The organism is Campylobacter peloridis LMG 23910 (assembly GCF_000816785.1).
Lineage (GTDB): Bacteria > Campylobacterota > Campylobacteria > Campylobacterales > Campylobacteraceae > Campylobacter_D > Campylobacter_D peloridis.
Genome location: NZ_CP007766.1, coordinates 634,385 through 692,055, shown reverse-complemented (window position 1 = coordinate 692,055; position 57,671 = coordinate 634,385). Strand labels below are relative to the sequence as shown.

Here is a 57,671-nt window from a genome sequence, read left to right as displayed (position 1 = left end):
GCGATCTTCATATTTGCTTGAAATTTCTAAATTTTCATTTTTTTTAATCTTAGCCTTTAAATGTGAAAAATTTAAAAATACCTCTAAAGTAAAATCAAAATATAAAAAACTATCTGTTCTAAGCTCAAATTGGCCATTTTCTTTTATAATTCTTGCGCATTCATTAGCAAAATTTGAACTTACCACCCTGCGATGTGGTTTTTTATCCCAAGGAACAGGAAAATGCAAAAATACTTTATCTATTAAATTTGTCTCAATAACACTAAGTAGTAATCTTGCATCAGTTTCTATCAATAAAATATTATTTAAATTTTCATTTAATGCTAATTTAGCTACTTGCTCTAATGCTGGAGTGTAAATTTCTACACCTATAATCAAAACATCAGGATTGTTTCTAGCTTGATATAACAAGTGTCTACCACTACCAAAACCTATTTCTATAAAAATTTTATTTTTATCTTTGATTTGTTTAAGTAATTCTTTTAAATCATTAGCAATCAAAGGAGTTTTTTGAACTAATCTTGTATGTTTTAAAGCCACTGCTTCATTGATAATTTCTTGGCAGAAGTTTTCCTTAAAAACAAGTAATGCTTTTTGCAAATATCCTATTTGAGATGGCTTTGTATGCTTCTCACCTTTTATAAGCCATTCTTGTTTTTGGGTATTTTTTTTAATTTGCAAAAAAAAGCATTCTTGCTTCATACGCGTAAAAAGTAAATCTACATTTTCACCTTTTGCTATCCATAAAAATTCAACCCCTTCTTTTTCAAAAGGAAGTTGAATTTCTTTTAAAATTTTACACTTAAAATTTGGCATTATTTTACTGCTGTAAATTTATCCGAAGCTTTTGATTCAATACCATTAGCATCAATAGCAATAACTTCATAACTATATACTTTTCCAGGAACTGCGGTTATATCTTTTAGTTGCTTAGATTTAATCTCTTTAAAAATAGCACTATTTCCACCGCCACTTCTTTTTACTATATATTCTTTAGCCCTATCATCATTATCAACCCATTCAACTCTAATACCATCATCTTCAATTGCGCATAAAATAATACTAGGCGCTAAAGGAGCTCCCAAAGTAATACCTTCTACAGGCTCATTGCTTATAGGACTTTCCAATCCATCTTTATCTACCATGCTTACTTTATAATATCTTTTTTCAGCTATACCTTTTACTATATCCTCATAGGTATTTTCAGAAGTTTTTGCTATCACGCTAAAAGGTAAAAAAGTAGTAGAACTAGAATATATTTTATAGTAAGCAAAATCAGCATAATCAATTTTATCCCAAGTTAATATGATTTTCCTTGGTGCATCTTTACTTGCTTGTAAATTATTTACCATAGGAGGTAAAGCTTTTGTGGTTGATTCTACTATTTTACTTGGCATACTTTTAATACCATCATAAGTCATAGCAATAATTCTATATTGAAAACTTTCATCAGGTTTTAAAGAATCATCTATATATTCTGCACTTAAGCGATTTTTAACCCTAGCAAGTTCTTTAAATTTCATATCTTTCATATTTGCACGCTCAATAATGTATGAATTTACTCTTACATCAGGATGTGGTCTCCATACTATTTTTACACGATTTGGTAATCCCACTATAGCTTGTACAAAAGGGATAGCATCAATAACCCTAGTTGTAGATACTTCAATACTCACTCCATCTTGAGAAATTTGTCCAAGTTCGTTAAATGTTTTCATAGAATAATAATATTTTGTATTTGGCTCTAAATTAGTATCAATATAATGTGTTTGAAATTTATTCTTAATTTTAGCAATTAACTCCATAGGTGCTCCTATAGAATTTGCTCTATAAATATAATATCCTGCTATATTTTGTTCATATAAAGGCTCCCATTCAAAAGCAATACTTGTAATATCACTAATGCTTTTTATACTTGCAACTTTTGGCAAATTTTCATCAATTTGTGCCACTTGAGGGGTGCTCATAGTAGTACTGCAAGCACTAAAAACCAAAGCAGAACTTAAGATAATCCAATGAAGTTTTTTCATCTATTTCTCCTTGTGTAAAATTCTCTTTTAAAATTTGATAAAAATCATCAAACATTGGAGCTTTTACAAACATAAGCTCTTTTGTTTTTGGATGAATAAAATAAATTAAATATGCATGAAGCATTACTCTATTATACTTTATTTTTCCTTTATATCCGTATAATTCATCACCTAAAATATGACGATTAAAATCATTCAAATGAACTCTAATTTGATGTGTCCTTCCTGTATATAATTTTGCAGCTATCAAGGAGCAATTATCACTAGCTAATAAATTAATAAATTCTGTTTTAGCATTTTTTGCTTGAGGAGTAAAACTTGTTGTAGTAATTTTTTTAAGTCTATTACTAGGACAACGCATTATAGCTTTTTCATTAATCATTCTTTTTTCTTTTAAAGCCAAATCGCACAATGAAAGATAAAACCTACCCATGCTTTTGTCTAAAAGTTGCATGGCTAAAAACTGATGCGCAGTATTATTTTTAGCTATCAAAATAGCACCACTTGTGCCTTTATCTAGTCTATGCACCAATCCTGCTCTACATTCGCCATTTAAATTTGATAAAGAATAACCTTTATACAAAAGCCAATCAACTAAAGTTGCTTCTTTAACACTAGTTGCTCCATGAACTACTATATTTGGTGCTTTATTTAAAATTAAAATATCATCATCTTCGTATAATATATCTATATTAAATTCTGGAATATATTTTTCTTTAATATCTTTTATTTGCGGGATTAAAAGCATTATTTCATCTTTTTTTTTAATCTTATACGAGGCTTTGTTTTCTAACTTATTATTAACAAAAACATTCTCTTCTTTTATAAGTTTTAATATTTGAGAGCGACTTTGATTTAATGCTTTTGATAAAAAAATATCCAATCTTTCTTCACAGAGTGATGAAATTTTTAGCATATTATAATTCCTTATTATAAAATTTGCAATTTTAGCATATAATTACACAATATTAAATAAAGGATTATTTTGATTAAGCTTGATAGAAGAATTTTAACTCATTTTGATTTTGTTCAACCTATTCTTATTTTTCCTATTATAGCTATCTCCTTTCTTTTAATTTATGAAGCAAACACATTTTTAGCAGAAAAACAGCTTATTTACACTTTGGTGGGTTTTGCTGGGTTTGTATTTTTTTTCTTCTTACCTTTAAGAAAATTAATGTGGCTTATACCGGTGTTGTATTGGATAAATATTGTTTTACTTTTAAGTGTAGATATTTTTGGCGTAGAAAGATTAGGTGCTAAAAGGTGGCTTGAAATTCCCTTTACGCATTTTACTATTCAACCATCTGAAATTTTTAAACCTTCGTTTATTTTAATGCTTGCTTATCTTATACATCAAAATCCACCCCAAGAAAATGGCTACAACTTAAAACAATTTTTAAAATTAAGTTTTTATATTTTATTGCCATTTTTACTTATAGCTGGAGAACCTGATTTAGGAACAGCCTTAGTGCTTTTAATAGTAGGTTTTGGAATGCTTTTTATTATAGGGGTAAATTATAAAATTTGGCTTTCTATATTTTTAGCTATAGCTATTGCTTCGCCTATTATCTATAGTGATTTTTTAAAACCTTATCAAAAACAAAGAATTCATGATTTCTTAGCTGAAGAGCCAAGTTATCATGTGAAACAATCCATCATTGCTATAGGAAGTGGTGGTTTAAATGGAAAAAAAGCTGATGAAGCAACACAAACGCATTTTAAATTTCTACCTATCTCTACAAGTGATTTTATTTTTGCATATACTGTAGAAAGGTTTGGTTTTATAGGAGCCATAATAGTTATTTTACTTTATACTTTGTTGATTTTTCACTTGCTTAGCTTAAACTATAAACTCAAAAATGATTATTTTACTAGAGTTATAACTAATTGCATTGCTTTATTTATATTTATTTATGTAGCTGTAAATATTTCTATGACTATAGGATTTGCACCTGTAGTTGGAATTCCGATGCCTTTTTATAGTCATGGAGGAAGCTCATTTACAACTTTTATGATATTTTTTGGTATATTACAAAATTTAATTACTTTTAGATATTTAGCTATAGAAAAAGCGGTAAAAATAAAATTCTAAAATTAAATTAAGGAAATAAAGATATAATAACATTTTTATTTCAAACTTCTGTGGCGGATTTATAGCTCAGTTGGTTAGAGCAACCGGCTCATAACCGGTTGGTCGCAGGTTCGAGTCCTGCTAAATCCACCATTTATTTTTTACTCCCGAGTGTTTTTTGGCAAATTATATTCAAAATATTAAAAAAGAGTTTTTATATTTTCAAAAATAGCTTTTTGTATATTATATAAACAACCATAATAATAATTTATTTTACACCTAAATTATATATTAGGTATAAATCTTTTTCATAGATAAAACTAATTATACTTATCATACTTTATAATATTTTCTAAAGCTTTGAAAAATCACTAGGAATTTTGATAATCAAATTTTCATTTTTTAAGTTTAATTTCTTAAATGATAGGTTTTATTATCATAGTAAAAACTTTGGTTTAAAAATACTTTTTTAAAAAATATATAGTCTTTATAAAAAAGCTTCTTGGTAAATTTTATTTAAAATTTATATCCAGATTGATATAAACCTTTATATCAATCTATGTTATTGATTTAATATCATCATATAAAACTTCATCTTGTGAATTTGGATTTGTAAAACCTTGTTTTAAAAGCATATATCTATTAAACCTAGTTACATTACCCAAATTCTTTAAAACATCTCTCTTGTATTGCTTTTAAAATCTTGCTATTTTTTAAATCAATTACAAAGTTTTTATTTTAATTGACAAATCACACCTGCTAAATCTATCATTTACCTACTTCAATCTCACATTCATAATCATATTAGATAAAAAGATACTATCTTCATCAAAGCTTTTTGAGTTATATTCTAGTTTTAAGTTTCTTTTTTGTATATCTTGCATTAAAGTTGAAAGATTGTATAAGCTTAAACTTTCTAATATATTTATAAGTTCTATTTTGCTTAAAGTATTAAAATCATTTAGCAAGCTAAGATAATTACTTATAATAGAAGAAGAATTGATATTATGAAATACAATTTTATTTTTTATATCTTCTTTAATAAAAAATTGATTATTTTTTATATAAAAATAATCTTTAAGATGATGATTACTTAATATTTGATTATAAAAACTTAAAAGGCTTTCTTTGCTATTTAAGTCTATAAAATTTAAAAATATATTTTCTTTTAATAATACTTCTTGTAATTGTTTTAAGTTTTTAAAAGCTTGATTTATACTAGAAGTATTTTTTAAAGCATAAATGATATTTTCATCTTTAGAAATTTTTCTATTTATATTATATTGCAATAAAGGATTTTTATAAAGTGTATCACTATTGATCAAGATGTTGATATGAAAAGATTCTTTTATATCAATATGTTTTTTAATATGTAAAAATTCTAAAATATTTAAAAAAGCATTAGGTATGTAAAATTGATCTAAACTAAGTTGTAAAAAATGATTCATATTATGCATAGAAAAAATATCATTATCTTTAATCAAATCATCTTTATTTAGATTAAATAACATAACTCCACCAAAACCCAATAAGCTTAAATTTTTTAAACTCTCTAAAGCTTTTCTTTTTTCTAAATCAATTTGAAGTGTTTTTTGCATTATTTTTCCTTTTTTTAATTAACCTATACATAAACCATTTTTCATAATGATAGTAGTGGCTAATGAAATTCATTATTTTTACTCTTTTATATTATGTTCTTTAGCATAAGCTTGTATTTTAGCTCGAAGTTCTTGCGGGAAATTATATCTATATATGGCAGGAATTCTTGGATCAAGGAGTCTATCAAGTTTATGTCTTTTATAATACCATTCTAGATTTTCAGGAGTAAAATAATAAGGTGCATTAGGATAGCCTTGAGGTGGAGTTAGGGCTGCTAGTTTGGCATGTAGTATTAAAGTATCATTAAAAAGTTGTGCTCTTTCTTCGCTCCAATCATTAGGTGTATCGGTTCCATAACCTTGCAGCATACCATTTTTATACCCTCCCCTATGGCGATCAAATTCTCTTCTGCTTTCATAAGTAGAATCTACATCCCTTGGATCTTTTATCTTACCCTCAACTATATCACTTCTTAAGGCTTTATACATACTTCCAAATTGATCACTAGCTATATCATATTTATTATAATCAATTACCCAATCTACTCCCATAATCTCATCTATAAAAGGAAGCATACCAAATTCATCAGGTTTTAAAGTCTTAGCTAAGGTTTTAATCTCTTGTTCTCTTAAAGGATTTTTATGCACTCCTACTAAACCACTTCCTACAGCAATATCAGCATAACCATAAATAGCACCTAATAAATTAGGTTTATCTAATATACTACTTCCTCCACTTAATTGTATATAAAGTATAGTAGCTTGGATAAATCTTGCATTAAAACCATTTTGAAACATATCATTAGCTAGATATTTATAATCACCTAATATTCCTGCTGCCATACCCCATTCATTATGAAATAAACTTGATCTTAGATTATGTTTATTATCATCTACTATTCTATATAATTTTTCATATTTAGGATCTACATTTCCTTTTTCATCTACAGCCCCTATAGCTTCATAAGGTATATCTATAACAACACTTCTTATACCACTTCTTATAACTAAATACTTATATCTTTCTTTTTTAGTTTTTAGTGAGTTATAATAAGCTTTTTCTGCTTTAGTCCAAGGAGCTATACTTCCTTTAATAGGATCTTTTAAATAAATACTTTGCCAATCTTTAAATTCAAGCAAAGTAGAACTTTGCCCTGTATAAAGATTAGGATCTAAATATCTGGGTTGATAATTAATATAAGGAGAAGTTCTTAATATACGATCAGCTTCAAACAAAGCTTTAGAATATTCTTGGGTGTATTTGCCTACCTTAGCTCCCCCATCACTTAATAAAATTTTATTCGTTTTTTTCTCTACATCTAAAATAATACCATTAGGTGTATAAATTTCATAAGTTTCACTCATTATTTATCCTTTCATCCTATATACAAACCATCTTCCATGATTATAGTAGTGGCTAATGAAATTCATTATTTTTACTCTTTTATATTATGCTCTTTAGCATAAGCTAGTATTTTAGCTCGAAGTTCTTGCGGGAAATTATATCTATATATGGCAGGAATTCTTGGATCAAGGAGTCTATCAAGCTTATGTCTTTTATAATACCATTCTAGGTTTTCAGGGGTAAAATAATAAGGTGCATTAGGATAGCCTTGAGGAGGAGTTAGGGCTGCTAGTTTGGCATGTAGTATTAAAGTATCATTAAAAAGTTGTGCTTCTTCTTCACTCCAATCATTAGGTGTATCGGTTTCATAACCTTCCCTCATGCCATTTTTATACCCTCCCCTATGGCGATCAAATTCTCTTCTGCTTTCATAAGTAGAATCTACATCCCTTGGATCTTTTATCTTACCCTCAACTATATCACTTCTTAAGGCTCTATACATACTTCCAGATTCATCACTAGCTATATCATATTTATTTAAATCAATCACCCAATCTACTCCCATAATCTCATCTATAAAAGGAAGCATACCAAATTCATCAGGTTTTAAAGTCTTAGCTAAGGTTTTAATCTCTTGTTCTCTTAAAGGATTTTTATGCACTCCTACTAAACCACTTCCTACAGCAATATCAGCATAACCATAAATAGCACCTAATAAATTAGGTTTATCTAATATACTACTTCCTCCACTTAATTGTATATAAAGTATAGTAGCTTGGATAAATCTTGCATTAAAACCATTTTGAAACATATCATTAGCTAGATATTTATAATCACCTAATATTCCTGCTGCCATACCCCATTCATTATGAAATAAACTTGATCTTAGATTATGTTTATTATCATCTACTATTCTATATAATTTTTCATATTTAGGATCTACATTTCCTTTTTCATCTACAGCCCCTATAGCTTCATAAGGTATATCTATAACAACACTTCTTATACCACTTCTTATAACTAAATATTTATATCTTTCTTTTTTAGTTTTTAAAGATTTATAATAAGCTTTTTCTGCTTTAGTCCAAGGAGCTATAGCTCCTTTTATAGGATCTTTTAAATAAATACTTTGCCAATCTTTAAATTCAAGTAAAGTAGAACTTTGCCCTGTGTAAAGATTAGGATCTAAATATCTGGGTTGATAGTCTTTGTAGGGGGAGTTTCTTAATATACGATCAGCTTCAAACAAAGCTTTAGAATATTCTTGGGTGTATTTGCCTACCTTAGCTCCCCCATCATATAATAAAATTTTATTCGTTTTTTTTTCTACATCTAATATACCACCATTAGGCGTATAAATTTCATAAGTTTCACTCATTATTTATCCTTTCATCCTATATATAAACCATCTTCCATGATTATAGTAGTGGCTAATGAAATTCATTATTTTTACTCTTTTATATTATGTTCTTTAGCATAAGCTAGTATTTTAGCTCGAAGTTCTTGCGGAAAATTATATCTATATATGGCAGGAATTCTTGGATCACATAATCTATCTAACACATTTCTTTTATAAAAATCTTCCAATTGTTCGGGTGTGTAATAATAAGGTGCATTAGGATAGCCTTGAGGAGGAGTTAGGGCTGCTAGTTTGGCATGTAGTATTAAAAGATCATCAAACAATCTAGCTGATTCTTTACTTCTACTGTCACGAATATCAGAGGAAAAATTCATTCTATTACCAAATGTATAAGCATTAGCTTCTTCATCGAATTCTTTCCTACTCTCTGGAGTAGAATCTATATCCCTTGGATCTTTTAGCTTGCCTTGTCTTACTTTCTCATCTAAAGCCTTAATACTACCGCCATCACCATCATAAGCAAACTGATATTCGTTTAAATCAATAATCCAATCCACTCCTATAAGTTCATCTAAGAAAGGAAGCATTCCAAATTCATCATAAGGAGGATTTTTAGAAAAATCTTTTAGCATTTTCTCTCTTAAAGCATTAGTATGACCTCCACCTGCTAAGGCTACAGAAGAAGAATAAGTACTAAGTTGGTGTTCTAAAGAAGGTTGATGTCCCAGTTGTGCTGCTAAAAATAATGCTTGATAAGCTCTAGTGGTAAATCCTGTTTTCCATAATCCTCCTCCACCTTTTGCAAAGCCTTTTATATCTCCTAGTATCCCTGCTGCTAATTCCCATTCACTCATAAATAAATATCCATTGCTTAAATGAGCTAAACCTCTATTGCTTTCTACTTTTTTATAAAGTTCTTTATAATCTTCATTGATTAAATTTCCTTTTTCATCTACATTAGTATAAGCTTCATAAGGTATATCTATAACAGTACTTCTTAATCCACTTCTAATGACTAAATACTTATATCTTTCTCTTTTAGTTTTTAAAGATTTATAATAAGCTTTTTCTGCTTTAGTCCAAGGAGCTATGCTTCCTTTTATAGGATCTTTTAAATAAATACTTTGCCAATCTTTAAACTCAAGCAAAGTAGAACTTTGCCCTGTGTAAAGATTAGGATCTAAATATCTGGGTTTATAGTCTTTGTAGGGGGAGTTTTTTAATATGTGATCAGCTTCAAAGAGAGCTTGCGAATGTTGTTTAGTATATGTACCATTGCTTTTTGCTGTAAATAATATTTTATTTGTATCTTTTTCTACATTTAATATTGATCCATCTGGTGTATAAATCTCATAAGTTTCACTCATTGTTTATCCTTTCTTTAATTAGCCTATGCATAAACCATTTTTCATAATGATAGTAGTGGCTAGTCTACCTATCATTTTTGGTGGTTGCTTTTTTTCTTTAAAAGAGGTTTTACCTACTCTTTGTTTCTTTTTACTATTTCTGATCTGATCCTTATTTTGCATTTCATTCTCCGCCACCCCCACATACAAAGCCTTAATATTATTTTGTCCTATGGTATCTAAAGCCTTTAAGAAATTTCTATGTTTTAAAGGATTGGGGGTGTTGTTTGTTGCTTTAGTGTTAAATACATCATTATCCATATCTTCTAAATAATCCATACATTGATGATAAGCATCTATAGGATTTAAAGAATTTTCACTCAAACCATTATCACAGCTTCTTTTATACTCATCATACAAAGCCCTTTTTGCCTCATCGTTGTTAATAGCTTGTAGTTTTTGGTTGTATTTTTGTATGTTTTCTTTTTGAGTTTTACTAAGACAATCAGAGATTAAAAAATCTTCTTCATGCTTTAGTTTTAAAAGCCTTGGTTTTATAGCTAAATCATGTAAATAAGAATAGGTATTAAAAAAGTCTATATCCTCTATGGTTTTTAAATCACCAGTTTTTGATCTTAATTCATCTAAACATAAATACGCAAAAAGTTTGTTTAAAAGATAATTTCTTACCCTTTTTGCACCACCTACATCTTTATGATAAACAAATAAAGCTTCTTTCTCTCCCAAACCTCCTGTTTGTAGCTTTCCCCCTGTAAACATAGAAGTAAAATTAAAAGAAACAAAAGTATTATTAATAAACATAGGATAAGAGATAAATCCTTCTTGTGTATTTGTAGGTTTTTTTGCTAAAACATAAGGAGGATTATACTTATGAGCAAAATTTAAAAATTGCAATCTTTCGTGTTCTTTTTTACTTTGTTCATATGCGCTAATCCATAATTGATTGATCAAATCTGTAATAACAGCTTGAGGTAAAGATATGAAAGATTCTTTGGCAATACTACGAATATTTTTTAAAGTAAAATTAAATTTATATTGAAAAATTTGTTTTTTGCTGATATTTGTTATATCTTTAAAACCATCATGATTTTTTAACTCTTTAAAGCTTGGATCATCTACTAGCATAATAGCTTCGTATTTGTTTTTATTTTTTTGCATATAGCAAAGTTCTAATAAAGCTATTTTATTTAATCTTTTAAGTCTTTTGTTAAATTGTTCTTGATTTTGTATTTTAACCTTTTTCATTTGAATACTTGAATCCATCATCAAAAACAATAAATAACTTATACCTATACTTTCATAAAAGGCTTTTTGTGCTTTAAGGGTTAAAAAATTAAGAATGGTTTTACTAAGCAATTTAGCAAATTTAAATTCATCTGCTCTTAAAAAATCTGCAAAAGGAAAGAATTTATCTATAAAAGCATCCATCATAGCCACTATAGTTTTTTGCGGATTATAAGGAATTTTATTTATATTATTTTTTTCTATATCTTTTATCAATTCATCAAGTTCATCATCAATTTTCTTGTTTGATATTTTCTCTTTTTCAATCAATGCGTTTATTTGTTTTAGATTATATTCCACTGCTTCATCTTGGGTTTGATGATTTTCACTTTGAGGCTCTATTAGGGAAGATAAAAACTGTCTATCTTCCTCATCACTAATTTCATGATCTTTTAATTGTTCTAAATAATCCACAAATTCTTCTATACAAAAAATTTCATTTTTTGCGAGTTTGGCTTTTTGTTGTTTTGAAAAACATAGGGGAATTTTTTCTTCATTTATATTTAAAAAGACATTTGTAGGAAGTATATCAATACTTTCTTTCTCTTCTATTTGTATACTTTCACAATTTGAAAACAATTTCCACCAAGCTTGGAAATCAGTTTGAATAAAAGAATAAAAATGTTTTATCGTATAATAAGTTAAAGCAAGTAAAATCACATCTGTGATAGTAAATACATTTTTCTTTACAAAACCCTCTCCTTTGTATACCACACCTGTGTAAGTACCTATTTTAGGCTGTGCAATATGGGTAATACTATCTATATAAGCTTTTACGCATTCTATACCTTCTTGAAAGTATTGCTTTTGTTTTTCTAAGAAAGTTTTTTTATTATTTGCTTGATAAAAAATAGATTGCAAATAATGATAATTATATATTTTATTGATATTACTAGGATTTTTTATAAAATTCATATATTGAAATATATTTTCTAGATTGTTATCTGTAATATCTTTAATTAACTCTTCTTTTTCTTTTACTGTATCTTCAAAGCCTTGATAAGTTTGATAATTTAAGCGAATAAAAGGACTTAAAGAAAGCACAAAGGCATCTTTTTCATTATCAATAATATCGATTTTATATTTACTATAATCTATCATTGCATCGTAGTCTTTTGGAGCTTTGATTAAAATATCGTTTTGTGTTTCATCTTCTATGGTATCTGGATAAATGATGGTATTTTCAAAAATTTCTTCTGTGAGCTTTTGATGAAGTCCTGCATTGTATTTTTGTGGAGCATTTGTAATGATAAGAAAATTTTTTGCATAATAAGATTCGTTTTTTTCACCCTTTAAATCTTTTATGATTTGAGCTAGTGTAATAGAGTTAAAATACGGACTTTCTATATAGCTTAGTCTGTTTTGATCTAGGGACATTTGTTTTTTAAGTGCCTCTTTAATAGAATATCTACTATGTAATATTAATTCTTCTTTGGGATTTTGGGTGATGAAATTTAAGAATTTTCCTTTGTGAAAATCTTTAAAAATTTCTTCGTTTGATTGAAGATAAATTGCAAGATCTTGCTTATGATATGCCGGTGATTGATTCCTTATTGCTCCAAAACCTGAAAAATCAAAAAGAATTTTATTATCTATGATCAAAGTGTAATGATCAATTTTGTTTTCAAAAAGAGTAAAAATATAACCAATATCACTTATGAGTAGTTGCACAATAGCATTATAAATAGCATAAGAGTATTTATCTTCACTCCACTTTGAAATTTCTTTATAAGCTTTTATCAACTCAAAAGCACTATCACCAATAACTAACAATGGCTGTGTTTTTGTTAAAAAGCTTTTCAATCTAAAGATATTGACAATACCAAGAAAGGCATTAATGATTTTCTTATATACAAGATCATAACCTTCTGCATAAATATCTTTAATATTTTGTATTAATTCATTAAAGACAAACTCTATTTGTTCATTTAGTTTATACTCGTTTAATTTTTGATATTCATCGAATGATTTTAGTTTTTGAAGTATAGGGATTTTTAATTTCTCATTAATGCAAATGATTAAAGAATCAATATTTTTATTCTCTTTTTCTAACTTTTGCGTCATAGTTTTTGAAATAGTTTGATTTTCAGATTTTCCCAAGGCTTTTACAAAATCATCTAAAATGCTTGTCATATCGCAAGATAAAGGAGTGATAGTAAGGTTTGAGGGATTATTGCTAAACTTATTAGAATCAGTAAATTTTTCATAAGAATAATCATAAATTTGAACTTTTTTTCCCTTATAAGCAGATATTTTAAGAGTATCATATAAGTATTTATCTAAACTATAATAACAATCTTTAGCAATATCATAATCTGTTAGTGCTAAATTCAGTATATTTTTTCTTGAAAAATTATTACAATATAAAACTATATTTTTAGCTTGTTTGCAATATTTATCTATCAAGTTTTTAAGATTGTTTTGGTTATAAATATATTGACAAGTAAATTCTTTATTTTTCATTATCTGCCTTTAAGTAAATATTGACTTAAGGTTTTTATTTAAATAAAAATTTAAGCAAAATCATCTATTAATCTCTCCAATCCACCTTATAATATTACCTTTATCATCAATTTCTACTTCTAAATCTTTGTATTTGTTGTAAAATTTAGGAGCTAAGATTTCTTGGAAGTATTTTGTGCCTTTGGGAGTTATTGCTACCCAGATATTATATTGTGACCAATATTGTGGTGTATCCCAAGAAACATCACCTAAAATAAAACTACATCCATTCTCATCTAATGTCTCGAGATCATCCAACTCTCTAATAAATCTTTCTTTATAAAAAAAATTATCTCTAAAATGTACCCAAGCTTGATATTTATCTTCTTTATAATAAGATAAGTTTGAGGGATAATCTATTTTATTTCTATCTTCATCACAATAAGATCCAAAATCTATATATCCTGCTAGAAAAAGCTGCCCCAAAACACTAATATATTCACTTATATAGGTAGGTTTGGGTGTATTTAAAGAAAATGGGCTGCTAATATTATCAATGCTGTAAGTATCTAATAAAATTAAATTATTACATTCCCACCTTGAGACACCCATGCTTTTTCCACAAATAAGCAAAATATAATATTCAAATAGTTCTAAAATACCGACCTTATCTTTTAAATGAGATGATATAATTAAAGTTGGATTAGCATAATCATTCTCTAAAAGCTGGGTTTTTTTCCATATATCAAAATCTATATCAGGAAAAAAAATAGCACACTTTTCGTTTTCATCCCATTTTATATACCTATATTTCATTTTTTATCCCATTTTCTATATGTATTGTTTTAAGATTTCCTCTTGGTTTATTGGAATTTATCTCTATGGTCTCGCCCCCACTTTTAGAAGTTTTTTTATATTGTATAATAGTTTGATCATCTAGTTTTCTCATATAAATCGGTTGTCCGTATTTTTTATCTACTTTATTTTCTAACTCTTCAGAGTTTTTAGTTAACTTTTTCCATAATTTGTCTAATTCTTCTTTATTTTCAACTATTCTTCTGCGTTTATCTCGAACATTTTTTGGCAGTTTATCCACTATCTGTAACACTTCATCTTTAGTCAATGTTCTATGCTTTAAATACTCAATGTCTTTAAAAAATTGCCTTATCCCCCTTAAAGCCGGAGCAAACGTATAACTCACATCTTCCAAAGGTTTATCATTGAGTTCTAATTGACTAGGAAATATTATCTCAATAAACTCTCCACTACCATCTTGTGTTTGTATTCTTATCACATTATCAAGGATGAGTTCTTGAGTATTGTTATAATTTTCATTGATGTGAGTTTGTGTGGTATTTATATTATCTTTTATATTATCACTTGTAAGTATATCTTTATCATTTGCCTTAAAATAATCCTTGGTTAAAATATTAAAAGAACATACATTTTCATCATCAAGCCACTCATCTAAACCTTTAGCAATTTCAAACTCAATCTTTTGCATTTTAGCAGGAGCTAAAAAAACTCTATAATGTATAATATTTTCTTTTTCTCGATAATCTTGATGATATTCAAAAAGCTCTTTAAAATACCCTGCTCCTAAATCTTTATATTCAAATTCTTTATAAGCACTTTTATGAACTTTAGCAATATTTTTTGGGATGATAAAGATTAATTTTAACAAATGCGCACCAAGCGTAATTTTACACTCTTTAAAATCATAATCTTTACTAAAGTCTTGTTTAAGAGTATTTAGCATATTGACATCATTTAAATCAAATAAGTCGTTTTTAGATAATTCTAATTGATCTAAACCTTGTTCGTTTTGATATAAAGTATCGTTTAGATATAAATTAGTGATTAAAAGATTATCTTTTTGATATTTATGTTCTTTATAATACATTCTTAACTTAGGCTCTTTTAGCTTTGTTTGATTTTTGCTTTGTTTTGCTAAGCCTTCCTTAGGATTAAAACTATGATCAAATTTAAACTTAGTAGGTACAAAGCTTACTTTTAAAGGAAAGCCTTTATCTGTGACACAAGCTAAGATGAGTTCTTGTAAGATTACATATTCATTATTAACTTTCTTTTGAGATAAAGAGCCTTTAACATCTACTACCTTGGTGCAAGGATAGCTTACTTTTCCTATAGTATTAGGACAGCCACTTATGCTAGAATTAAGCAAATCACTTTCTAGCATAATAGGCACACCACTATCTTTAAAAGTTTTTCCTTTGTTTGATTGAAGTATGACTTTACCTCCATGGATACATTCTAGGTTTTGATTTTCTAAAAGGGCATGAAGTTTAGCTATAGCTTGTTTTTTATTTATTTGTATGGTTTTTTGTTCTTTTAGGGTATTTGAAATTAAGTCTTTATACTCTAAGCTTTGTTTGCTTAAACATTCTAATTTGATATTTAAAGAATTTTCTATAATAGAATAATTAAGCAAGCAAAGTTCATCATTTTTATAAAAGATGCTAAGTTTTCCTTTGCCACTATCTTCATCTTTAGGAGAAAAATAATAACTGGGTATATCTTGTTTTATAGCATTATCTTGATCTAATTCTCCAAAGTAAAAAGGATTATTAGGAAGTTCACTTGAGCCTGTAAGGAGGGTGGAGTTTAGGAAGATATAAGCTTGATAGTTTTGGAGTTCTTCAAAAGTAAAATCTGTCGTTGCTTCTAATTTATAAAGTTCATCATAAATACTTTGACAATCAATGATGCTTTTATTTTCACAAAACAAATAAATACTTTTTTTATCTTTATGAATAGAATATAAAAAGTCTCTACCTATCATAATTTTCCTAAATAATACCTATTTTAGCTTTTCCATTAAAATACAAAGCTTGTGATATTTTACAAACTCCACCTAAATATTGCTCATCCCAAATTTGATCTTTTATTTTATAACTTTTTGAATTATATCTGTATATTTTTGTTATATTATTAATATTTTCAAGACATTTCATATCTTTATAAACTACAATGAAAATTCTAAATTCCCCAATGGCAATTTTATGAGCTAAATTTTCTTGATTATTAATAAAGGAACAATCTTTTCTGTATTTATTAAAATCATTTTTATCAAGAATTAAAATATATTTTTCTTTTTCATGTGCTTTTAAAATAAAATCTATGATTTTTGTTTGACTAATGGTAGGAGCTTTGTAGCTTGTATAATAATTATCTCCAACCTCTTCTAAAATACCATTTGTTTCTTGCATTATGGTGGCTATTAATGAAAGAAAATATTCAAAATGGTTGATTTTTTCTGGAGAGCTTCTTAAAAGCCCAAGAGGTCCATTTTTAAGAGCGAAATTTTTATTATTAATAGCATTATTTTTTAACACAAAAGTTTCTGTATATATTTGAATATTTTTCATAAAATGATTAAGATACTCTATACATTCACTAAAACTTTTATCTTTGACTTTGTTATGGTTAGCATCTAATTCTAAAAGATAGGAGTAGAAGTAAAGAGTTTGAGTTAGGGGGATTATGGAGTGAGAATCTTTACCCGTATAGATAGGCAGTCTATTGTGTGAGCCATATTGAGCAGAAGCGATGATATTTATACCACCGCTGTCATAGACACAATATACTTTTTGGGGATTTAAGACTTGCTCCATAATATTTTTATCTAATAATGCTGCCAAAGCCCGCATTAGCATATTATCAATCTCATCAATAGCAGGAGAATTAAAAGTATAGACTTGCGATGCCATAAATTTGATTGCATTAAATTGTGTATTTAAGCTCCTATCAATAGTATCGCAAAATTGCATTGCTATAACTGCTAAATATCCGCCTAAAGAATGCCCTATAAAAATAATATTATTTGAATCTACTTTGTTTAAAATAGGTGCTATGTCTAATAAAAATTGCTTTAAAGCATTAAGTTGAAAATCGCCCTTACCAAAGGTAAGCCCTATATCCGCCAAAGTATCCATACTCCAAAGTCCCTCTGTCCCCCTAAACCCTACTACAAACTTATCTTTTTCTTTATCATAAAACAAAGTAGCACTAAAGCCAGAAGCCGTATTTGGTTGGTGGAATTTAATCTCATATTTTTTAGCAAAGTTTTTAGCTTGAATCTCCCCAAATTCTCCATTAAGTGTCGGATATAGTGCAATGGAATCATCATAAATAAAATAATCTTTATATTTTTTAGATAAGGTCTTTGTATATTCTAAATTTTCTATATTGTCTTTATCTTTAGGGAATCTATTTTGCCCTATTTTATAACTATCCATTTCTCGCTCATCGTTATTGATATACATAAAGTTAAAATAACTTGCTTGAGCCAACTCGGCATAGTCTCTTAGATTGTTGATTAATTCTTTCATTTAGTCTCCTAAAGTTAATTTAGCACCAAAAACAGAGCAAATGCCAAAGGGTAATATAAAAACAATATTAAAAAATTCCTTAAATATTTTTTAATTCTTGTTATTCCAAAAAGCCATAGATTGGCTATCATTAGTGGAAAGACTATCCAACCAAGCATTATAAAAAACTCCTCAACCCTATTTGGATTATGTCCAACAATAGGAGATATAAACCAACCTACAACACATAATATAATCCAACAAATATAAAGTATTTTTAGAATCCGCATTCTGTTTCCCTAAACCACACCACGAAACCATCTTTGTATGTATCATAGAACAAAGCAGCAGAAAAGCTTGACTCTGTATTTGTTTGATGGATTAATAAATCATATCTATCTAAGAATTGTTTGGCTTGGAGTGGGGAGAAGTCGCCATCGAGCTTGCTGATAGTAATTTCTTTTTGTTCTTTATCTAACTGAACAAATTCAACAACTCTATGATTTTTATAGTTTGTATTCAAAATATCCGTAATGTAAATTTCTTGAATTTTAGGTTTATTGTCAGCGTCTCTAATTTCATTGCCTTGCCTATCTTGCATTACAAGAAAGTGAGATTTACTTTGCTGTTCTAAAAAATAGTGAAAATATCCATAGCTAGCCCATGCTAACTCAGCGTTATCTCGTAGTTTTTCAACTATCTCTTTATTTGTCATTTTGCCTCCTTAAAATTACAGATAAACTTATTATCTTTAAAACATTCTGGCATCTCTTTAATATAGATATTACCACAGGTAATATAATTATTCCACATAACTCTAAAATCCATATTGCCTTCATTGCCTAATATCATAGGTCTCCAATCATACCAAATTGAGCCTGATTCATTGATTTCTATTATATTTTTTTCCAAATCCATTTTAATATTTAACTGAGCTTTTATTCTCTCAGTATCATATCTAAATCGTGCAATATAATTATTATTCTCAAGTTTTAAATTATTTTGTAAATCACTAGGATTAACTCCAAATAATTTTAATGCTTTCTCTGTTCTTTTTTTTAGAAGGCGGTGTAATATCTAACTCACATATTTTCTTAAACTTCCAATAACTTGATTGTAATTCATAAGGAGTATAATAAAGCGGGATTCCAAGTAGATAAATTCCAAATAATGTAATAAATACTAAGATAATCTTTTTAGGTGCAAGAAACTTTTTCATTATTTGACTTCCTTAGGCTCTATTCCTCTAATGGCTAAAATATAATTGATATAGCCATATTCACTTGTATAGATTTTTTCTTTAGTTTTACTATCAATTTGTTTTCTTTTTTCTCCAAACAAAGTAGCACTAAAACCACTTAAAGTGTTAGGCTGATGAAATTGAACCTCATATCTTTGAGAGAAATTCCTAGCTTGTAATTCTCCAAATTCTCCATTTAATTCACCTTTGCCAATAAAACTATATTCTTGTCCGACCTTTTCTTTTCTTCCAGCTATGTTTCCGTTATAACTTAAACTTACAAGCTCATTTAAAGTAACGATAGTTTCATTTTCTTGTAATATGCAACCTTTTAAATCAAAATAAAAATAACTAGCCCATGCAAGTTCTGCATAATCTTTTAAATTATTGATTTGAGTTTTCATTAATTTATTCCCCTATAAAAATAAGATTTATTATAAAACAAATTATTGCTCCGTAAGCAAATTAATTATTTCTCCGTAAATATATATCCTTATATCTTTATCTAACAGTATATCTGCCCATTCTATTTCATAACATACTATAAAAACATGTAAAACTATATAGAGATAAGTAAAAATACATAAAATTATGTAAAAATATAATCTTAAATTTATTTTAAATTTCCATAAAATTATAGCACTACAAATAATCATATATAAAGTAATCATTATAAAAAATGTTAAAAAATTTGCTCCACATGAATATATTAAAGTAAAATAATAAGCGGTAATAACAAATAATAGTAGATAATAACAAATAGAAATGAATATATTTTTGTTCTTTGCTTTTTCAAAAATTAAATAATGCAAATAAGGCAACAATGGAAAAAGATAAAGTATAACAAGAAAAAAGAATATTTTAGTAAAAGTTGCATCATATCCCATATAATAACCTAAAATAGCCCCAAATCCCCAAATTATAATCCAAATAATATATAGATTTTTTAGTATTATCACACTACTTCCTTTTTTGTTGAAATTTAAATTATTATTAAAAAATCAAAAAAACCAATCTATACAAGTTTAGCATAATTTTTGAGATTGTTAATTTGAGCTTTATTACTCATTTTTTAAATCCATATAGAAAATAAAAAGATATAAAAAAATGTATAAAAAAATACAAAATAATAAAGAAAAATAATAAGAAAGTTCTTTTCTAAATTTAATAGATATTATTAAAAATAATATTGTATAAATACCTAATATTATTACATAATTAAAAAATCCCCCCGAGATAAAGAAAAATAAAGAAAAATAAAGAAAAATAAAGAAAAATAAAGAAAAATAAAGAAAAATAAAGAAAAATAAAGAAAAATAAAGAAAAATATTTTTGGATTTAATAGTTTCTTGTAGTGTTAAATATGATATGTAAGGTAACAATGGATAAGAATATATAAAAAATGCAATCTTTAACATATCACCAAAAATTCTATATCACTAAAATAAGCATATAAAGAACTAAACAAAAAAATAATTCCCCAAAACATCCCCCAAGCAATGTATATTTTTTTTAATAAACCCATTTATTTTCCTTTTTATATTTTTAATAAAATTATCCTACTTTTTAAAAATCAAAATATAATTACACTAGGAACCATTCCAGCCATAAATACCAAGAACATTAAAAGTAACATATTCCAACATAGCATAACTAGCATCTGCTATATTAGCATAGTCTTTGATTTGAGAGATAAATTCTTTAGGGTTCATCAGTAACTTTGTCCTGTATATTTTTCATCACTTTTTACAAATTTACCATTAGTAAAATAATGAAAAGATCCTCCTCCTGCACTTTTACGACTAATACTAGAAAAGCTAAATCCTCTTCCTTCATCTCCAAACAATCCATAGCTTTTTACTTTATAATCTATCATAGTAGCAAAAACAACAGGATATTTTTTACCCTCACACACATAATAAGTTGTCATACCTAAATAAGGTCTTAATTTTTTATAGTTTTCTTCACCCATATATGCTTTAAATTGATCTTCATAGTATGCAAATTCGGGTTTATCTTTGAAGTTGAAGTTTGATTCTCCTATTTTATAATTATAATCATTACGATAATATTTACAACCATTAGAAAGGACTTGAGGGAATTTTTTTCTATGATTTTTAATTGATCCCAAAAATCATCCCCTAAAGACATTTTTTTCATTGCCTCTCCTTTCTTTCTTTCATTTTCCAATATCTCTTCTCTTATTTTTTTATCAAAGATATAAATTCCACCATAATTACTTGCAAGAGTTTCTAATTCACTTGCTTTATTTTCTTTAAAAGCACATGCACTTAAAGATACTAAAGAAAATAAGCTTAGAATTATCATTGTGATTTTCATTTGATACTCCTTTTTAAAGTATATTATTTCAAATACCTTGGTATAAGTAAAATTTAGTTTTTATATTTAACATACTATTAAAACCTTTTTCATCATTCTCATCGATTAAATCAAGCATAGCATAACTAGCATCTGCTATATCAGCATAGTCTTTGATTTGAGAAATAAGTTCTTTAGGGTTCATCAGTAACTTTGTCCTGTATATTTTTCATCACTTTTTATAAATTATAACAATAAAATATAGCATATAAGCAAAAAATACTTTGCTGTGATTAACAAATCACACCTGCTAAATCTACCATTTACTTACTTCAATCTCACATTCATAATCATATTAGATAAAAAGATATTATCTTTATCAAAGCTTTTTAAGTTATATTCTAGTTTTAAGTTTCTTTTTTGTATATCTTGCATTAAAGTTGAGAGATTATATAAACTTAAACTTTCTAATATATTTATAAGTTCTATCTTACTTAAAGTATTAAAATCATTTAACAAGCTAAGATAATTACTTATAATAGAAGAAGAATTGATATTGTGAAATACAATTTTATTTTTTATATCTTCTTTAATAAAAAATTGATTATTTTTTATATAAAAATAATCTTTAAGATGATGATTACTTAATATTTGATTGTAAAAACTTAAAAGACTTTCTTTACTATTTAAGTCTATAAAATTTAAAAATATATTTTCTTTTAATAATACTTCTTGTAATTCTTTTAAGTTTTTAAAAGCTTGATTTATACTAGAAGTATTTTTTAAAGCATAAATGATATTATCATCTTTAGAAATTGTTCTATTTATATTATATTGTAATAAAGGATTTTTATAAAGTGTATCACTATTGATTAAGATATTGATATGAAAAGATTCTTTTATATCAATATGTTTTTTAATATGTAAAAATTCTAAAATATTTAAAAAAGCATTAGGTATGTAAAATTGATCTAAACTAAGTTGTAAAAAATGATTCATATTATGCATAGAAAAAATATCATTATCTTTAATCAAATCATCTTTATTTAGATTAAATAACATAACTCCACCAAAACCCAATAAGCTTAAATTTTTTAAATTCTCTAAGGCTTTTCTTTTTTCTAAATCAATTTGAAGTATTTTTTGCATTGTTTATCCTTTCTTTAATTTAACCCATACATAAACCATCTTCCATTATTATAGTCATAGTTAGTCTAGTTATGAAATTCATTATTTTTACTCTTTTATATTATGCTCTTTAGCATAAGCTAGTATTTTAGCTCTTAAATACTCTGGAAAATTATATCTATATATGGCAGGAATTCTTGGATCAAGTTTAGCATCTAATTTGTGTTTTTTATAATACCATTCTAGATTTTCAGGGGTAAAATAATAAGGTGCATTAGGATAGCCTTGAGGAGGAGTTAGGGCTGCTAGTTTGGCAGTTAAAATCATAGAATCTATTCTTAATTGTGCACTTTCTTCACTCCGATCATTTGGAATATCATAACCATAGGCATTTACCATGCCATTATAATACCCTCCCCTATGGCGATCAAATTCTCTTCTGCTTTCATAAGTAGAATCTACATCCCTTGGATCTTTTATCTTACCCTCAACTATATCACTTCTTAAGGCTCTATACATACTTCCAAATTCATCGCGAGAAATTCTATATTTATTATAATCAATCACCCAATCTACTCCCATAATTTCATCTATAAAAGGAAGCATACCAAATTCATCAGGTTTTAAAATCTTAGCTAAGGTTTTAATTTCTTGTTCTCTTAAAGGATTTTTATGCACTCCTACTAAACCACTTCCTACAGCAATATCAGCATAACCATAAATAGCACCTAATAAATTAGGTTTATCTAATATACTACTTCCTCCACTTAATTGTATATAAAGTATAGTAGCTTGTATAAATCTTGCATTAAAACCATTTTGGGACATATCATTAGCTAGGTATTTATAATCACCCAATATTCCTGCTGCCATACCCCATTCATTATGAAATAAACTTGATCTTAGATTATGTTTATTATCATCTACTATTCTATATAATTTTTCATATTTAGGATCTACATTTCCTTTTTCATCTACAGCTCCTATAGCTTCATAAGGTATATCTATAACAACACTTCTTATACCACTTCTAATGACTAAATATTTATATCTTTCTTTTTTAGTTTTTAGTGAGTTATAATAAGCTTTTTCTGCTTTAGTCCAAGGAGCTATAGCTCCTTTAATAGGATCTTTTAAATAAATACTTTGCCAATCTTTAAATTCAAGTAAAGTAGATCTCTCTCCTGTATGAAATTCAGGATCTAAATATCTAGGTTGATAGTCTTTGTATGGGGAGTTTTGTTTGATATTGTGTGCTTCAAAAAGGGCTTTAGAATATTCTTGGGTGTATTTGCCTACTTCACGCCCATCTTCTCTTTTATCAAATATAATTTGATTTGTATTTTTATCAACTTCTAATATAAGTCCATTAGGCGTATAAATCTCGTAAATATCTTTATTACCATTCATTTTTATCCTTTCATCCTATATATAAACCATCTTCCATGATTATAGTAGTGGCTAATCTGCCTATGAATTGATTAGAATAATCTTGGGCTTTATTAGTATCATCGCTTTCTTCATCATCTTCTTTCATCTTAATTTCATTTTTTATCTTCTTATCCCCTATCCCCTTATACATCACTTCTAAATTATGTTGTCCTATGGCTTCTAAATTTTCCATCAATCTTCTTGCTTTTTGCCTATCTTCTATGAACTTACCCTTTTCATCTTGAGTAGTGCTATAAATACCATTTGCATATTCATATAAAATTTGTATAGCATCATTATAAGCTAAGATAGGGTGTTGTTTTATCACTGGGTGTTGTGTTTTATACTCTTCTTTTCTTTGAAAATGCTCTAGCTTACATATATTACAATTTCTAAGTTCTATATTGTTTTCTTCAAAAAATTCCTTATCATTTAAGATGTATTTGCCCTCATTGATTTTATCTTCCTTAAAAGCACTTCTTTTCTCATCTAAAATAATATAAGATAAAAGTCTTTTTAAGGCAAATTCCCTAGCTTTGCTTGAAGTCGTAGCACAAGCAATACTAGGATAATAATTAAGCCCACCTGTGCATAATAAAGAACCAAAAATAAACTCAGATAAATCAAAACTCATAAATCTAGAATTTATCAATAAAGGATAGGTTAAGTATTCTTCTTTTTTTACAGCTAAAGGAAAATCATAATTGTAAGTAAATTTTTCATACATTAGTTTTTCATATAAAATTTTTAACCTTTCATAATTTGTAGGCAAAAGTGTATCGATAAAAGATCCTGCTAAATTTTTTAACACATCTACACTTAAATTTTTACTTACTTTAATAGAAAAATCAATAGCTAATTGTTTTTTTACTTTTGATATCAAATGAATTTGCTTAGCTTTATCCAATCTTGAAAAACTCTTTGACTTTTTCAACTCGCTTGCACATTCTAATTGATTAAAATAATAATAATTTGTTCCTATTTGATATAAAAAAAGCTTATTGAGTGGCTTTTTACTTTTTGGATTAATTTTTATAAAATGCCCTTTAGGATTAAGTGCATAAAATATCCCTAGTTCTTTAAAAAAATGCGCTTTAAAACTAGAAAATAATTTATTGCCATAATGCTTTTTATCAAAGCTTGAATTTATAAAAAATAAAATCATTTTTTTAAAAAAATCAGGCTGGCTCATAAAAAATTCTGCAAAAGGAAAAAGTTGCTTAATGATATTAAAAAAAGTGATATCTATGGATAATTTTGCAAGTTCATTATCAAGCATAATTTCTTGAATGCTTTTATCTAAATCTTTTTTCAAAGGAAGAGTTTTATCTGTTTGTGTATTTTCTTTAAATTCAATTTCCTCATCAAAGCTTTCGTTTAAGGTTTTTAAAAAATTCACATAAGTTTGATCATCTTCTTCAAAATCATTTTCAAACATAGCTTTAGCTAATTCATCTAAATAGATAACTTCATCTTCTTTTTTGTTTTTATTTAATTCTTTAGATAAAAAGATGTAAATTTTTTTATCATTATCATAAAAATAAATATCATCAGGGATAAATGAAATATACTCATTAAAATAATTTGGTATTTTAATCTTTTGATAATTAAGTGTAATTTCTTTATCACCATAATCTAAATTTGGAATTACAATATTTTTAACACCAAGAGAATATTCTTGTGTAGAAGCTAAGTCTTTTTGTAAAACATACAAAGTCAAAGTCAATAAAACAACCGTTAAAGGTGAGTATTTCTTAAAATCTACATTTTCATATGTTTTGGATATTGATGGATCTAACTCAAGAAAAAATTGCATTTGATCATAATCAGAATTGATATTATCTAAATAATTATTAAAAAGCCCGATATATTCTTTTACTTTTTCTTTTTCTTTTTCGCTAATTTCTTCCAGTTCTTTGGGTAATTTAAAAAAGCTATCAATATAAGCAAAATCTTGCTCAACTGATTGTTTTGTACTCTCTAATAAATCAAACAATAACCGAGAATATGTTTGATTATAAAAATTAAAATACCTTTTATATTTTTGATAAATCTGTCCATCAAGTTTCACAAAAGGACAAAGTTGCAATACAAAATCATCTTCCTTTTTAACATCTCTTTCTATAAAATAAGAACCATAATCTCTTTTACTAGGAAATTGCTCTTTTAATCCAAGTTTTTCATTTTTTGTAAGAGCTTTTGGGCGATTTTTTATTATTGCTCCTAATTTTTTTTGATACAAATCTTCACAAAGTGCTGCATTGTTAAGCTGTGGTGGATTGGTAATAAACAAATAATTTTTACCCATTTTGGTTGTATTGATTTGATCAGTATTTTTTTTATCTAGTATCATTTCTACTAGTATAGAAGAATTTAAATCAGGATATTCTGCATAAAAGAAATGATTAAGTTCAGAGATATTTGAATTGATTGCTTTTTTTAATGTTGTATCAAAATTTTTTAAACTAGAATTAATTAAAAGCGTATTATCTAACTTTTCATTTTTAATTTTTGGATTATTTTCTAAAAAATGATCAAAAATACCTTGAAATTCTTCATCTAAAATAACTTTATAAAAACTATTTTTATAAAGACTAATAGAAGGTGCATTAGAATAAGATGAAAAATCTAATAATACTTTATCATCTATAATCAATACATCAGATAAAATTTCTTCATTGCACAAAGCGATAATAGGATAAAGCTTACTAGTAATAAGCTCTAAAAGTGGATAAGCAAAATCATAATAATATTTTTGTTCCTTATACTCTTGATAGTCAGAAGAAGAATTATAAACTTCAAATAATGTATTTACAACAAAAACATAAGGATTTTTTTTAACTAAAGAGATAGGTTTTTTAAGATTGGTTACAGAATCTAATATATTGATAAAAAATTTTGCTATAGCTCTAATAATTTGCTTATATTCATCATCATTAGATTGAGTGATATTTTTTAAAAGTGTATTAAAAAGTGTATCTAGGGTAAGTTGTATCTTTGGTTTAATCTCTTGCTCAAAATAATCAGATTCTTTGATATTTTTTAATAATGCATTTAATTCTTTTTGAATTCCTTTTAAAAAATTTTCAATATTTTTTTCATTGCTCTCATCAATAATTTTATTGAGTGTTTTATTTTTGTTTTGATTGATTGCATTATTTAAAAAATTTAAATTATTAAAGATAATTTTTTTAATACTAGATAAATTTTTATCAGAGCTAAATTTTTGTTCTTTTGTGATTTCATCTTTATTAGCTTGATTTAAATGTATGATTTTAAAAGTTTTTTTCTTGTTACTTTTAAATTTATCTTCAATAGTATGTAGTGTCTTATACAAAGAATTCTTAGCTTCTTTATATCCATCAAAATCACCACATATAAAAATAATTTTATTAGCATTTTCGGTAAGATTTTTTAACTCAATTTCCAAATTATGATTTGATGTAATTAAGGTGAAATCTTTTATTTTCATATTTTAATCCCATTCACTACTACAAATTTACAAACATAAAGCTCTTGTTTTCTATCTTCATCTTCTAAGATCTCATCTAGTCCATTTGCGATTTGAAATTTTAAATTTTGCATTTTAGCAGGAGCTAAAAAACTAAAATGATATTCGTTTAATTCTTTATTATCTTCTAGGGAATTTTTGATGATTTTATCATACTCATGTAGCTGTGTAAAATACCCTGCTCCTAAATCTTTATATTCAAATTCTTTATAAGCACTTTTATAAACTTTAGCAATATTTTTTGGGATAATAAAATAAAGTTTGATTAAATTAGTATCAAAACTAAAATTTAATTCTTTAAATTCATAATCTTTACTAAAGTCTTGTTTGAATTGATTAAGAATATTAACATCTTCTATATCTTTTAAATCTTTTTGATCTATATTTAATTCACTTAAAGCTTTATTTTGTTCTTTTTTTTCATTATTAATTAAAAGGTTATAGATAGGTAGGTTATCTTTTTGAAATCTATCACTTTTATAATGAAGTCTTATTATAGACTCTTTTAGCTTTGTTTGGTTTTTGTTTTGTTTGGCTAAACCATCCTTAGGATTAAAACTATGATCAAATTTAAACTTAGTAGGTACAAAGCTTACTTTTAAAGGAAAGCCTTTATCTGTGACACAAGCTAAGATGAGTTCTTGTAAGATTACATATTCATTATTAACTTTCTTTTGAGATAAAGAGCCTTTAACATCTACTACCTTGGTGCAAGGATAGCTTACTTTTCCTATAGTATTAGGACAGCCACTTATGCTAGAATTAAGTAAATCACTTTCTAGCATAATAGGCACACCACCATCTTTAAAAGTTTTTCCTTTGTTTGATTGAAGTATGACTTTACCTCCATGGATACATTCTAGGTTTTGATTTTCTAAAAGGGCATGAAGTTTAGCTATAGCTTGTTTTTTATTTATTTGTATGGTTTTTTGTTCTTTTAGAGTGTTTGAAATTAAGTCTTTATACTCTAAGCTTTGCTTGCTTAAACATTCTAATTTGATATTTAAAGAATTTTCTATAATAGAATAATTAAGCAAGCAAAGTTCATCATTTTTATAAAAGATGCTAAGTTTTCCTTTGCCACTATCTTCATCTTTAGGAGAAAAATAATAACTAGGTGTATCTTGTTTTATAGCATTATCTTGATCTAATTCTCCAAAGTAAAAAGGATTATTAGGAAGTTCACTTGAGCCTGTAAGGAGGGTGGAGTTTAGGAAGATATAAGCTTGATAGTTTTGGAGTTCTTCAAAAGTAAAATCTGTCGTTGCTTCTAATTTATAAAGTTCATCATAAATACTTTGACAATCAATGATGCTTTTATTTTCACAAAACAAATAAATACTTTTTTTATCTTTATGAATAGAATATAAAAAGTCTTTACCTATCATAATTTTCCTAAATAATACCTATTTTAGCTTTTCCATTAAAATACAAAGCTTGTGATATTTTACAAACTCCACCTAAATATTGCTCATCCCAAATTTGATCTTTTATTTTATAACTTTTTGAATTATATCTGTATATTTTTGTTATATTATTAATATTTTCAAGACATTTCATATCTTTATAAACTACAATGAAAATTCTAAATTCCCCAATGGCAATTTTATGAGCTAAATTTTCTTGATTATTAATAAAGGAACAATCTTTTCTGTATTTATTAAAATCATTTTTATCAAGAATTAAAATATATTTTTCTTTTTCATGTGCTTTTAAAATAAAATCTATGATTTTTGTTTGACTAATGGTAGGAGCTTTGTAGCTTGTATAATAATTATCTCCAACCTCTTCTAAAATACCATTTGTTTCTTGCATTATGGTGGCTATTAATGAAAGAAAATATTCAAAATGGTTGATTTTTTCTGGAGAGCTTCTTAAAAGCCCAAGAGGTCCATTTTTAAGAGCGAAATTTTTATTATTAATAGCATTATTTTTTAACACAAAAGTTTCTGTATATATTTGAATATTTTTCATAAAATGATTAAGATACTCTATACATTCACTAAAACTTTTATCTTTGACTTTGTTATGGTTAGCATCTAATTCTAAAAGATAGGAGTAGAAGTAAAGAGTTTGAGTTAGGGGGATTATGGAGTGAGAATCTTTACCCGTATAGATAGGCAGTCTATTGTGTGAGCCATATTGAGCAGAAGCGATGATTTCAATTTTACCATTATCATAAATATGAGTGATTTTTTCTGAAATATCTATAGTGTATTTTCCTAAAAGATCTTGCATAATTTTTATTGTATTAGGGTTGATAGCTATATTAGGAAAATTCCAACCATAAACACTAGGGGCATTAAAGGTATAAACTTCATTAGGACTAAAAGATAATTTATCTTTATATTTAATATCGCAATATATCAAAGCCATTTGAGCTAAATACCCACCCAATGAATGTCCTACAAATATAATGCTTTTGTGTTTATTTTTGATTATTTTATTTACTTGTTCTAAAAATTCTAAAAGAGAAGAAGATTGGAGATTGCCATTGAGGGATAGAGTTATGTCTTGAGCTATATCTTGAATCGAGCTAATAAAATTATCAGCTTCAGTTCCCCTAAATCCTACCACAAATTTATCTTTTTCTTTATCATAAAACAAAGTAGCACTAAAGCCACTTGTAGTGTTAGGCTGATGAAATTGAACCTCATATCTTTGAGAGAAATTCCTAGCTTGTAATTCTCCAAATTCTCCATTTAGTTTATCAAAATTTGTCTTTTCATCAAAGAAATTTAATATTTTTGATTGCCAATCATTATCTTGTCTTAAATTAATCAATACTTTTTTATCTTTATATTTTTGACTGACAACATGTTCTAAATTTACTTTTATTTCTCTATAACCTCTAATAGAATTTTCTTCTTGAATTTTTTCTTGATTAGAATCTAACTCAAATATATTTCTAGTATTTAAAAAATCAAAATAAAAATAACTAGCTTGTGCAAGTTCTGCATAATCTTTTAAATTATTGATTTGAGTTTTCATTTTTATTTCTTTTAATTAAATAAATTATTGCAAATATTACAATATGTATCACAATAATAATTAAGTACAACTTAAAATTACTATTATTTCTATTAATCAGTAGTAGCAACAAATAGCAACAAATAGCAACAAATAGCAACAAATAGCAACAAATAGCAACAAATATATTTTTTGTATTTCTTGCTTTTTTATAAATCAAATAACAAAAATAAGGCAACAATGGAAAAAGATAAAGTATAACAAGAAAAAAGAATATTTTAGTAAAAGTTGCATCATATCCCATATAATAACCTAAAATAGCCCCAAATCCCCAAATTATAATCCAAATAATATATAGATTTTTTAGTATTATCACACTACTTCCTTTTTTGTTGAAATTTAAATTATTATTAAAAAATCAAAAAAACCAATCTATACAAGTTTAGCATAATTTTTGAGATTGTTAATTTGAGCTTTATTACTCATTTTTTAAATCCATATAGAAAATAAAAAGATATAAAAAAATGTATAAAAAAATACAAAATAATAAAGAAAAATAATAAGAAAGTTCTTTTCTAAATTTAATAGATATTATTAAAAATAATATTGTATAAATACCTAATATTATTACATAATTAAAAAATCCCCCCGAGATAAAGAAAAATAAAGAAAAATAAAGAAAAATAAAGAAAAATAAAGAAAAATAAAGAAAAATAAAGAAAAATAAAGAAAAATATTTTTGGATTTAATAGTTTCTTGTAGTGTTAAATATGATATGTAAGGTAACAATGGATAAGAATATATAAAAAATGCAATCTTTAACATATCACCAAAAATTCTATATCACTAAAATAAGCATATAAAGAACTAAACAAAAAAATAATTCCCCAAAACATCCCCCAAGCAATGTATATTTTTTTTAATAAACCCATTTATTTTCCTTTTTATATTTTTAATAAAATTATCCTACTTTTTAAAAATCAAAATATAATTACACTAGGAACCATTCCAGCCATAAATACCAAGAACATTAAAAGTAACATATTCCAACATAGCATAACTAGCATCTGCTATATTAGCATAGTCTTTGATTTGAGAGATAAATTCTTTAGGGTTCATCAGTAACTTTGTCCTGTATATTTTTCATCACTTTTTACAAATTTACCATTAGTAAAATAATGAAAAGATCCTCCTCCTGCACTTTTACGACTAATACTAGAAAAGCTAAATCCTCTTCCTTCATCTCCAAACAATCCATAGCTTTTTACTTTATAATCTATCATAGTAGCAAAAACAACAGGATATTTTTTACCCTTACACACATAATAAGTTGTCATACCTAAATAAGGTCTTAATTTTTTATAGTTTTCTTCACCCATATATGCTTTAAATTGATCTTCATAGTATGCAAATTCGGGTTTATCATCGAAGTTAAAATCATAGTCAGGATTATCTACATCATAATTATAATCATTACGATAATATTTACAACCATTAGAAAGGACTTGAGGGAATTTTTTTTCTACATCATACTTTTTAATATTAGCTCTTAACTCTTCATCAGAAGCAGATATATTATTAATCCATTGATTATATTCTTTTATCTTTCTTTCATTTTCCAATATCTCTTCTCTTATTTTTTTATCAAAGATATAAATTCCACCATAATTACTTGCAAGAGTTTCTAATTCACTTGCTTTATTTTCTTTAAAAGCACATGCACTTAAAGATACTAAAGAAAATAAGCTTAGAATTATCATTGTGATTTTCATTTGATACTCCTTTTTAAAGTATATTATTTCAAATACCTTGGTATAAGTAAAATTTAGTTTTTATATTTAACATACTATTAAAACCTTTTTCATCATTCTCATCGATTAAATCAAGCATAGCATAACTAGCATCTGCTATATCAGCATAGTCTTTGATTTGAGAAATAAGTTCTTTAGGGTTCATCAGTAACTTTGTCCTGTATATTTTTCATCACTTTTTATAAATTATAACAATAAAATATAGCATATAAGCAAAAAATACTTTGCTGTGATTAACAAATCACACCTGCTAAATCTACCATTTACTTACTTCAATCTCACATTCATAATCATATTAGATAAAAAGATATTATCTTTATCAAAGCTTTTTAAGTTATATTCTAGTTTTAAGTTTCTTTTTTGTATATCTTGCATTAAAGTTGAGAGATTATATAAACTTAAACTTTCTAATATATTTATAAGTTCTATCTTACTTAAAGTATTAAAATCATTTAACAAGCTAAGATAATTACTTATAATAGAAGAAGAATTGATATTGTGAAATACAATTTTATTTTTTATATCTTCTTTAATAAAAAATTGATTATTTTTTATATAAAAATAATCTTTAAGATGATGATTACTTAATATTTGATTGTAAAAACTTAAAAGACTTTCTTTACTATTTAAGTCTATAAAATTTAAAAATATATTTTCTTTTAATAATACTTCTTGTAGTTGTTTTAAGTTTTTAAAAGCTTGATTTATACTAGAAGTATTTTTTAAAGCATAAATGATATTATCATCTTTAGAAATTGTTCTATTTATATTATATTGCAATAAAGGATTTTTATAAAGTGTATCACTATTGATCAAGATGTTGATATGAAAAGATTCTTTTATATCAATATGTTTTTTAATATGTAAAAATTCTAAAATATTTAAAAAAGCATTAGGTATGTAAAATTGATCTAAACTAAGTTGTAAAAAATGATTCATATTATGCATAGAAAAAATATCATTATCTTTAATCAAATCATCTTTATTTAGATTAAATAACATAACTCCACCAAAACCCAATAAGCTTAAATTTTTTAAATTCTCTAAAGCTTTTCTTTTTTCTAAATCAATTTGAAGTATTTTTTGCATTGTTTATCCTTTTATTTTAATTTTACTTTAAATATTTTTTTGTTTTGATTAAATTACTCTTTTATATTATGTTCTTTAGCATAAGCTAGTATTTTAGCTCGAAGTTCTTGCGGGAAATTATATCTATATATGGCAGGAATTCTTGGATCAAGGAGTCTATCAAGTTTATGTCTTTTATAATACCATTCTAGGTTTTCAGGGGTAAAATAATAAGGTGCATTAGGATAGCCTTGAGGTGGAGTTAGGGCTGCTAGTTTGGCATGTAGTATTAAAGTATCATTAAAAAGTTGTGCTCTTTCTTCACTCCAATCATTAGGTGTATCAGTTTCATAACCTTGCCTCATACCATTTTTATACCCTCCCCTATGGCGATCAAATTCTCTTCTGCTTTCATAAGTAGAATCTACATCCCTTGGATCTTTTATCTTACCCTCAACTATATCACTTCTTAAGGCTTTGTATATATCTCCAAATTCATCGCTAGCTATATCATATTTATTATAATCAATTACCCAATCTACTCCCATAATCTCATCTATAAAAGGAAGCATACCAAATTCATCAGGTTTTAAAGTCTTAGCTAAGGTTTTAATCTCTTGTTCTCTTAAAGGATTTTTATGCACTCCCACTAAACCACTTCCTACAGCAATATCAGCATAACCATAAATAGCACCTAATAAATTAGGTTTATCTAATATACTACTTCCTCCACTTAATTGTATATAAAGTATAGTAGCTTGGATAAATCTTGCATTAAAACCATTTTGAGACATATCATTAGCTAGATATTTATAATCACCTAATATTCCTGCTGCCATACCCCATTCATTATGAAATAAACTTGATCTTAGATTATGTTTATTATCATCTACTATTCTATATAATTTTTCATATTTAGGATCTACATTTCCTTTTTCATCTACAGCTCCTATAGCTTCATAAGGTATATCTATAACAACACTTCTTATACCACTTCTTATAACTAAATATTTATATCTTTCTTTTTTAGTTTTTAAAGATTTATAATAAGCTTTTTCTGCTTTAGTCCAAGGAGCTATGCTTCCTTTAATAGGATCTTTTAAATAAATACTTTGCCAATCTTTAAATTCAAGTAAAGTAGAACTTTGCCCTGTGTAAAGATTAGGATCTAAATATCTGGGTTGATAGTCTTTGTAGGGGGAGTTTCTTAATATACGATCAGCTTCAAACAAAGCTTTAGAATATTCTTGGGTGTATTTGCCTACCTTAGCTCCCCCATCACTTAATAAAATTTTATTCGTTTTTTTTTCTACATCTAATATACCACCATTAGGCGTATAAATTTCATAAGTTTCACTCATTATTTATCCTTTCATCCTATATATAAACCATCTTCCATGATTATAGTAGTGGCTAGTCTGCCTATAAACTTATTAGAATAATCTTGTATTTTACTAATATCATCGTTTTCTTCATCATCTTCTTTCATCTTAATTTCATTTTTTATCTTCTTATCCCCTATCCCCTTATACATCACTTCTAAATTATGTTGTCCTATGGCTTCTAAATTTTCCATCAATCTTCTTGCTTTTTGCCTATCTTCTATGAACTTACCCTTTTCATCTTGAGTAGTGCTATAAATACCATTTGCATATTCATATAAAATTTGTATAGCATCATTATAAGCTAAGATAGGGTGTTGTTTTATCACTGGGTGTTGTGTTTTATACTCTTCTTTTCTTTGAAAATGCTCTAGCTTACATATATTACAATTTCTAAGTTCTATATTGTTTTCTTCAAAAAATTCCTTATCATTTAAGATGTATTTGCCCTCATTGATTTTATCTTCCTTAAAAGCACTTCTTTTCTCATCTAAAATAATATAAGATAAAAGTCTTTTTAAGGCAAATTCCCTAGCTTTGCTTGAAGTCGTAGCACAAGCAATACTAGGATAATAATTAAGCCCACCTGTGCATAATAAAGAACCAAAAATAAACTCAGATAAATCAAAACTCATAAATCTAGAATTTATCAATAAAGGATAGGTTAAGTATTCTTCTTTTTTTACAGCTAAAGGAAAATCATAATTGTAAGTAAATTTTTCATACATTAGTTTTTCATATAAAATTTTTAACCTTTCATAATTTGTAGGCAAAAGTGTATCGATAAAAGATCCTGCTAAATTTTTTAACACATCTACACTTAAATTTTTACTTACTTTAATAGAAAAATCAATAGCTAATTGTTTTTTTACTTTTGATATCAAATGAATTTGCTTAGCTTTATCCAATCTTGAAAAACTCTTTGACTTTTTCAACTCGCTTGCACATTCTAATTGATTAAAATAATAATAATTTGTTCCTATTTGATATAAAAAAAGCTTATTGAGTGGCTTTTTACTTTTTGGATTAATTTTTATAAAATGCCCTTTAGGATTAAGTGCATAAAATATCCCTAGTTCTTTAAAAAAATGCGCTTTAAAACTAGAAAATAATTTATTGCCATAATGCTTTTTATCAAAGCTTGAATTTATAAAAAATAAAATCATTTTTTTAAAAAAATCAGGCTGGCTCATAAAAAATTCTGCAAAAGGAAAAAGTTGCTTAATGATATTAAAAAAAGTGATATCTATGGATAATTTTGCAAGTTCATTATCAAGCATAATTTCTTGAATGCTTTTATCTAAATCTTTTTTCAAAGGAAGAGTTTTATCTGTTTGTGTATTTTCTTTAAATTCAATTTCCTCATCAAAGCTTTCGTTTAAGGTTTTTAAAAAATTCACATAAGTTTGATCATCTTCTTCAAAATCATTTTCAAACATAGCTTTAGCTAATTCATCTAAATAGATAACTTCATCTTCTTTTTTGTTTTTATTTAATTCTTTAGATAAAAAGATGTAAATTTTTTTATCATTATCATAAAAATAAATATCATCAGGGATAAATGAAATATACTCATTAAAATAATTTGGTATTTTAATCTTTTGATAATTAAGTGTAATTTCTTTATCACCATAATCTAAATTTGGAATTACAATATTTTTAACACCAAGAGAATATTCTTGTGTAGAAGCTAAGTCTTTTTGTAAAACATACAAAGTCAAAGTCAATAAAACAACCGTTAAAGGTGAGTATTTCTTAAAATCTACATTTTCATATGTTTTGGATATTGATGGATCTAACTCAAGAAAAAATTGCATTTGATCATAATCAGAATTGATATTATCTAAATAATTATTAAAAAGCCCGATATATTCTTTTACTTTTTCTTTTTCTTTTTCGCTAATTTCTTCCAGTTCTTTGGGTAATTTAAAAAAGCTATCAATATAAGCAAAATCTTGCTCAACTGATTGTTTTGTACTCTCTAATAAATCAAACAATAACCGAGAATATGTTTGATTATAAAAATTAAAATACCTTTTATATTTTTGATAAATCTGTCCATCAAGTTTCACAAAAGGACAAAGTTGCAATACAAAATCATCTTCCTTTTTAACATCTCTTTCTATAAAATAAGAACCATAATCTCTTTTACTAGGAAATTGCTCTTTTAATCCAAGTTTTTCATTTTTTGTAAGAGCTTTTGGGCGATTTTTTATTATTGCTCCTAATTTTTTTTGATACAAATCTTCACAAAGTGCTGCATTGTTAAGCTGTGGTGGATTGGTAATAAACAAATAATTTTTACCCATTTTGGTTGTATTGATTTGATCAGTATTTTTTTTATCTAGTATCATTTCTACTAGTATAGAAGAATTTAAATCAGGATATTCTGCATAAAAGAAATGATTAAGTTCAGAGATATTTGAATTGATTGCTTTTTTTAATGTTGTATCAAAATTTTTTAAACTAGAATTAATTAAAAGCGTATTATCTAACTTTTCATTTTTAATTTTTGGATTATTTTCTAAAAAATGATCAAAAATACCTTGAAATTCTTCATCTAAAATAACTTTATAAAAACTATTTTTATAAAGACTAATAGAAGGTGCATTAGAATAAGATGAAAAATCTAATAATACTTTATCATCTATAATCAATACATCAGATAAAATTTCTTCATTGCACAAAGCGATAATAGGATAAAGCTTACTAGTAATAAGCTCTAAAAGTGGATAAGCAAAATCATAATAATATTTTTGTTCCTTATACTCTTGATAGTCAGAAGAAGAATTATAAACTTCAAATAATGTATTTACAACAAAAACATAAGGATTTTTTTTAACTAAAGAGATAGGTTTTTTAAGATTGGTTACAGAATCTAATATATTGATAAAAAATTTTGCTATAGCTCTAATAATTTGCTTATATTCATCATCATTAGATTGAGTGATATTTTTTAAAAGTGTATTAAAAAGTGTATCTAGGGTAAGTTGTATCTTTGGTTTAATCTCTTGCTCAAAATAATCAGATTCTTTGATATTTTTTAATAATGCATTTAATTCTTTTTGAATTCCTTTTAAAAAATTTTCAATATTTTTTTCATTGCTCTCATCAATAATTTTATTGAGTGTTTTATTTTTGTTTTGATTGATTACATCATTTAAAAAATTTAAATTATTAAAGATAATTTTTTTAATACTAGATAAATTTTTATCAGAACTAAATTTTTGTTCTTTTGTGATTTCATCTTTATTAGCTTGATTTAAATGTATGATTTTAAAAGTTTTTTTCTTGTTACTTTTAAATTTATATTCAATAGTATGTAGTGTCTTATACAAAGAATTCTTAGCTTCTTTATATCCATCAAAATCACCACATATAAAAATAATTTTATTAGCATTTTCGGTAAGATTTTTTAACTCAATTTCCAAATTATGATTTGATGTAATTAAGGTGAAATCTTTTATTTTCATATTTTAATCCCATTCACTACTACAAATTTACAAACATAAAGCTCTTGTTTTCTATCTTCATCTTCTAAGATCTCATCTAGTCCATTTGCGATTTGAAATTTTAAATTTTGCATTTTAGCAGGAGCTAAAAAACTAAAATGATATTCGTTTAATTCTTTATTATCTTCTAGGGAATTTTTGATGATTTTATCATACTCATGTAGCTGTGTAAAATACCCTGCTCCTAAATCTTTATATTCAAATTCTTTATAAGCACTTTTATAAACTTTAGCAATATTTTTTGGGATAATAAAATAAAGTTTGATTAAATTAGTATCAAAACTAAAATTTAATTCTTTAAATTCATAATCTTTACTAAAGTCTTGTTTGAATTGATTAAGAATATTAACATCTTCTATATCTTTTAAATCTTTTTGATCTATATTTAATTCACTTAAAGCTTTATTTTGTTCTTTTTTTTCATTATTAATTAAAAGGTTATAGATAGGTAGGTTATCTTTTTGAAATCTATCACTTTTATAATGAAGTCTTATTATAGACTCTTTTAGCTTTGTTTGGTTTTTGTTTTGTTTGGCTAAACCATCCTTAGGATTAAAACTATGATCAAATTTAAACTTAGTAGGTACAAAGCTTACTTTTAAAGGAAAGCCTTTATCTGTGACACAAGCTAAGATGAGTTCTTGTAAGATTACATATTCATTATTAACTTTCTTTTGAGATAAAGAGCCTTTAACATCTACTACCTTAGTACAAGGATAGCTTACTTTTCCTATAGTATTAGGACAACCACTTATGCTAGAATTAAGTAAATCACTTTCTAGCATAATAGGCACACCACCATCTTTAAAAGTTTTTCCTTTGTTTGATTGAAGTATGACTTTACCTCCATGGATACATTCTAGGTTTTGATTTTCTAAAAGGGCATGAAGTTTAGCTATAGCTTGTTTTTTATTTATTTGTATGGTTTTTTGTTCTTTTAGAGTGTTTGAAATTAAATCTTTATACTCTAAGCTTTGTTTGCTTAAACATTCTAATTTGATATTTAAAGAATTTTCTATAATAGAATAATTAAGCAAGCAAAGTTCATCATTTTTATAAAAGATGCTAAGTTTTCCTTTGCCACTATCTTCATCTTTAGGAGAAAAATAATAACTGGGTATATCTTGTTTTATAGCATTATCTTGATCTAATTCTCCAAAGTAAAAAGGATTATTAGGAAGTTCACTTGAGCCTGTAAGTAATACACCTTTGAAATAAATTTTAGAATAAGTTAAATCAACATTTTTCGCCCTTAAGATTTCACAATCAATCACTTCTTTATCATAAGCAAAAATTGTTTCTTTTACTTTTTCAAGAGACATGAATTTTCCTTAAATTTTTAGTCATTTTATGATAGCTAGAACTCCAATATTTATCGCTTTTTTCACCTGCTAAAACATTAAAATAAAATTCATTTTTATCTTTTTGATATTCTTGTGAGATATTACCATAATCATATTTATGATAAAGCATTCTTGAAATCATTTCATTTTTAGGTGTAAAAATAAAAGGATAAAATTTACTCGCACTAAAATTATTATATTTCTGACTCAAATCTAAATCTTGTATCACAATAGCTTCATAATCATTATCTGCTTTTAAAAGTTTAATTTGTCTATCTTTTCTATCGAAATAAATCAATTTAAAATCGCCTTTTATGCTTGTATTAAATTTTTTAGTGATAGATTCCAAACAAAAATCTAATTTATTATATATATTTTTAAGTTGAGAGATTTCATTATAAAATTTTTTAATACTTTCGTAATATCTTTGATTTTCTATATTTTTTTACAAAAAGTTTGTATTTTCTTTTCTAAATTTTCCTGATTTACATAACATATATAATTATTATCTAGCATAGATCTAGTCCAAGTAATAAAAGCTCTTGCGCCTTTTACACTTTGTAAATTATCATCAATATTTTGAAATTTCAAAAAGATAGAGTGAAGAAATTTGATCAAGCCAAAGATATCTATCAAATTTCCAGGCACTTTATATTTATCATCAATAAGCTCTATTCCTATATCAGAAAGTTTTTGAATAACCCAAGTAACGCAATTATTTTCAAGAAGTTTATAGGTAAATTCTTCATTGATTGGCTTTTCGCTATTAGGTGTGATTTCTTTTGTGGCTTCAAAATCAGCTTTAATATTTACAAGTAAGCTTTCATATTGTTCTTTAGAAAGTTCTAAAGTACAGCGATTAGAAGGTTTGAAAGTTTGAGGGCTTCTTAGTTTTTTAATAATATAACAATTTTTATCAATATTGCTATCTAATACATATTGGTTATTGTTAAATACTTTGCCAGGAGTTCCTATAAGAGATTCTGCAACATTAGCAATTCCGGTTCCAAAACCCCAAAAATCATCATTGAATTCATTAGGTTCTTTAGCTTCATACCATTTTTGATCTATCTTGTCCCATTCTTTATTTTTAAGATACCCTTGTCTTAATTGTTCATCTATCTTATCAAGTTCATCAGGACTTTTATCTTTGGTAAGTCCTAAGAAAGCGTGAGTGAAGTCTTCTCTTTGCCAGTAACACTGATTTTTAAAATCCAAAAAACATTCTACCAATGGATCAATATAAATCGTAACATAATATTTCATTTATAAAATCCTCCTAATAACTCAAATATATATACCATAGCCACTAAAAAAATATATCCACATAAAAAAGTTATTAAAATTCTCCAAGCTCTTAAAAAGATAAAAATTATAGGTGCAAAAATAAAAAATAAAATTTTAAAATTATAGATAAACTCATGATATTTCATATATATAAATATTAATATCACAAGCAACAATAATGCAAAAAAATTTTTAATATAAAGCATATTCAATATAAAAATAAATAACATAATAAATAAAATAGTGAATTGATCATAATTGTTACTGATATAAAAATATACCATAGGAATGATAAAAATCCCTACACTACACACAAACCAAGCAATTTGTCCGCTTGATATACTATCTATTCCTTTGCTTTCTAGTTTTGCCTTGAGTTTAGAATAAATAGGAATTTGCAAATTTACTCCTAATATAGATAAATTGTTTTATTATAACCAATCTACTTAATACTTTTAATTAATTTAAATTCTTTGTTTTTAAGACATTCTTGTCTTAATTGTTCATCTATCTTATCAAGCTCCTCAGGATTTTTATTTTTTGGTAAGTCCTAAAAAGACATGGGGAATATTCCAATCCATGGGATGGATATAAATTGTTGCGTAATATTTCATTTATGAAATCCTCCATTTGCCAACCAATAAGCTAAATACCACCAAAAACTATTTGCAAATGCAAATACTATCCAAAAACTTAATTTATGAATTTTATATTTTATAATGTTTCTCTTTTCTAATAAAAACCAAATAGTAAAAAATGCAATATGACACAATGTAAAAAGCAGGGCATGGTCGCCAAATCCATTTAAAATATCCATATTTATTCCTATTAAATAAATAAATCTGATAAGATAAATAATAGGTAAAAAAAATATGAAATAAGATATTATAGTCAATCCGCAACAAGCGAAACAATCTAATAAAAATTTAGCAAAATTAAATTTGTTATTCATAAATATTCCTTACTATATATTGATTATTTTTTAACATCTTATTGTTTGTAACATTAACAGAATTCATTTTAATTCCAAAGCCCAAAAAACCATCATTAAATTCACTAGATTCTTTAGCCTCATACCATTTTTGATCTATCTTGTCTCATTCTTTATTTTTAAGATATTCTTGTCTTAATTATTCATCTACTTTATCAAGCTCATCAGAAAATCTAGCTTCTATAATGGTAGCATAAGCTGTAGGATCTCCCATTCTGCGTATTTTATCTAAAATGAGTTTTTTTATTTTTTCACCTGTATTACACCCATCTTCTATCTCATACCCTAACTTTATTCCATCTGCATAAAGCCACAAAGGAGGAGTAAAAGCACTATCAAAAAAACCTTTTTCATCATTCTCATCGATTAAATCAAGCATAGCATAACTAGCATCTGCTATATCAGCATAGTCTTTGATTTGAGAGATAAGTTCTTTAGGATTCATTAGTAACTTTGTCCTGTATATTTTTCATCACTTTTTATAAATTTATTATTAGTAAAATACAATGTATAAGCAAAAACACTTTATTAAAGATGATTATTAAAGGTTTAATTAATAAATCCATATGCCTACCATTTCTACCATTTCCCTACTTCAATCTCACATTCATAATCATATTAGATAAAAAGATACTATCTTCATCAAAGCTTTTTGAGTTATATTCTAGTTTTAAGTTTCTTTTTTGTATATCTTGCATTAAAGTTGAAAGATTGTATAAGCTTAAACTTTCTAATATATTTATAAGTTCTATTTTGCTTAAAGTATTAAAATCATTTAGCAAGCTAAGATAATTACTTATAATAGAAGAAGAATTGATATTGTGAAATATAATTTTATTTTTTATATCTTCTTTAATAAAAAATTGATTATTTTTTATATAAAAATAATCTTTAAGATGATGATTACTTAATATTTGATTGTAAAAACTTAAAAGACTTTCTTTACTATTTAAGTCTATAAAATTTAAAAATATATTTTCTTTTAATAATGCTTCTTGTAGTTGTTTTAAGTTTTTAAAAGCTTGATTTATACTAGAAGTATTTTTTAAAGCATAAATGATATTTTCATCTTTAGAAATTGTTCTATTTATATTATATTGCAATAAAGGATTTTTATAAAGTGTATCACTATTGATTAAGATATTCATATGAAAAGATTCTTTTATATCAATATGTTTTTTAATATGTAAAAATTCTAAAATATTTAAAAAAGCATTAGGTATGTAAAATTGATCTAAACTAAGTTGTAAAAAATGATTCATATTATGCATAGAAAAAATATCATTATCTTTAATCAAATCATCTTTATTTAGATTAAATAACATAACTCCACCAAAACCCAATAAGCTTAAATTTTTTAAATTCTCTAAAGCTTTTCTTTTTTCTAAATCAATTTGAAGTATTTTTTGCATTGTTTGTCCTTTCTTTAATTAACCTATATACAAACCATTTTTCATAATGATAGTAGTGGCTAATGAAATTCATTATTTTTACTCTTTTATATTATGTTCTTTAGCATAAGCTAGTATTTTAGCTCTTAAATCCTCTGGGAAATTATATCTATATATGGCAGGAATTCTTGGATCAAGGAGTCTATCAAGCTTATGTCTTTTATAATACCATTCTAGATTTTCAGGGGTAAAATAATAAGGTGCATTAGGATAGCCTTGAGGAGGAGTTAGGGCTGCTAGTTTGGCATGTAGTATTAAAGTATCATTAAAAAGTTGTGCTTCTTCTTCGCTCCAATCATTAGGTGTATCGGTTCCATAACCTTGCGCCATACCCTTTCTATATCCAACCATATAACGATCAAATTCTCTTCTGCTTTCATAAGTAGAATCTACATCCCTTGGATCTTTTAATTTACCCTCAACTATATCACTTCTTAAGGCTTTGTATATACTTCCAAATTGATCATTAGCCAATCTATATTTATTTAAATCAATTACCCAATCTACTCCCATAATCTCATCTATAAAAGGAAGCATACCAAATTCATCAGGTTTTAAAGTCTTAGCTAAGGTTTTAATCTCTTGTTCTCTTAAAGGATTTTTATGCACTCCTACTAAACCACTTCCTACAGCAATATCTGCATAACCATAAATAGCACCTAATAAATTAGGTTTATCTAATATACTACTTCCTCCACTTAATTGTATATAAAGTATAGTAGCTTGGATAAATCTTGCATTAAAACCATTACGAGACATATCATTAGCTAGATATTTATAATCACCTAATATTCCTGCTGCCATACCCCATTCATTATGAAATAAACTTGATCTTAGATTATGTTTATTATCATCTACTATTCTATATAATTTTTCATATTTAGGATCTACATTTCCTTTTTCATCTACAGCCCCTATAGCTTCATAAGGTATATCTATAACAACACTTCTTATACCACTTCTTATAACTAAATACTTATATCTTTCTTTTTTAGTTTTTAAAGATTTATAATAAGCTTTTTCTGCTTTAGTCCAAGGAGCTATGCTTCCTTTAATAGGATCTTTTAAATAAATACTTTGCCAATCTTTAAACTCAAGTAAAGTAGAACTTTGCCCTGTGTAAAGATTAGGATCTAAATATCTTGGTTTATAGTCTTTGTAGGGAGAGTTTTGTTTGATATTGTGTGCTTCAAACAAAGCTTTAGAATATTCTTGGGTGTATTTGCCTACCTTAGCTCCCCCATCACTTAATAAAATTTTATTCGTTTTTTTTTCTACATCTAATATAATACCATTAGGCATATAAATTTCATAAGTTTCACTCATTTTTATCCTTTCATCCTATATACAAACCATCTTCCATGATTATAGTAGTGGCTAATGAAATTCATTATTTTTACTCTTTTATATTATGTTCTTTAGCATAAGCTAGTATTTTAGCTCGAAGTTCTTGCGGGAAATTATATCTATATATGGCAGGAATTCTTGGATCAAGGAGTCTATCAAGCTTATGTCTTTTATAATACCATTCTAGATTTTCAGGGGTAAAATAATAAGGTGCATTAGGATAGCCTTGAGGAGGAGTTAGGGCTGCTAGTTTGGCATGTAGTATTAAAGTATCATTAAAAAGTTGTGCTTCTTCTTCACTCCAATCATTAGGTGTATCGGTTTCATAACCTTCCCTCATGCCATTTTTATACCCTCCCCTATGGCGATCAAATTCTCTTCTGCTTTCATAAGTAGAATCTACATCCCTTGGATCTTTTATCTTACCCTCAACTATATCACTTCTTAAGGCTTTGTATATACTTCCAGATTCATCACTAGCTATATCATATTTATTTAAATCAATCACCCAATCTACTCCCATAATCTCATCTATAAAAGGAAGCATACCAAATTCATCAGGTTTTAAAGTCTTAGCTAAGGTTTTAATCTCTTGTTCTCTTAAAGGATTTTTATGCACTCCTACTAAACCACTTCCTACAGCAATATCTGCATAACCATAAATAGCACCTAATAAATTAGGTTTATCTAATATACTACTTCCTCCACTTAATTGTATATAAAGTATAGTAGCTTGGATAAATCTTGCATTAAAACCATTTTGAGACATATCATTAGCTAGATATTTATAATCACCTAATATTCCTGCTGCCATACCCCATTCATTATGAAATAAACTTGATCTTAGATTATGTTTATTATCATCTACTATTCTATATAATTTTTCATATTTAGGATCTACATTTCCTTTTTCATCTACAGCTCCTATAGCTTCATAAGGTATATCTATAACAACACTTCTTATACCACTTCTTATAACTAAATATTTATATCTTTCTTTTTTAGTTTTTAAAGATTTATAATAAGCTTTTTCTGCTTTAGTCCAAGGAGCTATGCTTCCTTTAATAGGATCTTTTAAATAAATACTTTGCCAATCTTTAAATTCAAGTAAAGTAGAACTTTGCCCTGTGTAAAGATTAGGATCTAAATATCTGGGTTGATAGTCTTTGTAGGGGGAGTTTCTTAATATACGATCAGCTTCAAACAAAGCTTTAGAATATTCTTGGGTGTATTTGCCTACCTTAGCTCCCCCATCACTTAATAAAATTTTATTCGTTTTTTTTTCTACATCTAATATACCACCATTAGGCGTATAAATTTCATAAGTTTCACTCATTATTTATCCTTTCATCCTATATATAAACCATCTTCCATGATTATAGTAGTGGCTAGTCTGCCTATAAACTTATTAGAATAATCTTGTATTTTACTAATATCATCGTTTTCTTCATCATCTTCTTTCATCTTAATTTCATCATTTGTCTTTTCTCTCTTTACCCCCTTATACATCACTTCTAAATTATGTTGTCCTATGGCTTCTAAATTTTCCATCAATCTTCTTGCTTTTTGCCTATCTTCTATGAACTTACCCTTTTCATCTTGGGTAGTATTATAAATACCATTTGCATATTCATATAAAATTTGTATAGCATCATTATAAGCTAAGATAGGGTGTTGTTTTATCACTGGGTGTTGTGTTTTATACTCTTCTTTTCTTTGAAAATGCTCTAGCTTATATATATTGCAATTTCTAAGTTCTATATTGTTTTCTTCAAAAAATTCCTTATCATTTAAGATGTATTTGCCCTCATTGATTTTATCTTCCTTAAAAGCACTTCTTTTCTCATCTAAAATAATATAAGATAAAAGTCTTTTTAAGGCAAATTCCCTAGCTTTGCTTGAAGTCGTAGCACAAGCAATACTAGGATAATAATTAAGCCCACCTGTGCATAATAAAGAACCAAAAATAAACTCAGATAAATCAAAACTCATAAATCTAGAATTTATCAATAAAGGATAGGTTAAGTATTCTTCTTTTTTTACAGCTAAAGGAAAATCATAATTGTAAGTAAATTTTTCATACATTAGTTTTTCATATAAAATTTTTAATCTTTCATAATTTGTAGGCAAAAGTGTATCGATAAAAGATCCTGCTAAATTTTTTAACACATCTACACTTAAATTTTTACTTACTTTAATAGAAAAATCAATAGCTAATTGTTTTTTTACTTTTGATATCAAATGAATTTGCTTAGCTTTATCCAATCTTGAAAAACTCTTTGACTTTTTCAACTCGCTTGCACATTCTAATTGATTAAAATAATAATAATTTGTTCCTATTTGATATAAAAAAAGCTTATTGAGTGGCTTTTTACTTTTTGGATTAATTTTTATAAAATGCCCTTTAGGATTAAGTGCATAAAATATCCCTAGTTCTTTAAAAAAATGCGCTTTAAAACTAGAAAATAATTTATTGCCATAATGCTTTTTATCAAAGCTTGAATTTATAAAAAATAAAATCATTTTTTTAAAAAAATCAGGCTGGCTCATAAAAAATTCTGCAAAAGGAAAAAGTTGCTTAATGATATTAAAAAAAGTGATATCTATGGATAATTTTGCAAGTTCATTATCAAGCATAATTTCTTGAATGCTTTTATCTAAATCTTTTTTCAAAGGAAGAGTTTTATCTGTTTGTGTATTTTCTTTAAATTCAATTTCCTCATCAAAGCTTTCGTTTAAGGTTTTTAAAAAATTCACATAAGTTTGATCATCTTCTTCAAAATCATTTTCAAACATAGCTTTAGCTAATTCATCTAAATAGATAACTTCATCTTCTTTTTTGTTTTTATTTAATTCTTTAGATAAAAAGATGTAAATTTTTTTATCATTATCATAAAAATAAATATCATCAGGGATAAATGAAATATACTCATTAAAATAATTTGGTATTTTAATCTTTTGATAATTAAGTGTAATTTCTTTATCACCATAATCTAAATTTGGAATTACAATATTTTTAACACCAAGAGAATATTCTTGTGTAGAAGCTAAGTCTTTTTGTAAAACATACAAAGTCAAAGTCAATAAAACAACCATTAAAGGTGAGTATTTCTTAAAATCTACATTTTCATATGTTTTGGATATTGATGGATCTAACTCAAGAAAAAATTGCATTTGATCATAATAAGAATTGATATTATCTAAATAATTATTAAAAAGCCCGATATATTCTTTTACTTTTTCTTTTTCTTTTTCGCTAATTTCTTCCAGTTCTTTGGGTAATTTAAAAAAGCTATCAATATAAGCAAAATCTTGCTCAACTGATTGTTTTGTACTCTCTAATAAATCAAACAATAACCGAGAATATGTTTGATTATAAAAATTAAAATACCTTTTATATTTTTGATAAATCTGTCCATCAAGTTTCACAAAAGGACAAAGCTGCAATACAAAATCATCTTCCTTTTTAACATCTCTTTCTATAAAATAAGAACCATAATCTCTTTTACTAGGAAATTGCTCTTTTAATCCAAGTTTTTCATTTTTTGTAAGAGCTTTTGGGCGATTTTTTATTATTGCTCCTAATTTTTTTTGATACAAATCTTCACAAAGTGCTGCATTGTTAAGCTGTGGTGGATTGGTAATAAACAAATAATTTTTACCCATTTTGGTTGTATTGATTTGATCAGTATTTTTTTTATCTAGTATCATTTCTACTAGTATGGAAGAATTTAAATCAGGATATTCTGCATAAAAGAAATGATTAAGTTCAGAGATATTTGAATTGATTGCTTTTTTTAATGTTGTATCAAAATTTTTTAAACTAGAATTAATTAAAAGCGCATTATCTAACTTTTCATTTTCAATTTTTGGATTATTTTCTAAAAAATGATCAAAAATACCTTGAAATTCTTCATCTAAAATAACTTTATAAAAACTATTTTTATAAAGACTAATAGAAGGTGCATTAGAATAAGATGAAAAATCTAATAATACTTTATCATCTATAATCAATACATCAGATAAAATTTCTTCATTACACAAAGCGATAATAGGATAAAGCTTACTAGTAATAAGCTCTAAAAGTGGATAAGCAAAATCATAATAATATTTTTGTTCCTTATACTCTTGATAGTCAGAAGAAGAATTATAAACTTCAAATAATGTATTTACAACAAAAACATAAGGATTTTTTTTAACTAAAGAGATAGGTTTTTTAAGATTGGTTACAGAATCTAATATATTGATAAAAAATTTTGCTATAGCTCTAATAATTTGCTTATATTCATCATCATTAGATTGAGTGATATTTTTTAAAAGTGTATTAAAAAGTGTATCTAGGGTAAGTTGTATCTTTGGTTTAATCTCTTGCTCAAAATAATCAGATTCTTTGATATTTTTTAATAATGCATTTAATTCTTTTTGAATTCCTTTTAAAAAATTTTCAATATTTTTTTCATTGCTCTCATCAATAATTTTATTGAGTGTTTTATTTTTGTTTTGATTGATTGCATTATTTAAAAAATTTAAATTATTAAAGATAATTTTTTTAATACTAGATAAATTTTTATCAGAGCTAAATTTTTGTTCTTTTGTGATTTCATCTTTATTAGCTTGATTTAAATGTATGATTTTAAAAGTTTTTTTCTTGTTACTTTTAAATTTATCTTCAATAGTATGTAGTGTCTTATACAAAGAATTCTTAGCTTCTTTATATCCATCAAAATCACCACATATAAAAATAATTTTATTAGCATTTTCGGTAAGATTTTTTAACTCAATTTCCAAATTATGATTTGATGTAATTAAGGTGAAATCTTTTATTTTCATATTTTAATCCCATTCACTACTACAAATTTACAAACATAAAGCTCTTGTTTTCTATCTTCATCTTCTAAGATCTCATCTAGTCCATTTGCGATTTGAAATTTTAAATTTTGCATTTTAGCAGGAGCTAAAAAACTAAAATGATATTCGTTTAATTCTTTATTATCTTCTAGGGAATTTTTGATGATTTTATCATACTCATGTAGCTGTGTAAAATACCCTGCTCCTAAATCTTTATATTCAAATTCTTTATAAGCACTTTTATAAACTTTAGCAATATTTTTTGGGATAATAAAATAAAGTTTGATTAAATTAGTATCAAAACTAAAATTTAATTCTTTAAATTCATAATCTTTACTAAAGTCTTGTTTGAATTGATTAAGAATATTAACATCTTCTATATCTTTTAAATCTTTTTGATCTATATTTAATTCACTTAAAGCTTTATTTTGTTCTTTTTTTTCATTATTAATTAAAAGGTTATAGATAGGTAGGTTATCTTTTTGAAATCTATCACTTTTATAATGAAGTCTTATTATAGACTCTTTTAGCTTTGTTTGGTTTTTGTTTTGTTTTGCTAAGCCTTCCTTAGGATTAAAACTATGATCAAATTTAAACTTAGTAGGTACAAAGCTTACTTTTAAAGGAAAGCCTTTATCTGTGACACAAGCTAAGATGAGTTCTTGTAAGATTGCGTATTCATTATTAACTTTCTTTTGAGATAAAGAGCCTTTAACATCTACTACCTTGGTGCAAGGATAGCTTACTTTTCCTATAGTATTAGGACAGCCACTTATGCTAGAATTAAGTAAATCACTTTCTAGCATAATAGGCACACCACCATCTTTAAAAGTTTTTCCTTTGTTTGATTGAAGTATGACTTTACCTCCATGGATACATTCTAGGTTTTGATTTTCTAAAAGGGCATGAAGTTTAGCTATAGCTTGTTTTTTATTTATTTGTATGGTTTTTTGTTCTTTTAGAGTGTTTGAAATTAAATCTTTATACTCTAAGCTTTGTTTGCTTAAACATTCTAATTTGATATTTAAAGAATTTTCTATAATAGAATAATTAAGCAAGCAAAGTTCATCATTTTTATAAAAGATGCTAAGTTTTCCTTTGCCACTATCTTCATCTTTAGGAGAAAAATAATAACTGGGTATATCTTGTTTTATAGCATTATCTTGATCTAATTCTCCAAAGTAAAAAGGATTATTAGGAAGTTCACTTGAGCCTGTAAGTAATACACCTTTGAAATAAATTTTAGAATAAGTTAAATCAACATTTTTCGCCCTTAAGATTTCACAATCAATCACTTCTTTATCATAAGCAAAAATTGTTTCTTTTACTTTTTCAAGAGACATGAATTTTCCTTAAATTTTTAGTCATTTTATGATAGCTAGAACTCCAATATTTATCGCTTTTTTCACCTGCTAAAACATTAAAATAAAATTCATTTTTATCTTTTTGATATTCTTGTGAGATATTACCATAATCATATTTATGATAAAGCATTCTTGAAATCATTTCATTTTTAGGTGTAAAAATAAAAGGATAAAATTTACTCGCACTAAAATTATTATATTTCTGACTCAAATCTAAATCTTGTATCACAATAGCTTCATAATCATTATCTGCTTTTAAAAGTTTAATTTGTCTATCTTTTCTATCGAAATAAATCAATTTAAAATCGCCTTTTATGCTTGTATTAAATTTTTTAGTGATAGATTCCAAACAAAAATCTAATTTATTATATATATTTTTAAGTTGAGAGATTTCATTATAAAATTTTTTAATACTTTCGTAATATCTTTGATTTTCTATATTTTTTTACAAAAAGTTTGTATTTTCTTTTCTAAATTTTCCTGATTTACATAACATATATAATTATTATCTAGCATAGATCTAGTCCAAGTAATAAAAGCTCTTGCGCCTTTTACACTTTGTAAATTATCATCAATATTTTGAAATTTCAAAAAGATAGAGTGAAGAAATTTGATCAAGCCAAAGATATCTATCAAATTTCCAGGCACTTTATATTTATCATCAATAAGCTCTATTCCTATATCAGAAAGTTTTTGAATAACCCAAGTAACGCAATTATTTTCAAGAAGTTTATAGGTAAATTCTTCATTGATTGGCTTTTCGCTATTAGGTGTGATTTCTTTTGTGGCTTCAAAATCAGCTTTAATATTTACAAGTAAGCTTTCATATTGTTCTTTAGAAAGTTCTAAAGTACAGCGATTAGAAGGTTTGAAAGTTTGAGGGCTTCTTAGTTTTTTAATAATATAACAATTTTTATCAATATTGCTATCTAATACATATTGGTTATTGTTAAATACTTTGCCAGGAGATCCTATAAGAGATTCTGCAACATTAGCAATTCCAGTTCCAAAACCCCAAAAATCATCATTGATTTCATTAGGTTCTTTAGCTTCATACCATTTTTGATTTATCTTGTCCCATTCTTTGTTTTTAAGATATTCTTGTCTTAATGTTTCATCTATTTTATCTAACTCATCAGGACTTTTATCTTTGGTAAGTCCTAAAAAGGCGTGAGTGAAATCTAAGCCGTTTCCATTATAAAGATTAACTAATATTTCATATTCTAAAAACTCATCAATATAAATCGTTGCATAATATTTCATTTATAAAATCCTTTCTAATATGTTGCCAGTCCATAAAAAAAGAACAAAGTGCAAGCATAACCCAAGGCAAATAATAAAACGCTAAACATAAACTTTCTTTTAAAAATGGATATTAAGAAAAATACTCCTATACCACAACAACCAATAATAAACAAGCTTAAACTAGAAAAATAAAATGCTAAAAATATAAATACCGCAGATAAAACCAAAGGAATGGCATTATAAGTATATAATAAATTAAACATTATGCAAGAATATACAACAATAAATAACTCTATTGCATTTCTATCAAATATTAATAAAAATAAATTCTTATCATATTTACCATAACTAATATAAATGTAGTGAAAAGTTAAAATAATATAAGCCACCAAAGCAAGAATCAAGCTACACACAAACCAAGCAATTTGCCCACTTGATATACTATCTATTCCTTTGCTTTCTAGTTTTGCTTTGAGTTTAGAATAAATAGGAATTTGCAAATTTACTCCTAATATAGATAAATTGTTTTATTATAACCAATCTACTTAATACTTTTAATTAATTTAAATTCTTTATTTTTAAGATATTCTTGTCTTAATTATTCATCTACTTTATCAAGCTCATCAGAACTTTTGTCTTTAGTAAGTCCTAAAAAGACATGGGGAATATTCCAATCCATGGGATGGATATAAATTGTTGCGTAATATTTCATTTATGAAATCCTCCATTTGCCAACCAATAAGCTAAATACCACCAAAAACTATTTGCAAATGCAAATACTATCCAAAAACTTAATTTATGAATTTTATATTTTATAATGTTTCTCTTTTCTAATAAAAACCAAATAGTAAAAAATGCAATATGACACAATGTAAAAAGCAGGGCATGGTCGCCAAATCCATTTAAAATATCCATATTTATTCCTATTAAATAAATAAATCTGATAAGATAAATAATAGGTAAAAAAAATATGAAATAAGATATTATAGTCAATCCGCAACAAGCGAAACAATCTAATAAAAATTTAGCAAAATTAAATTTGTTATTCATAAATATTCCTTACTATATATTGATTATTTTTTAACATCTTATTGTTTGTAACATTAACAGAATTCATTTTAATTCCAAAGCCCAAAAAACCATCATTAAATTCACTAGATTCTTTAGCCTCATACCATTTTTGATCTATCTTGTCTCATTCTTTATTTTTAAGATATTCTTGTCTTAATTATTCATCTACTTTATCAAGCTCATCAGAAAATCTAGCTTCTATAATGGTAGCATAAGCTGTAGGATCTCCCATTCTGCGTATTTTATCTAAAATGAGTTTTTTTATTTTTTCACCTGTATTACACCCATCTTCTATCTCATACCCTAACTTTATTCCATCTGCATAAAGCCACAAAGGAGGAGTAAAAGCACTATCAAAAAAACCTTTTTCATCATTCTCATCGATTAAATCAAGCATAGCATAACTAGCATCTGCTATATCAGCATAGTCTTTGATTTGAGAGATAAGTTCTTTAGGATTCATTAGTAACTTTGTCCTGTATATTTTTCATCACTTTTTATAAATTTATTATTAGTAAAATACAATGTATAAGCAAAAACACTTTATTAAAGATGATTATTAAAGGTTTAATTAATAAATCCATATGCCTACCATTTCTACCATTTCCCTACTTCAATCTCACATTCATAATCATATTAGATAAAAAGATACTATCTTCATCAAAGCTTTTTGAGTTATATTCTAGTTTTAAGTTTCTTTTTTGTATATCTTGCATTAAAGTTGAAAGATTGTATAAACTTAAACTTTCTAATATATTTATAAGTTCTATTTTGCTTAAAGTATTAAAATCATTTAGCAAGCTAAGATAATTACTTATAATAGAAGAAGAATTGATATTGTGAAATATAATTTTATTTTTTATATCTTCTTTAATAAAAAATTGATTATTTTTTATATAAAAATAATCTTTAAGATGATGATTACTTAATATTTGATTGTAAAAACTTAAAAGACTTTCTTTACTATTTAAGTCTATAAAATTTAAAAATATATTTTCTTTTAATAATGCTTCTTGTAGTTGTTTTAAGTTTTTAAAAGCTTGATTTATACTAGAAGTATTTTTTAAAGCATAAATGATATTTTCATCTTTAGAAATTGTTCTATTTATATTATATTGCAATAAAGGATTTTTATAAAGTGTATCACTATTGATTAAGATATTCATATGAAAAGATTCTTTTATATCAATATGTTTTTTAATATGTAAAAATTCTAAAATATTTAAAAAAGCATTAGGTATGTAAAATTGATCTAAACTAAGTTGTAAAAAATGATTCATATTATGCATAGAAAAAATATCATTATCTTTAATCAAATCATCTTTATTTAGATTAAATAACATAACTCCACCAAAACCCAATAAGCTTAAATTTTTTAAATTCTCTAAAGCTTTTCTTTTTTCTAAATCAATTTGAAGTGTTTTTTGCATTATTTTTCCTTTTTTTAATTAACCTATACATAAACCATTTTTCATAATGATAGTAGTGGCTAATGAAATTCATTATTTTTACTCTTTTATATTATGCTCTTTAGCATAAGCTAGTATTTTAGCTCGAAGTTCTTGCGGAAAATTATATCTATATATGGCAGGAATTCTTGGATCAAGGAGTCTATCAAGCTTATGTCTTTTATAATACCATTCTAGGTTTTCAGGGGTAAAATATCTTGGTGCATTAGGATAGCCTTGTGGAGGAGTTAGGGCTGCTAGTTTGGCAGTTAAAATCATAGAATCTATTTTTAATTGTGCATCATTCCAATCATTTGGAATATCATAACCATAGGCATTTACCATGCCATTATAATACCCTCCCCTATAACGATCAAATTCTCTTCTGCTTTCATAAGTAGAATCTACATCCCTTGGATCTTTTATCTTACCCTCAACTATATCACTTCTTAAGGCTCTATACATACTTCCAAATTCATCGCGAGAAATTTGATATTTATTATAATCAATTACCCAATCTACTCCCATAATCTCATCTATAAAAGGAAGCATACCAAATTCATCAGGTTTTAAAGTCTTAGCTAAGGTTTTAATCTCTTGTTCTCTTAAAGGATTTTTATGCACTCCTACTAAACCACTTCCTACAGCAATATCAGCATAACCATAAATAGCACCTAATAAATTAGGTTTATCTAATATACTACTTCCTCCACTTAATTGTATATAAAGTATAGTAGCTTGGATAAATCTTGCATTAAAACCATTTTGAGACATATCATTAGCTAGATATTTATAATCACCTAATATTCCTGCTGCCATACCCCATTCATTATGAAATAAACTTGATCTTAGATTATGTTTATTATCATCTACTATTTTATATAATTTTTCATATTTAGGATCTACATTTCCTTTTTCATCTACAGCTCCTATAGCTTCATAAGGTATATCTATAACAACACTTCTTATACCACTTCTTATAACTAAATACTTATATCTTTCTTTTTTAGTTTTTAAAGATTTATAATAAGCTTTTTCTGCTTTAGTCCAAGGAGCTATGCTTCCTTTTAAAGGATCTTTTAAATAAATACTTTGCCAATCTTTAAACTCAAGCAAAGTAGAACTTTGCCCTGTGTAAAGATTAGGATCTAAATATCTGGGTTGATAGTCTTTGTAGGGAGAGTTTCTTAATATACGATCAGCTTCAAACAAAGCTTTAGAATATTCTTGGGTGTATTTGCCTACTTCACGCCCATCTTTTCTTTTATCAAATATAATTTGATTTGTATTTTTATCAACTTCTAATATAAGTCCATTAGAAGTATAAATCTCGTAAATATCTTTATTACCGCTCATTATTTATCCTTTCATCCTATATACAAACCATCTTCCATGATTATAGTAGTGGCTAGTCTGCCTATGAATTTGTTAGAATAATCTTGTATTTTATTAATATTATCACTTTCTTCCTCATTTTCTCTATTTTTTCTATCATTATTAACATCTTCATTGCTTATCCCCCTATACATCACTTCTAAATTATGTTGTCCTATGGCTTCTAAATTTTCCATCAATCTTCTTGCTTTTTGCCTATCTTCTATGAACTTACCCTTTTCATCTTGAGTAGTGCTATAAATACCATTTGCATATTCATATAAAATTTGTATAGCATCATTATAAGCTAAGATAGGGTGTTGTTTTATCACTGGGTGTTGTGTTTTATACTCTTCTTTTCTTTGAAAATGCTCTAGCTTATATATATTGCAATTTCTAAGTTCTATATTGTTTTCTTCAAAAAATTCCTTATCATTTAAGATGTATTTGCCCTCATTGATTTTATCTTCCTTAAAAGCACTTCTTTTCTCATCTAAAATAATATAAGATAAAAGTCTTTTTAAGGCAAATTCCCTAGCTTTGCTTGAAGTCGTAGCACAAGCAATACTAGGATAATAATTAAGCCCACCTGTGCATAATAAAGAACCAAAAATAAACTCAGATAAATCAAAACTCATAAATCTAGAATTTATCAATAAAGGATAGGTTAAGTATTCTTCTTTTTTTACAGCTAAAGGAAAATCATAATTGTAAGTAAATTTTTCATACATTAGTTTTTCATATAAAATTTTTAATCTTTCATAATTTGTAGGCAAAAGTGTATCGATAAAAGATCCTGCTAAATTTTTTAACACATCTACACTTAAATTTTTACTTACTTTAATAGAAAAATCAATAGCTAATTGTTTTTTTACTTTTGATATCAAATGAATTTGCTTAGCTTTATCCAATCTTGAAAAACTCTTTGACTTTTTCAACTCGCTTGCATATTCTAATTGATTAAAATAATAATAATTTGTTCCTATTTGATATAAAAAAAGCTTATTGAGTGGCTTTTTACTTTTTGGATTAATTTTTATAAAATGTCCTTTAGGATTAAGTGCATAAAATATCCCTAGTTCTTTAAAAAAATGTGCTTTAAAACTAGAAAATAATTTATTGCCATAATGCTTTTTATCAAAGCTTGAATTTATAAAAAATAAAATCATTTTTTTAAAAAAATCAGGCTGACTCATAAAAAATTCTGCAAAAGGAAAAAGTTGCTTAATGATATTAAAAAAAGTGATATCTATGGATAATTTTGCAAGTTCATTATCAAGCATAATTTCTTGAATACTTTTATCTAAATCTTTTTTCAAAGGAAGAGTTTTATCTGTTTGTGTATTTTCTTTAAATTCAATTTCCTCATCAAAGCTTTCGTTTAAGGTTTTTAAAAAATTCACATAAGTTTGATCTTCTTCTTCAAAATCATTTTCAAACATAGCTTTAGCTAATTCATCTAAATAGATAACTTCATCTTCTTTTTTATTTTTATTTAATTCTTTAGATAAAAAGATGTAAATTTTTTTATCATTATCATAAAAATAAATATCATCAGGGATAAATGAAATATACTCATTAAAATAATTTGGTATTTTAATCTTTTGATAATTAAGTGTAATTTCTTTATCACCATAATCTAAATTTGGAATTACAATATTTTTAACACCAAGAGAATATTCTTGTGTAAAAGCTAAGT

The 57,671-nt window shown here is 25.9% G+C and carries 49 protein-coding genes and 1 tRNA gene (2 of these 50 running past the window's edge); 2 read left to right on the top strand and 48 right to left on the bottom strand.

Annotation, left to right across the window (positions count from 1 at the left end):
- The 3 genes in view from trmB to CPEL_RS03415 are tightly spaced (each overlapping or abutting the next) and all read right to left on the bottom strand, a layout consistent with a single transcriptional unit that may run on beyond the window.
- Positions 1-816 carry the 5' portion of a tRNA (guanosine(46)-N7)-methyltransferase TrmB gene (gene trmB, locus CPEL_RS03425; RefSeq protein WP_044598608.1) on the bottom strand. It extends 372 nt beyond the left edge of the window, so the window shows 816 of its 1,188 coding nt (coding positions 1-816); the start codon lies at positions 814-816; the stop codon falls past the left edge of the window.
- The gene (locus CPEL_RS03420; protein WP_044598607.1) at positions 816-2,030 is read right to left on the bottom strand and encodes a fibronectin type III domain-containing protein; all 1,215 of its coding nucleotides are present in this window, start codon (positions 2,028-2,030) and stop codon (positions 816-818) included. The genes trmB and CPEL_RS03420 overlap by 1 nt, the downstream gene beginning before the upstream one ends.
- Positions 1,984-2,946, bottom strand: coding sequence for an RluA family pseudouridine synthase (locus tag CPEL_RS03415; protein WP_044598606.1), 963 nt, complete (start codon positions 2,944-2,946; stop codon positions 1,984-1,986). The genes CPEL_RS03420 and CPEL_RS03415 overlap by 47 nt, the downstream gene beginning before the upstream one ends.
- Positions 2,947-3,015: 69 nt before the next feature.
- On the opposite strand from CPEL_RS03415, the gene CPEL_RS03410 reads away from it, so the two are divergent.
- A complete protein-coding gene (locus CPEL_RS03410) occupies positions 3,016-4,125 on the top strand; it encodes an FtsW/RodA/SpoVE family cell cycle protein (RefSeq protein ID WP_044598605.1) in 1,110 nt (369 codons plus the stop codon).
- Between the two features lie 55 nt (positions 4,126-4,180).
- Positions 4,181-4,257, top strand: a tRNA-Ile gene (locus CPEL_RS03405).
- 623 nt (positions 4,258-4,880) lie between these two features.
- Here the strand turns inward: CPEL_RS03405 and CPEL_RS03400 are convergent.
- The 45 genes from CPEL_RS03400 to CPEL_RS03175 all read right to left on the bottom strand — a co-directional run.
- Complete coding sequence (locus CPEL_RS03400) at positions 4,881-5,702, bottom strand: hypothetical protein (RefSeq protein ID WP_044598604.1); 822 nt, start codon at positions 5,700-5,702, stop codon at positions 4,881-4,883.
- A gap of 78 nt (positions 5,703-5,780) precedes the next feature.
- Complete coding sequence (locus CPEL_RS03395; RefSeq protein WP_044598603.1) at positions 5,781-7,067, bottom strand: hypothetical protein; 1,287 nt, start codon at positions 7,065-7,067, stop codon at positions 5,781-5,783.
- Between the two features lie 71 nt (positions 7,068-7,138).
- The gene (locus tag CPEL_RS03390; protein WP_044598602.1) at positions 7,139-8,425 is read right to left on the bottom strand and encodes a hypothetical protein; all 1,287 of its coding nucleotides are present in this window, start codon (positions 8,423-8,425) and stop codon (positions 7,139-7,141) included.
- A gap of 71 nt (positions 8,426-8,496) precedes the next feature.
- Positions 8,497-9,774, bottom strand: a complete 1,278-nt coding sequence (locus tag CPEL_RS03385; protein ID WP_044598601.1) for a hypothetical protein — start codon at positions 9,772-9,774, stop codon at positions 8,497-8,499.
- Between the two features lie 18 nt (positions 9,775-9,792).
- Positions 9,793-13,521: a hypothetical protein gene (locus tag CPEL_RS03380; RefSeq protein WP_044598600.1), complete on the bottom strand. Its 3,729-nt coding sequence runs from the start codon at positions 13,519-13,521 to the stop codon at positions 9,793-9,795.
- Between the two features lie 60 nt (positions 13,522-13,581).
- The gene (locus tag CPEL_RS03375; protein WP_044598599.1) at positions 13,582-14,316 is read right to left on the bottom strand and encodes a hypothetical protein; all 735 of its coding nucleotides are present in this window, start codon (positions 14,314-14,316) and stop codon (positions 13,582-13,584) included.
- Complete coding sequence (locus tag CPEL_RS03370; protein WP_044599513.1) at positions 14,306-15,952, bottom strand: hypothetical protein; 1,647 nt, start codon at positions 15,950-15,952, stop codon at positions 14,306-14,308. The genes CPEL_RS03375 and CPEL_RS03370 overlap by 11 nt, the downstream gene beginning before the upstream one ends.
- A gap of 358 nt (positions 15,953-16,310) precedes the next feature.
- A complete protein-coding gene (locus CPEL_RS09295) occupies positions 16,311-17,852 on the bottom strand; it encodes an alpha/beta hydrolase family protein (protein WP_044598581.1) in 1,542 nt (513 codons plus the stop codon).
- Between the two features lie 256 nt (positions 17,853-18,108).
- Positions 18,109-18,546, bottom strand: coding sequence for a hypothetical protein (locus CPEL_RS03355; RefSeq protein WP_044598580.1), 438 nt, complete (start codon positions 18,544-18,546; stop codon positions 18,109-18,111).
- A 303-nt stretch (positions 18,547-18,849) separates the two neighbouring features.
- The gene (locus CPEL_RS03345; protein WP_044598578.1) at positions 18,850-19,050 is read right to left on the bottom strand and encodes a hypothetical protein; all 201 of its coding nucleotides are present in this window, start codon (positions 19,048-19,050) and stop codon (positions 18,850-18,852) included.
- Positions 19,050-19,475, bottom strand: a complete 426-nt coding sequence (locus CPEL_RS03340) for a hypothetical protein (RefSeq protein WP_044598577.1) — start codon at positions 19,473-19,475, stop codon at positions 19,050-19,052. The genes CPEL_RS03345 and CPEL_RS03340 overlap by 1 nt, the downstream gene beginning before the upstream one ends.
- Before the next feature lie 1,185 nt (positions 19,476-20,660).
- Positions 20,661-20,783 carry a hypothetical protein gene (locus CPEL_RS09640; RefSeq protein ID WP_256378932.1) on the bottom strand — a complete coding sequence of 41 codons (123 nt, stop codon included), beginning with the start codon at positions 20,781-20,783 and terminating at the stop codon, positions 20,661-20,663.
- Complete coding sequence (locus CPEL_RS09285) at positions 20,783-21,202, bottom strand: tRNA 2-selenouridine synthase (RefSeq protein ID WP_167332808.1); 420 nt, start codon at positions 21,200-21,202, stop codon at positions 20,783-20,785. The genes CPEL_RS09640 and CPEL_RS09285 overlap by 1 nt, the downstream gene beginning before the upstream one ends.
- Positions 21,112-21,411: a hypothetical protein gene (locus tag CPEL_RS03320; RefSeq protein WP_044598575.1), complete on the bottom strand. Its 300-nt coding sequence runs from the start codon at positions 21,409-21,411 to the stop codon at positions 21,112-21,114. The genes CPEL_RS09285 and CPEL_RS03320 overlap by 91 nt, the downstream gene beginning before the upstream one ends.
- 28 nt (positions 21,412-21,439) lie before the next feature.
- The gene (locus CPEL_RS09450) at positions 21,440-21,595 is read right to left on the bottom strand and encodes a diadenosine tetraphosphate hydrolase (protein ID WP_148308768.1); all 156 of its coding nucleotides are present in this window, start codon (positions 21,593-21,595) and stop codon (positions 21,440-21,442) included.
- Positions 21,596-21,717: 122 nt separating this feature from the next.
- Positions 21,718-22,539: a hypothetical protein gene (locus CPEL_RS03315; RefSeq protein WP_044598598.1), complete on the bottom strand. Its 822-nt coding sequence runs from the start codon at positions 22,537-22,539 to the stop codon at positions 21,718-21,720.
- 87 nt (positions 22,540-22,626) lie between these two features.
- Complete coding sequence (locus CPEL_RS03310) at positions 22,627-23,928, bottom strand: hypothetical protein (RefSeq protein WP_044598597.1); 1,302 nt, start codon at positions 23,926-23,928, stop codon at positions 22,627-22,629.
- Between the two features lie 10 nt (positions 23,929-23,938).
- Complete coding sequence (locus CPEL_RS03305; protein ID WP_044598596.1) at positions 23,939-27,421, bottom strand: hypothetical protein; 3,483 nt, start codon at positions 27,419-27,421, stop codon at positions 23,939-23,941.
- Positions 27,418-28,848: a hypothetical protein gene (locus CPEL_RS03300; RefSeq protein WP_084083556.1), complete on the bottom strand. Its 1,431-nt coding sequence runs from the start codon at positions 28,846-28,848 to the stop codon at positions 27,418-27,420. Before CPEL_RS03300 ends, CPEL_RS03305 begins: the two co-directional genes overlap by 4 nt.
- A 7-nt stretch (positions 28,849-28,855) precedes the next feature.
- Entirely contained in the window at positions 28,856-30,451 is a 1,596-nt protein-coding gene (locus tag CPEL_RS03295) for a Tle-like phospholipase domain-containing protein (RefSeq protein ID WP_044598595.1), read from the bottom strand.
- 975 nt (positions 30,452-31,426) lie between these two features.
- Entirely contained in the window at positions 31,427-31,549 is a 123-nt protein-coding gene (locus CPEL_RS09635) for a hypothetical protein (protein WP_256378932.1), read from the bottom strand.
- Positions 31,549-32,202 carry a hypothetical protein gene (locus CPEL_RS09270; protein ID WP_235362649.1) on the bottom strand — a complete coding sequence of 218 codons (654 nt, stop codon included), beginning with the start codon at positions 32,200-32,202 and terminating at the stop codon, positions 31,549-31,551. The genes CPEL_RS09635 and CPEL_RS09270 overlap by 1 nt, the downstream gene beginning before the upstream one ends.
- Positions 32,203-32,230: 28 nt before the next feature.
- Positions 32,231-32,386 (bottom strand): diadenosine tetraphosphate hydrolase, encoded by a 156-nt coding sequence (locus tag CPEL_RS09445; RefSeq protein WP_148308768.1) that lies wholly within the window; start codon positions 32,384-32,386, stop codon positions 32,231-32,233.
- Between the two features lie 122 nt (positions 32,387-32,508).
- Positions 32,509-33,330 (bottom strand): hypothetical protein, encoded by an 822-nt coding sequence (locus CPEL_RS03280; RefSeq protein ID WP_044598594.1) that lies wholly within the window; start codon positions 33,328-33,330, stop codon positions 32,509-32,511.
- 53 nt (positions 33,331-33,383) lie between these two features.
- Positions 33,384-34,670, bottom strand: coding sequence for a hypothetical protein (locus CPEL_RS03275; RefSeq protein WP_044598593.1), 1,287 nt, complete (start codon positions 34,668-34,670; stop codon positions 33,384-33,386).
- 11 nt (positions 34,671-34,681) lie between these two features.
- Positions 34,682-38,164, bottom strand: a complete 3,483-nt coding sequence (locus CPEL_RS03270) for a hypothetical protein (protein WP_044598592.1) — start codon at positions 38,162-38,164, stop codon at positions 34,682-34,684.
- Positions 38,161-39,525 carry a hypothetical protein gene (locus CPEL_RS03265; RefSeq protein WP_084083555.1) on the bottom strand — a complete coding sequence of 455 codons (1,365 nt, stop codon included), beginning with the start codon at positions 39,523-39,525 and terminating at the stop codon, positions 38,161-38,163. Before CPEL_RS03265 ends, CPEL_RS03270 begins: the two co-directional genes overlap by 4 nt.
- Positions 39,515-39,844, bottom strand: coding sequence for a hypothetical protein (locus CPEL_RS09260; protein WP_235362648.1), 330 nt, complete (start codon positions 39,842-39,844; stop codon positions 39,515-39,517). Before CPEL_RS09260 ends, CPEL_RS03265 begins: the two co-directional genes overlap by 11 nt.
- A 137-nt stretch (positions 39,845-39,981) precedes the next feature.
- Positions 39,982-40,812: a hypothetical protein gene (locus tag CPEL_RS09255; protein ID WP_167332810.1), complete on the bottom strand. Its 831-nt coding sequence runs from the start codon at positions 40,810-40,812 to the stop codon at positions 39,982-39,984.
- Entirely contained in the window at positions 40,809-41,234 is a 426-nt protein-coding gene (locus CPEL_RS03250) for a hypothetical protein (protein ID WP_044598591.1), read from the bottom strand. The genes CPEL_RS09255 and CPEL_RS03250 overlap by 4 nt, the downstream gene beginning before the upstream one ends.
- 209 nt (positions 41,235-41,443) lie before the next feature.
- The gene (locus CPEL_RS09515; protein WP_229239146.1) at positions 41,444-41,650 is read right to left on the bottom strand and encodes a hypothetical protein; all 207 of its coding nucleotides are present in this window, start codon (positions 41,648-41,650) and stop codon (positions 41,444-41,446) included.
- Positions 41,651-41,963: 313 nt separating this feature from the next.
- Positions 41,964-42,269: a hypothetical protein gene (locus CPEL_RS09250; RefSeq protein ID WP_049984575.1), complete on the bottom strand. Its 306-nt coding sequence runs from the start codon at positions 42,267-42,269 to the stop codon at positions 41,964-41,966.
- 145 nt (positions 42,270-42,414) lie between these two features.
- Positions 42,415-43,236, bottom strand: a complete 822-nt coding sequence (locus CPEL_RS03235) for a hypothetical protein (protein ID WP_044598590.1) — start codon at positions 43,234-43,236, stop codon at positions 42,415-42,417.
- 78 nt (positions 43,237-43,314) lie between these two features.
- A complete protein-coding gene (locus CPEL_RS03230) occupies positions 43,315-44,601 on the bottom strand; it encodes a hypothetical protein (RefSeq protein ID WP_044598589.1) in 1,287 nt (428 codons plus the stop codon).
- Between the two features lie 70 nt (positions 44,602-44,671).
- Complete coding sequence (locus CPEL_RS03225; protein ID WP_044598588.1) at positions 44,672-45,958, bottom strand: hypothetical protein; 1,287 nt, start codon at positions 45,956-45,958, stop codon at positions 44,672-44,674.
- Positions 45,959-45,969: 11 nt separating this feature from the next.
- Positions 45,970-49,452, bottom strand: coding sequence for a hypothetical protein (locus CPEL_RS03220; protein WP_044598587.1), 3,483 nt, complete (start codon positions 49,450-49,452; stop codon positions 45,970-45,972).
- Positions 49,449-50,813 (bottom strand): hypothetical protein, encoded by a 1,365-nt coding sequence (locus CPEL_RS03215; RefSeq protein WP_084083554.1) that lies wholly within the window; start codon positions 50,811-50,813, stop codon positions 49,449-49,451. Before CPEL_RS03215 ends, CPEL_RS03220 begins: the two co-directional genes overlap by 4 nt.
- Entirely contained in the window at positions 50,803-51,132 is a 330-nt protein-coding gene (locus CPEL_RS09245; protein WP_235362648.1) for a hypothetical protein, read from the bottom strand. Before CPEL_RS09245 ends, CPEL_RS03215 begins: the two co-directional genes overlap by 11 nt.
- Before the next feature lie 137 nt (positions 51,133-51,269).
- Positions 51,270-52,097 (bottom strand): hypothetical protein, encoded by an 828-nt coding sequence (locus tag CPEL_RS09240; protein ID WP_167332809.1) that lies wholly within the window; start codon positions 52,095-52,097, stop codon positions 51,270-51,272.
- Between the two features lie 14 nt (positions 52,098-52,111).
- Entirely contained in the window at positions 52,112-52,579 is a 468-nt protein-coding gene (locus CPEL_RS03200; RefSeq protein ID WP_044598586.1) for a hypothetical protein, read from the bottom strand.
- 208 nt (positions 52,580-52,787) lie between these two features.
- On the bottom strand, positions 52,788-52,994 hold the full coding sequence (locus CPEL_RS09510; protein WP_229239146.1) for a hypothetical protein: 207 nt from the start codon (positions 52,992-52,994) through the stop codon (positions 52,788-52,790).
- A gap of 313 nt (positions 52,995-53,307) precedes the next feature.
- Positions 53,308-53,613, bottom strand: a complete 306-nt coding sequence (locus tag CPEL_RS09235) for a hypothetical protein (RefSeq protein ID WP_049984575.1) — start codon at positions 53,611-53,613, stop codon at positions 53,308-53,310.
- 145 nt (positions 53,614-53,758) lie between these two features.
- A complete protein-coding gene (locus CPEL_RS03185) occupies positions 53,759-54,580 on the bottom strand; it encodes a hypothetical protein (protein ID WP_044598584.1) in 822 nt (273 codons plus the stop codon).
- A gap of 78 nt (positions 54,581-54,658) precedes the next feature.
- Entirely contained in the window at positions 54,659-55,954 is a 1,296-nt protein-coding gene (locus CPEL_RS03180; RefSeq protein ID WP_044598583.1) for a hypothetical protein, read from the bottom strand.
- A gap of 11 nt (positions 55,955-55,965) precedes the next feature.
- Positions 55,966-57,671, bottom strand: the final stretch of a protein-coding gene (locus tag CPEL_RS03175; protein WP_044598582.1) for a hypothetical protein. It continues 1,777 nt past the right edge of the window; the window shows 1,706 of its 3,483 coding nt (coding positions 1,778-3,483); its start codon lies beyond the right edge, outside the window; the stop codon is at positions 55,966-55,968.

What these genes read in the sequence shown, in the direction of transcription:
- CPEL_RS09250 (WP_049984575.1), bottom strand. Translation starts at nt 42,269, where the DNA reads ATGAATCCTAAAGAACTTATCTCTCAAATCAAAGACTATGCTGATATA.
- CPEL_RS03340 (WP_044598577.1), bottom strand. Translation starts at nt 19,475, where the DNA reads ATGAAAACTCAAATCAATAATTTAAAAGATTATGCAGAACTTGCATGG.
- CPEL_RS09270 (WP_235362649.1), bottom strand. Translation starts at nt 32,202, where the DNA reads ATGAAAATCACAATGATAATTCTAAGCTTATTTTCTTTAGTATCTTTA.
- CPEL_RS03415 (WP_044598606.1), bottom strand. Translation starts at nt 2,946, where the DNA reads ATGCTAAAAATTTCATCACTCTGTGAAGAAAGATTGGATATTTTTTTA.
- CPEL_RS03320 (WP_044598575.1), bottom strand. Translation starts at nt 21,411, where the DNA reads ATGAAAATCACAATGATAATTCTAAGCTTATTTTCTTTAGTATCTTTA.
- CPEL_RS03385 (WP_044598601.1), bottom strand. Translation starts at nt 9,774, where the DNA reads ATGAGTGAAACTTATGAGATTTATACACCAGATGGATCAATATTAAAT.
- CPEL_RS09510 (WP_229239146.1), bottom strand. Translation starts at nt 52,994, where the DNA reads ATGGATATTTTAAATGGATTTGGCGACCATGCCCTGCTTTTTACATTG.
- CPEL_RS03400 (WP_044598604.1), bottom strand. Translation starts at nt 5,702, where the DNA reads ATGCAAAAAACACTTCAAATTGATTTAGAAAAAAGAAAAGCTTTAGAG.
- CPEL_RS03310 (WP_044598597.1), bottom strand. Translation starts at nt 23,928, where the DNA reads ATGAATGGTAATAAAGATATTTACGAGATTTATACGCCTAATGGACTT.
- CPEL_RS09515 (WP_229239146.1), bottom strand. Translation starts at nt 41,650, where the DNA reads ATGGATATTTTAAATGGATTTGGCGACCATGCCCTGCTTTTTACATTG.
- CPEL_RS03390 (WP_044598602.1), bottom strand. Translation starts at nt 8,425, where the DNA reads ATGAGTGAAACTTATGAAATTTATACGCCTAATGGTGGTATATTAGAT.
- CPEL_RS03300 (WP_084083556.1), bottom strand. Translation starts at nt 28,848, where the DNA reads ATGATAGGTAAAGACTTTTTATATTCTATTCATAAAGATAAAAAAAGT.
- CPEL_RS03280 (WP_044598594.1), bottom strand. Translation starts at nt 33,330, where the DNA reads ATGCAAAAAATACTTCAAATTGATTTAGAAAAAAGAAAAGCTTTAGAG.
- CPEL_RS09640 (WP_256378932.1), bottom strand. Translation starts at nt 20,783, where the DNA reads ATGAACCCTAAAGAATTTATCTCTCAAATCAAAGACTATGCTAATATA.
- CPEL_RS03355 (WP_044598580.1), bottom strand. Translation starts at nt 18,546, where the DNA reads ATGACAAATAAAGAGATAGTTGAAAAACTACGAGATAACGCTGAGTTA.
- CPEL_RS03270 (WP_044598592.1), bottom strand. Translation starts at nt 38,164, where the DNA reads ATGAAAATAAAAGATTTCACCTTAATTACATCAAATCATAATTTGGAA.
- CPEL_RS03265 (WP_084083555.1), bottom strand. Translation starts at nt 39,525, where the DNA reads ATGTCTCTTGAAAAAGTAAAAGAAACAATTTTTGCTTATGATAAAGAA.
- CPEL_RS03420 (WP_044598607.1), bottom strand. Translation starts at nt 2,030, where the DNA reads ATGAAAAAACTTCATTGGATTATCTTAAGTTCTGCTTTGGTTTTTAGT.
- CPEL_RS03275 (WP_044598593.1), bottom strand. Translation starts at nt 34,670, where the DNA reads ATGAGTGAAACTTATGAAATTTATACGCCTAATGGTGGTATATTAGAT.
- CPEL_RS09450 (WP_148308768.1), bottom strand. Translation starts at nt 21,595, where the DNA reads ATGAACCCTAAAGAACTTATTTCTCAAATCAAAGACTATGCTGATATA.
- CPEL_RS09235 (WP_049984575.1), bottom strand. Translation starts at nt 53,613, where the DNA reads ATGAATCCTAAAGAACTTATCTCTCAAATCAAAGACTATGCTGATATA.
- CPEL_RS09635 (WP_256378932.1), bottom strand. Translation starts at nt 31,549, where the DNA reads ATGAACCCTAAAGAATTTATCTCTCAAATCAAAGACTATGCTAATATA.
- CPEL_RS03395 (WP_044598603.1), bottom strand. Translation starts at nt 7,067, where the DNA reads ATGAGTGAAACTTATGAAATTTATACACCTAATGGTATTATTTTAGAT.
- CPEL_RS03375 (WP_044598599.1), bottom strand. Translation starts at nt 14,316, where the DNA reads ATGAAATATAGGTATATAAAATGGGATGAAAACGAAAAGTGTGCTATT.
- CPEL_RS03345 (WP_044598578.1), bottom strand. Translation starts at nt 19,050, where the DNA reads ATGAAAAAGTTTCTTGCACCTAAAAAGATTATCTTAGTATTTATTACA.
- CPEL_RS03220 (WP_044598587.1), bottom strand. Translation starts at nt 49,452, where the DNA reads ATGAAAATAAAAGATTTCACCTTAATTACATCAAATCATAATTTGGAA.
- CPEL_RS03295 (WP_044598595.1), bottom strand. Translation starts at nt 30,451, where the DNA reads ATGAAAACTCAAATCAATAATTTAAAAGATTATGCAGAACTTGCACAA.
- CPEL_RS09295 (WP_044598581.1), bottom strand. Translation starts at nt 17,852, where the DNA reads ATGAAAGAATTAATCAACAATCTAAGAGACTATGCCGAGTTGGCTCAA.
- CPEL_RS03180 (WP_044598583.1), bottom strand. Translation starts at nt 55,954, where the DNA reads ATGAGCGGTAATAAAGATATTTACGAGATTTATACTTCTAATGGACTT.
- CPEL_RS03315 (WP_044598598.1), bottom strand. Translation starts at nt 22,539, where the DNA reads ATGCAAAAAATACTTCAAATTGATTTAGAAAAAAGAAAAGCCTTAGAG.
- CPEL_RS03380 (WP_044598600.1), bottom strand. Translation starts at nt 13,521, where the DNA reads ATGAAAAATAAAGAATTTACTTGTCAATATATTTATAACCAAAACAAT.
- CPEL_RS09240 (WP_167332809.1), bottom strand. Translation starts at nt 52,097, where the DNA reads ATGAAATATTATGCAACGATTTATATTGATGAGTTTTTAGAATATGAA.
- CPEL_RS03230 (WP_044598589.1), bottom strand. Translation starts at nt 44,601, where the DNA reads ATGAGTGAAACTTATGAAATTTATATGCCTAATGGTATTATATTAGAT.
- CPEL_RS03305 (WP_044598596.1), bottom strand. Translation starts at nt 27,421, where the DNA reads ATGAAAATAAAAGATTTCACCTTAATTACATCAAATCATAATTTGGAA.
- CPEL_RS03235 (WP_044598590.1), bottom strand. Translation starts at nt 43,236, where the DNA reads ATGCAAAAAATACTTCAAATTGATTTAGAAAAAAGAAAAGCTTTAGAG.
- CPEL_RS03185 (WP_044598584.1), bottom strand. Translation starts at nt 54,580, where the DNA reads ATGCAAAAAACACTTCAAATTGATTTAGAAAAAAGAAAAGCTTTAGAG.
- CPEL_RS09255 (WP_167332810.1), bottom strand. Translation starts at nt 40,812, where the DNA reads ATGAAATATTATGTTACGATTTATATTGATCCATTGGTAGAATGTTTT.
- CPEL_RS03215 (WP_084083554.1), bottom strand. Translation starts at nt 50,813, where the DNA reads ATGTCTCTTGAAAAAGTAAAAGAAACAATTTTTGCTTATGATAAAGAA.
- CPEL_RS09445 (WP_148308768.1), bottom strand. Translation starts at nt 32,386, where the DNA reads ATGAACCCTAAAGAACTTATTTCTCAAATCAAAGACTATGCTGATATA.
- CPEL_RS03225 (WP_044598588.1), bottom strand. Translation starts at nt 45,958, where the DNA reads ATGAGTGAAACTTATGAAATTTATACGCCTAATGGTGGTATATTAGAT.